The following is a 57259-nucleotide window of genomic DNA, read 5'->3' on the forward strand; positions in this document are numbered from 1 at the left end:
GGCGATCGGTGCCGAGGACCCGGCGCTGGACGCCGAGCTGATCATCCTGGCCGACCAGGCGTACCGCTCGCTGGGCCTCAGGAACTTCCGCATCCTGCTCAACAGCCTGGGCGACAAGGAGTGCCGACCGGTGTACCGGGCCGCGCTCCAGGACTTCCTGCGCGGACTGGACCTGGACGAGGACACCCTGCGAAGGGCGGAGATCAACCCGCTGCGGGTCCTCGACGACAAGCGCGAGTCGGTCCAGAAGCAGCTCGGGGACGCCCCTCTGCTGCGCGACTACCTGTGCGACGCCTGCAAGGCGTACCACGAGGAGGTCCGTGAGCTGATCACGGCGGCGGGCGTGGCCTTCGAGGACGACCCGAAGCTGGTGCGCGGCCTCGACTACTACACCCGTACGACCTTCGAGTTCGTCCACGACGGTCTGGGCTCCCAGTCCGCGGTGGGCGGTGGCGGCCGGTACGACGGTCTGTCGGAGATGATCGGCGGCCCCGCGCTGCCGTCCGTCGGCTGGGCCCTCGGCGTCGACCGCACGGTCCTCGCCCTGGAGGCGGAAGGCGTCGAGCTCGAACTCCCCTCCACCACCGCCGTGTTCGCGGTCCCGCTGGGGGAGGAGGCCCGGCGTGTCCTGTTCGCGAAGGTCACCGAACTGCGCAAGGTGGGCATCGCGGCGGACTTCGCCTACGGCGGCAAGGGCCTCAAGGGCGCCATGAAGAACGCCAACCGCAGCGGCGCCCGCTACACCGTCGTCGCCGGCGAACGTGACCTCGCCGAGGGCGTCGTACAGCTCAAGGACATGGAGTCCGGGGAGCAGTCGGCGATCGGGGTCAACGAGATCGTGGCGGAGCTGGAGTCACGCCTGGGCTGAGCGCGACGGGGTGAGGGGGGCGAGCCCCCTCACTCCAACAGCCCGAACCGCATGGCGCTCGTCACCGCCGCCGTCCGGTCGTCCACGCCCAACTTTCCGAAGACGCGCAGGAGATGGGTCTTCACCGTCGACTCGCCGATGTACAGCCTGCGGCCGATCTCCGCGTTCGTGCAGCCGTCCGCCACCAGGCGCAGCACCGCCGTCTCGCGCGCCGAGAGCCGGGGCCGTTCCGGCCTGGTGCGCAGCTGGTCGACCAGGCGGGCGGCGACCGTGGGCGCCAGGACCGTCTCGCCGCGCGCGGCGGCCCGTACCGACCGGGCCAGTTCGGCGCGGGGCAGGTCCTTGAGGAGATAGCCGGCCGCTCCCGCCTCCACGGCCCGCAGGATGTCCCGGTCCGTCTCGTACGTCGTCAGGACGATCACCCGGCAGGGCAGACCCGCCTCCGTCATCCGCGCGATCGACTCCACGCCCGAGCCGCCCGGCATCCGCAGGTCCATCAGCACGATGTCGGGGCGGAGTTCGGCGGCCAGTGCCTCCGCGTGCGGCCCGCTGGACGCGTCGGCGACCACCTCCAGGTCCGGCTCCGCCGTCAGCATGGCCCGCAGGCCCTCCCGTACGACGGGGTGGTCGTCGGCCAGGATGATCCGGATCATGAACAGCTCCTCGGGGGCGGTATGGGCAGACGGACGGTGACCGTGGTGCCGTCGCCGGGCACGCTGTGCACCCGGACCGTCCCGCCGGCCTCGGCGGCGCGGGCGCGGAGCCCCGCCAGACCGTAGCCGTCATGGACGGCCCCCGGGTCGAAGCCGTGACCGTCGTCCCGTACGAAGAGGGTGAGGCTGTCGTCGGCGTAGGCGAGGCCGATCCCCACCGCTGCCGCACTTCCCGCGTGCTTACGGCAGTTCGTCAGTGCCTCCTGGCACGAGCGCAGGGCGACGACCTCGGGTCCCGCGGGCAGCGGACGGACCTGTCCGGTCACGTCGAGTTTCGCCGCGTGCCGGGCCGCCAGCCGGCACAGGGCGTCCGGCAGCGAGGAACCCTCCAGGTCGGCGGGGGTGCCGTCGGCGACCAGGGCCCGTGCCTCGGCGAGGTTCAACCGGGCCGTCTCGTCCATCAGGGCCAGATGGCGGCGGGCCTGCGACACGTCGTGGTCGAGCTCTGCCTCCACGGCCTGGACCAGCATCAGCAGGCTGGTGAAGCCCTGCGCGAGGGTGTCGTGGATCTCCCGCGCCATCCGCTCCCGCTCGGTCAGCGCCCCGTGCGCCGCCGACAGCCGCGAGACCTCGTGCCGGCTGGCGTCCAACTCGGCGATCAGGGCCGCCCGTTCCTGGCTCTGCTCGATGATCCGGATGACATAGCTGCCGACGGCCACCGAGAAGACCAGGGTGACGACGGCGAACAGGCCGTTGAAAAAGACCTCCTGGTCGCTCGGCCACCACACCAGGGCCCAGCCCACCACGGGCGCGAGATTGATCACGGCCACGGCGGTCAGCGCCCACCGCATCCGCAGCGTCATGAAGCACTGGGGCACGAGAGCGAAGGTCATGAGCCGGGTCTCGCCGACCAGGATCGCCGACGGCAGGAACAGCGCCAGCATCGCGCCGAGGTAGAGGAGAGCCTCGCGCCCGAGGGGCGGATCCTGCCGGAGCAGGGGCCGCCCGACCCGTACGAAGAGCGGGACCAGCGGCACCAGCAGCGCCGCCGCGGTGACGCGGATGGACCACTCGGGATACCCGGTGCCCAGCACGAACACCAGGGTGGCCAGCCAGATCAGAGCGAAGTAGGTGTCCCAGAGCCGGAAGGAGCGGTCCCACGAGTACGCGCCCATGGCGTCCGCCGGAACGTTCACCCGTCGCGCCGGTTCTTCCACCGGAAAGTCAGCAGGCACAGCAGCAATCCTCCGACGCACCACGCCCCCAGCACCAGGGCGGTGCGCCCGAACTCCCAGCCGCCGGCCTGCTCCAGAACCTGCGCCGAGTCCGGCAGGAACACCCCGCGCAGCCCCTGGCACATCCACTTCAGCGGGAACAGCGCGCCGATGTTCAGCATCCAGTCGGGGATCGTGTCGATCGAGATGTACACCCCGGAGATGAACTGGAGGACCAGAAAGGGCAGGACGACCACGGAACTCGCGCTCTTGCTGGACTTGGGCACCGAACTGACCGCGATGCCCAGCAGCGCGCAGCCGGTGAGACCGAGCACGAAGATCCAGGCGAACGCGAACCACCGGCCGGCGTCCGAGGGCAGATGAACGTCGTACAGCGTGGTGCCGACGAGCAGCAGGATCGCCGTCTCCAGGATGCCGGTGACGAGAACCAGCCAGATCTTGCCGAGGAAGTACGCCGCCGGCGGCATCGGGGTCCCGCGCAGCCTGCGCAGCACCTTCTCGTCCCGTTCGACGGCGATCGAGATGCCGAGCGACTGGAAGCTCGTCGACATGATGCCGGCGGCCATCATCGCCGGGACGTACAGCTGCGAGGCCTTGATGCCCGCTCCCTCCACGTCGTCGCTGAAGATCGACGCGAACAGGAACAGGAAGACCACCGGGAAGGCGAAGGTGAACACCACCTGGTCGCGCTGGCGGAAGAACTGCCTGATCTCCAGGGCGCCCCGGCGCAGCCCGAGCCCCCAGACGCCGGGCAGCCTCTCCGTGCCGGGAGCGGTCCGGGACCGTACGGCGGTCGTGGTCATCACGCGTCCTCCTGTCCGGTGAGCCGGAGGTAGACGTCCTCCAGCGTGGGGCGGCTGACCCGGAGCCCCGGGATCTCGCCGTCGAAGCGGGGCATCAGCTCGGCGACCGTCCTGGTCGGGGTGTCCGTGGGCACCGCGCGCAGGGTGCCGTCCGGCTCGGTCCACTCGACGGTGGCACCGGAGCCGTAGCGTTCCCGCAGGGCGGCCGGCTCGCCCTCGGCGACGACGTGGCCCCGGGAGACCACGGCCAGCCGGTCGGCGAGCGCCTCGGCCTCTTCCAGGTAGTGCGTGGTGAGCAGGATCGTGGTGCCCTCGACGGACAGCTTGCGGATCAGGTCCCAGAACTGGCGCCGGGCCGCCGGGTCGAAGCCGGTCGTCGGCTCGTCCAGGAGCAGCAGCTCGGGGCCCCCGATCACGCCCAAGGCCACGTCGAGGCGCCGGCGCTGACCGCCGGACAGGGCCTTGATCCGGCTGCCCGCCTTCGCCTCCAGACCCACCAGCCCGATGACCTCCTCGGGGTCCCGTGGCCGCGGGTAGTAGTGGGCGAAATGCCGGACGGTCTCCGCCACCGTCAACTCGGCGGGCGCGGATTCGTCCTGCCAGACAATTCCGACTTTTGAACGCCACGCGCGTGTGCCGTGCGCCGGGTCCGCGCCGAGCACGGACACCTCACCCGCGTCCCGGTCCCGGTTGCCCTGGAGGATCTCCACCGTGGTGCTTTTGCCCGCGCCATTGGGCCCGAGCAGGCCGAAGACCTCGCCCTTGCGGATGCCGAGATCGATCCCGTCGAGCGCGGTCACGTCGCCGTACTGCTTGCGCAGCCCCCGAACGTCCACCGCGAGTTCGTTCGCGTGTGTGGTCATGCCCATGAGCATCGGCCGGAACCGAACGTTCAGGGACGACCGTGCGTACTTCCTTATGTCCACCGAACGGTGGACAGGCCGCCGTGTGCGGCACAATGGCCCTGCCCGAAGAAGGTCCAACTCTCAAGCAGACGGATCGGCGTGATGAGCAAGACCACAGTGAAAGACGTCTCCACGCGGCCCGAGCCCTCGTCGGCGAACGCCGACGCCGCGCCCCGGACGGTGGGCGGCAGCCGTGCCTTCGCCCTGCTGCTGGTGATCACCGGCGCCGCCGGACTGCTCGCCGCGTGGGTCATCACGATCGACAAGTTCAAGATCCTCGAGGGCAAGGTCAGCGGCAAGACGTTCACGCCGAGCTGCTCCCTCAACCCGATCGTCTCCTGCGGCAGCGTGATGGAGAGCAAGCAGGCCGCCGCCTTCGGGTTCCCCAACCCGATGCTGGGCCTGGTCGCCTACGGCATCGTGATCTGTGTCGGCATGAGCCTGCTGGCCCGCGCCACCTTCCCGCGCTGGTACTGGCTCACCTTCAACTTCGGCACGCTCTTCGGCGTGGCCTTCTGCACCTGGCTGCAGTTCCAGTCGCTGTACCGCATCAACGCCCTGTGCCTGTGGTGCTCGCTGGCCTGGGTCGCGACGATCACCATGTTCTGGTACGTGACCTCCTTCAACATCCGCAACGACCTGCTGTCGTCCCCGGGCTGGCTCAAGCGGTTCCTCGCCGAGTTCACCTGGGTCCTGCCGGTCACGCACTGCGGCATCATCGCGATGATGATCCTGACCCGCTGGGGCGACAAGCTCTGGGCCTGAGACTTCGGGCGTTGTCAGTGGCGTGACATAGGGTTTTGAACGTGGAGCCCGATCTGTTCACCGCCGCGGCGGAAGAGCGCCAGGAGAAGGACCCGGCCGGCAGTCCCCTGGCGGTCCGGATGCGCCCGCGCACCCTCGACGAGGTGGTGGGCCAGCAGCACCTGCTCAAGCCGGGCTCGCCGCTGCGCCGGCTGGTCGGCGAGGGCAGCGGCGGCCCCGCAGGACCCTCCTCGGTGATCCTCTGGGGCCCGCCCGGCACCGGCAAGACGACCCTGGCGTACGTCGTCTCCAAGGCGACGAACAAGCGCTTCGTGGAGCTCTCCGCGATCACCGCCGGCGTCAAGGAGGTCCGCGCGGTCATCGAGGGCGCCCGCCGCGCCACCGGCGGCTTCGGCAAGGAGACCGTCCTCTTCCTGGACGAGATCCACCGCTTCAGCAAGGCCCAGCAGGACTCCCTGCTCCCCGCGGTCGAGAACCGCTGGGTGACCCTGATCGCGGCCACCACCGAGAACCCGTACTTCTCGATCATCTCGCCACTGCTGTCCCGGTCTCTGCTGCTGACCCTCGAACCGCTCACCGACGACGACGTCAGAGGACTGCTGAAGCGGGCGCTGAGCGACGAGCGCGGTCTGAAGGACGCCGTCGCCCTCCCCGAGGACACCGAGGATCACCTCCTGAGGATCGCCGGCGGCGACGCCCGCCGCGCCCTGACCGCCCTGGAGGCGGCCGCCGGGGCCGCGCTCGACAAGGGCGAGCCGGAGATCACCCTCACCACGCTGGAGGAGACGGTCGACCGCGCGGCCGTGAAGTACGACCGTGACGGCGACCAGCACTACGACGTGGCCAGCGCCCTCATCAAGTCCATCAGGGGCTCCGACGTCGACGCGGCCCTGCACTACCTGGCCCGGATGATCGAGGCCGGCGAGGACCCCCGCTTCATCGCCCGCCGCCTGATGATCTCCGCCAGCGAGGACATCGGCCTCGCCGACCCGAACGCCCTGCCCATAGCCGTGGCCGCGGCCCAGGCCGTCGCCATGATCGGCTTCCCCGAGGCCGCGCTGACCCTGAGCCACGCCACCATCGCGCTCGCCCTGGCCCCGAAGTCCAACGCCGCGACCATGGCGATCGGCGTCGCCATGGAGGACGTACGCAAGGGGCTGGCCGGGCCGGTGCCGCCGCATCTGCGGGACGGGCACTACAAGGGCGCCGCCAAGCTCGGGCACGCGCAGGGGTACGTGTATCCGCACGACCTGCCCGAGGGGATCGCCGAGCAGCAGTACGCCCCGGACGCCATCAAGGACCGCGCGTACTACGAACCGACCCGGCACGGCGCCGAGGCCCGGTACGCGGACGCGGTGGAGTGGACCCGCAAGCACCTCGGTCGCAAGCGGTCCTGAGCACCCTGTAGAATCCCTCGAAGTGCTGTGTCCCGTGCAGTCAGAACGGGACGGTCAGCCGGAACCCCCAGCGGGGGTTCCAGGAGCGTCGCGCACCGTTCGAATGGTGTCGCGGGCAGCCCACCACCGCCAGCGGTAGGTGGGCCACTCGCGTGCTGCACGTATGTGCCCAGACCAGGGGAGCGGCTGCCCACCGGGTCCTTCGAGGACCTGGCGGGTTTCCCCGGCTGCGGAGGCGACCTCCCATAACTCTGACAAGCCGAACACCAAGAGATGAGAGATTGTGGCGAACCAGCCCCGCCCCAAGGTCAAGAAGTCGCGTGCCCTCGGCATCGCGCTGACCCCGAAGGCCGTCAAGTACTTCGAGGCCCGTCCCTACCCGCCGGGTGAGCACGGTCGTGGCCGCAAGCAGAACTCGGACTACAAGGTCCGTCTGCTCGAGAAGCAGCGTCTGCGCGCGCAGTACGACGTGTCCGAGCGTCAGCTCGTCCGCGCCTACGAGCGTGCCGCCAAGACCCAGGGCAAGACCGGTGAGGCCCTGGTCATCGAGCTCGAGCGTCGTCTCGACGCGCTGGTCCTGCGTTCGGGCATCGCCCGCACGATCTACCAGGCCCGCCAGATGGTCGTCCACGGCCACATCGAGGTCAACGGTCAGAAGGTCGACAAGCCGTCCTTCCGCGTCCGTCCCGACGATGTCGTGATGGTCCGCGAGCGCAGCCGCGAGAAGACCCTCTTCTCGATCGCCCGTGAGGGCGGCTTCGCCCCCGAGGGCGAGACCCCGCGCTACCTCCAGGTGAACCTCAAGGCCCTGGCGTTCCGCCTGGACCGTGAGCCGAACCGCAAGGAGATCCCGGTGATCTGCGACGAGCAGCTCGTCGTCGAGTACTACGCCCGCTGATCATCCGCAGGCCGTAGGACACGCACCACGTCAGCCCGCCGTCTCCCCGCCCTTCCGGGCGGGCGAGGCGGCGGGCTGCTGCGTGCCACGGGCCGCCTCGGTGTGCCGCTCGCAGCCCCGCGGCGCCGGCAGCCCGGCGGCAGGGTGGGCACGGCCCAGCGCCCGGGAAACGGCGGCCTCCCGCCCGAGCGCCCTGCCCTGCCGTACGCACTCCTCGTACCGCTCGTCGCCCAGCCGCTGCCGAACCAGCGTCTCGCAGAGCTCGTGCGGGGCGTTGTAGTAGGCCGAACCGAACAGCGGGAGGCCCACCGACGGCCACAGCGAGGCCGCCGCACCCTGGAGCACCGCGGCCTCGGTCGCGTCGCCCCCGGTCACCGTGACCAGGGCCAGGAGCTCGATCGACAGCACCGAGCCGAGCAGGTCGTGAAAGGCGTGCGCGCAGGCCAGACAGTCGGTGAGCAGCTCCCGCGCGCGTGCCGGGTCCCCCTCGCTCCAGGCCGCGTACGCGAGGACGTACAGCGCGTACGACCGCGCCCAGCGCTCGCCGTGGTCCTCGCACACCCGGCGCACGTCCTCGCACAGCCGCACCGCGTCCGGCAGATCGCCCAGGAAGGCGCGGGCCATCGCCAGCTCGACCTGGGCCATCAGCACGTTGCTGTTGAGCTCGCCGATCTCCTGGTAGCGCTCCAGCGACGAGCGCAGCAGCCTCTCCGCGCGGGGCATGTCGTCCGAGACGAGCGCCAGACAGCCCGTGCGGTGCTCGGCGTACGCCACAGCCGTCGGATTCGCGGACCGCTCCGCCTCCGTCCGGCACTCCTCCAGCGCCGCCAGCGCCGGCGCGGTGTCGCCCTGGAGGATCGCCACATAGCCGAGGACCCACAGGGCCTTCAGACGGGAGTGCTCATGGCCCGGCTCCAGCTCGATGCTGCGCTCCAGCCAGTGCCGGCCCTCCGAGAGCCGGCCGCAGCCCACCCAGCAGAACCACAGGGAGCCCGCGAGATGCCGGCCCAGCTCAGCCCCGTCCGGCGCGGTCAGGCAGTACTCCAGAGCACAGCGCAGGTTCGGCAGCTCGGCCTCGATCCGCGCGGCCACCTCGTTCTGCCGCGGGGAGAACCAGTCCAGCTCGCAGCAGGTGGCCAGGCCCACGTACCAGTCGCGGTGCCGCCTGCGCAGCCGGACCGCGTCGCCCGTCGCCTCCAGCCACTCGGCGCCGTACGCCCGGACCGTGTCGAGCATCCGGTAGCGCACGCCAGTCGCGGTCTCCTCGCGGGCCACCACCGACTGGGCGAGCAGCGCGGACAGGACGTCGAGGACGTCGTCGGAGTGCAGGCCACCGCCGCTGCACACGTACTCGGCGGCCTCCAGGTCGAACTGACCGGCGAACACCGAGAGCCGTGACCACAGCAACCGCTCCTCGGGCGTGCACAGTTCGTGGCTCCAGCCGATCGCCGTGCGCAGCGTCCGGTGCCGGGGCAGCGTGTCCCGGCCGCCCCCCGTCAGCAGCCGGAACCGGTCGTCGAGCCGCTCCAGCAACTGCCCTGGGCACAGGGCCCCGAGCCGGCCCGCGGCCAGCTCGATCGCCAGCGGAATGCCGTCCAGGCGCCGGCACAGCTCCCGTACGTGAGGATCGTCGCCGACCGTCACGCCCTGCCGCCCGGCCCGCTCCGCGAACAGTTCCACGGCCTCGTCCTCGCCCAGCGGGCCCAGGGCGAAGACCTGCTCGCCGGCGACGCGCAGCGGCCGGCGCCCCACGGCGAGGACGGCCAACCCCGGCACCTGCCCCAGCAGGTCGGCGACCAGGGTCGCGCACGCGTCCACCAGATGCTCGAAACCATCGAGGACCAGCAGGAGCCGACGCCCGGCCAGGTGGGCCAGCAGCGTCGCGCGCGGGGGCCGTGCGGTGTGGTCCGTCAGCCCCAGGGTCTCCACGACGGCGTAGTCGACGAACTCCGGGTCGCGTACGGAGGCCAGCTCTACGCGCCACACGCCGTCGGGCGGGGTGCGCCGACCGCTCGCCACCCGCGCCGCGAGCCGTGACTTGCCGATACCGCCGGGGCCCGTCACCGTCACCAGGCGCGAGGCGTCCAGGGCCCGTGCCAGCTCCGGGAGTTCCGCGCGCCGGCCCACGAAGCCGGCGAGCTCCAGGGGCAGATTGCCGTTCACCTCGGTGTCGTCGGGTCGATGACTGCGCATGGAACACGGAGCGTACTGAAGCGTATGCACTCCGTACAATCGTCATGGACAACTCGGGTGCGGGCGAGGGGTAATCCGGTGCGGACCGCCGTCCCCGGCGCGATAGGCTCGGCGGAGACTTTTTCCATAGACAGCACGAATTCAGGGAGCGGGTGCACACAGTGTCCGGTGGAGAGGTTGCCGGAATCCTGGTGGCCGTCTTCTGGGCGATCCTGGTCTCCTTCCTCGCCGTCGCGCTGGCGAGGCTGGCCCAGACGCTCAAGGCGACCACCAAGCTCGTGGCGGACGTGACCGACCAGGCCGTCCCGCTGCTGGCCGAGGCCTCCACCGCGGTGCGCTCCGCGCAGACCCAGATCGAGCGGGTCGACGCGATCGCCTCGGACGTCCAGGAGGTCACGTCGAACGCCTCCGCGCTGTCCACCACCGTCGCCTCCACCTTCGGCGGCCCCCTGGTCAAGGTCGCGGCCTTCGGCTACGGCGTGCGCCGTGCGATCAGCGGCCGCAAGGACGACATGCCCGCCAAACCCTCCCGGCGTACCGTGATCGTGGGCCGGACGGTCTCCCGGGGCCGAGGCAAGAAGGACTGAGGCTCAAGAGATGTTCCGCCGCACTTTCTGGTTCTCCTCAGGCGTGGCCGCCGGTGTCTGGGCCACCACCAAGGTGAACCGCAAGCTGAAGCAGCTGACCCCCGAGAACCTCGCCGTGACAGCGGCCAACAAGGCGATCGAGACGGGCGCCCGGATCAAGGACCGCGCGGTCGGTTTCGCGCTCGACGTCCGCGACAACATGGCCCAGCGGGAGGCCGAGCTGACGGACGCCCTGGGTATCCGGGAGGATCCCGAACTTCCCGCCCCCAGGCGCGTCGCCGCCATCGAGAACACGACGTACACGACGAAGTCGCACAAGACGCATTCGTACAACCGGAATGAGGACCACTGATGGAGTCGGCCGAGATTCGCCGCCGCTGGCTGAGCTTCTTCGAGGAGCGCGGGCACACCGTCGTCCCTTCGGCGTCGCTCATCGCGGACGACCCGACTCTGCTCCTCGTCCCCGCTGGCATGGTGCCCTTCAAGCCCTACTTCCTGGGTGAGGTCAAGCCCCCCTTCGACCGCGCCACCAGCGTGCAGAAGTGCGTGCGCACGCCGGACATCGAAGAGGTCGGCAAGACCACCCGGCACGGCACGTTCTTCCAGATGTGCGGCAACTTCTCCTTCGGCGACTACTTCAAGGAAGGCGCCATCAAGTACGCCTGGGAGCTGCTCACCAGCCCCCAGGACAAGGGTGGTTACGGCCTTGAGGCCGATCGTCTGTGGATCACCGTCTACAAGGACGACGACGAGGCCGAGCGCATCTGGCACGAGGTCGTCGGTGTGCCCAAGGAGCGCATCCAGCGCCTCGGCATGAAGGACAACTACTGGTCCATGGGCGTTCCCGGACCCTGTGGCCCCTGTTCCGAGATCAACTACGACCGCGGCCCCGAGTTCGGCGTCGAGGGCGGCCCCGCCGTCAACGACGAGCGGTACGTGGAGATCTGGAACCTCGTCTTCATGCAGTACGAGCGCGGCGAGGGCATCGGCAAGGACAACTTCGAGATCCTCGGCGAGCTCCCCAGCAAGAACATCGACACCGGCCTCGGACTCGAGCGCCTGGCGATGATCCTGCAGGGCGTGCAGAACATGTACGAGATCGACACCTCCATGGCCGTCATCAAGAAGGCCACCGAGCTGACCGGCGTGGCCTACGGCGACGCCCACGACTCGGACGTCTCGCTGCGCGTGGTCACCGACCACATGCGCACGTCCGTCATGCTCATCGGCGACGGTGTCACCCCCGGCAACGAGGGCCGCGGCTACGTCCTGCGCCGCATCATGCGCCGGGCCATCCGCAACATGCGCCTGCTCGGTGCCACCGGCCCGGTCGTGCTGGACCTGGTCGACACCGTGATCGCCATGATGGGCCAGCAGTACCCGGAGCTGGTCACCGACCGCGAGCGCATCGAGAAGGTCGCCGTCGCCGAGGAGAACGCCTTCCTCAAGACGCTGAAGGCCGGCACCAACATCCTCGACACCGCCGTCACCGAGACCAAGGCCGCCGGCGGCAAGGTCCTCGCCGGTGACAAGGCGTTCCTGCTCCACGACACCTGGGGCTTCCCGATCGACCTCACCCTGGAGATGGCCGCCGAACAGGGCCTGTCCGTGGACGAGGACGGCTTCCGCCGCCTGATGAAGGAGCAGCGGGAGCGCGCCAAGGCCGACGCCCAGGGCAAGAAGACCGGCCACGCCGGCGCGGGCGCCTACCGTGCGATCGCCGACCAGGCGGGCGAGACCGAGTTCCTCGGTTACTCGGACACCGAGAGCGAGTCCACGATCGTCGGCATCCTCGTCGACGGCGCTTCCTCCCCGGCCGCCACCGAGGGCGACGAAGTCGAGATCGTCCTGGACCGCACCCCGTTCTACGCCGAGGGCGGCGGTCAGATCGGCGACACCGGCCGCATCAAGGTCGACTCCGGTGCCGTCATCGAGATCCGCGACTGTCAGAAGCCGGTCCCGGGCGTCTACGTCCACAAGGGCGTCGTCCAGTTCGGCGAGGTGACCGTCGGTGCCAAGGCCCACGCCGCCATCGACAACCGCAGGCGTACGGCCATCGCGCGCGCCCACTCGGCCACCCACCTCACCCACCAGGCGCTGCGGGACGCGCTCGGCCCCACGGCCGCCCAGGCCGGTTCCGAGAACCAGCCCGGCCGCTTCCGCTTCGACTTCGGTTCGCCGTCCGCCGTTCCGACGGCCGTGATGACTGACGTGGAGCAGAAGATCAACGAGGTGCTCGCCCGCGACCTCGACGTCCGCGCCGACGTCATGGGCATCGACGAGGCCAAGAAGCAGGGCGCCATCGCCGAGTTCGGCGAGAAGTACGGCGAGCGGGTGCGCGTGGTGACCATCGGCGACTTCTCCAAGGAGCTGTGCGGCGGCACCCACGTGCACAACACCTCGCAGCTCGGCCTGGTCAAGCTGCTCGGTGAGTCGTCCATCGGCTCCGGGGTCCGCCGTATCGAGGCGCTCGTCGGTGTCGACGCGTACAACTTCCTCGCCCGTGAGCACACCGTCGTCGCCCAGCTCCAGGAGCTGATCAAGGGCCGTCCGGAGGAGCTCCCGGAGAAGGTCTCCGCCATGCTCGGCAAGCTGAAGGACGCCGAGAAGGAGATCGAGAAGTTCCGCGCGGAGAAGGTCCTCCAGGCCGCCGCCGGTCTCGCCGAGTCCGCCAAGGACGTCCGCGGGATCGCCGTCGTCACCGGTCAGGTCCCGGACGGCACCACCCCCGACGACCTGCGCAAGCTGGTCCTCGACGTGCGCGGCCGCATCCAGGGCGGCCGGGCCGCCGTGGTGGCCCTGTTCACCGTCAACAACGGCAAGCCGCTGACGGTCATCGCCACCAACGAGCCCGCCCGCGAGCGCGGCCTCAAGGCCGGTGACCTGGTCCGCACGGCCGCCAAGACCCTCGGTGGCGGCGGTGGCGGAAAGCCGGACGTCGCCCAGGGCGGCGGCCAGAACCCGGCCGCGATCGGCGAGGCCGTGGACGCCGTGGAGCGCACGGTCGGGGAGACGGCCAAGTAATGCGCCGAGGCCGCAGGCTCGCGATCGACGTCGGGGACGCCCGTATCGGGGTCGCCTCGTGCGACCCCGACGGGATCCTCGCCACCCCGGTGGAGACGGTCCCGGGCCGTGACGTCCCGGCGGCCCACCGCCGGCTGAAGCAGCTGGTCGAGGAGTACGAACCGATCGAGGTCGTCGTCGGTCTCCCTCGCTCCCTCAAGGGGGGCGAGGGCCCGGCCGCCGTGAAGGTCCGCGGCTTCGTCCAAGAGCTCGCCCGGGGGATCGCGCCCGTTCCGGTCAGGCTCGTCGACGAGCGCATGACCACCGTGACGGCCAGCCAGGGACTGCGCGCATCCGGAGTGAAATCCAAAAAGGGCAGATCGGTCATCGACCAGGCAGCAGCCGTGATCATTCTTCAGCAGGCCCTGGAATCCGAACGGGTGTCAGGTAAAGCACCCGGCGAGGGCGTCGAAGTGGTCATCTGATCGCGATACGGTAACGTGCCGCGCGATGCGGCGACATTCGAACAGTCACCGCACAGAAAGAGGCGGATCGGTAGCTGGATCGTGGAAGCAGGAGACCGCCGCCTCGCGGCTCTAGGGGATCGATGACTGAGTATGGCCGGGGCGAAGGCTCCGAACCGTGGAATCCCGAGGACCCGTTGTACGGGGACGGTGGATGGGAAGGACAGCAGGCCCACGCGGGTCAGCAGTCCCCCTACGGCGGCCAGCCGCAGCACTACCCGCAGCAGCCGCAGCAGTACGACAACGGTGGCTGGGACGAGGGCCGGCAAGCTGCCTATGGTCAGGCGCAGCAGCAGTACCCGCAGCACGACGGTCAGTACGACCAGCAGCAGTACAACCACCAGTACGACCAGCAGCAGTACGGTCAACAGCAGTACGACCAGCAGGCCTATCAGGACCAGCAGCAGCAGTCGTACGACAACAACGGCTGGGCGTCCGGCACTCAGGGGCAGATCCCGTACCCCGCCGACCCGTCGGATCCCTACGGTCAGCAGGCCGCCGCGTACGGCGCCGAGCAGCAGGACTACTACGGCAGCCCGGACGCCTACCCGCCGCCGGAGCCGCCGAGCCGCCGGCGTGCCGAACCGGAGCCGCAGACCGACTGGGACCCGGGCCCCGACCAGGGTGAACACGCGTTTTTCGCGGGCGGTGACGACGACCAGGGCGAACCCGACGATTCCGACGACCCGCAGGGCGGCCGGGGCGACCGGCGAGGGCGTGGCGGCAAAGGGTCCAAGAAGCGCAAGAGCGGCTGCGCCTGTCTGGTGGTGCTGCTGGTGTTCGGCGGCGGCACCGCGGGCGTCGGGTACTTCGGGTACCAGTTCTACAAAAATCGTTTCGGCACGGCTCCGGACTATGCCGGGGGCGGGACGAGCCAGATGGTCACCGTCCAGGTCCCCAAGGGCGCGGGCGGGTACGCGATCGGTCGGCTGCTCAAGGACGCGGGTGTCGTCAAGAGCGTCGACGCCTTCGTGTCCGCCCAGGAGCAGAACGCCAAGGGGAACTCGATCCAGGCCGGCGCCTATCTCCTGAAGAAGGAGATGTCCGCCGAGAGCGCCGTGGCGATGATGCTCGACCCGAAGAGCCAGAACAACGTGCTGGTCGCTCCAGGTGTCCGGAACGCCGCCGTCTACAAGAGGATCGACGAGAAACTCGATCTTGCTTCCGGTACCACCAGGAAAATCGCCGAACAGAAATACAAGAGCCTCGGCCTGCCGAGTTGGGCGAACGACAACCGGGAGATCAAGGACCCGCTGGAGGGCTTCCTGTATCCGGGCACCTATCCCGCGGCGAAGGGCATGAAGCCCGAATCGGTGCTCAAGGAGATGGTCACCCAGGCCGCCGAGAAGTACGCCGCGTACGACCTGGAGGCCAAGGCCAAGGCGCTCAAGCTGGACAGCCCGCTCCAGGTCATCACGGTCGCCAGCCTCGTCCAGGCCGAGGGCAAGACGGAGGACGACTACCGCAAGATGGCGGAGGTCGTCTACAACCGGCTCAACCTCGCGAACCCCGAGACCTACGGGTTCCTGCAGTTCGACTCGACCTTCAACTACGTGAAGAACGAGAGCAACATCGAGATCTCCGAGAAGGAGATCAACAGCAACAAGGACCCGTACAACACGTACACGAACAAGGGTCTGCCGCCCGGCCCCATCGACAACCCGGGCGACACCGCGATGAAGGCGACACTGGATCCGACCGACGACGGCTGGTACTACTTCGTCGCGACCGACGGTGTGAAGAAGACCGAATTCGCCAAGACCCATGCCGAATTCCTACGGCTCAAGGAAAAGTTCAATGCAAGCACGGGCAGCTGACGCCCGCCGGGCTGCCGTTCTCGGCAAGCCCATCGCCCACTCCCTCTCACCGGTCCTGCACGTGGCCGCCTACGAGGAGCTGGGCCTCACGGGCTGGTCGTACGACCGGTTCGAGCTCGACGAGGCCGCACTGCCCGCGTTCGTGGAACAGCTCGGGCCGGAGTGGGCCGGGCTGTCGCTGACCATGCCGCTCAAGCGGGCGGTCATCCCGCTGCTGGACGGCATCAGTGACACCGCCGCCTCGGTGGAGGCCGTCAACACGGTGGTGTTCACCGAGGACGGCCGTCGCCTCGGCGACAACACCGACATCCCGGGGATGGTCGCCGCCCTCAGGGAGCGGGGCATCGAGCAGGTCGACTCGGCGGCGATCCTCGGCGCCGGCGCCACCGCCTCCTCCGCGCTCGCCGCGCTGGCCCGGATCTGCACCGGGGCGGTCGTGGCCTACGTGCGCAGTGAGGCCCGGGCGGCCGAGATGCGGCAGTGGGGGGAGCGCCTCGACGTCGAGATCCGCACCGCGGACTGGGCGGACGCGGCCGAGGCCCTGCGCGCCCCGCTGGTGATCGCCACGACCCCCGCCGGGGCGACGGACGCCCTCGCCCACGCCGTACCGGAGCGCCCCGCGGCCCTGTTCGACGTGCTCTACGACCCCTGGCCGACCGAGCTGGCGGCCCGCTGGTCGATGATCGGCGGAGCCGTGGTCAGCGGCCTCGATCTGCTCGTGCACCAGGCGGTGCTCCAGGTCGAGCAGATGACGGGCCGCGTGCCCGCGCCCGTGGACGCCATGCGCAAGGCGGGCGAGCACGCCCTGGCGGCGCGCTGACGTGGTGTGACGCAGCGGGACAGGGCGATCCTGTGAAAGCGCTGCACTGAGAAGCAACCCCAGGTCGTGCTCTGCGGACGCCCGGACATGGCCCGGTGCGGCTACTGCCGGCCTGGCGGATCATGGCGGCCGTGGCTTTCACGTCCGTCTGCTGGACCTGTGACCGGTGGTGGCGGCCGGACGTGGGAGGATCGGAGGTGGCGGGCCGGGGCCGCGCACCTGGTCGCGCCGTTGCCGTACGCGAGGACGCGCGTAAGCAGGGCAGTACCAGGGCGCGAGCACTGAGGAGCACCGTTGAGCAGGTTGCGCTGGCTGACCGCGGGGGAGTCCCACGGTCCCGCACTCGTGGCGACGCTGGAGGGCCTTCCCGCCGGTGTGCCGATCACCACGGAGATGGTGGCGGACCATCTGGCGAGGCGGCGGCTGGGCTATGGCCGCGGTGCCCGGATGAAGTTCGAGCAGGACCAGGTCACCTTCCTCGGCGGTGTCCGGCACGGTCTGTCCCTCGGTTCCCCCGTCGCGATCATGGTGGGCAACACCGAGTGGCCGAAGTGGGAGCAGGTCATGTCGGCCGACCCCATCGACCCGGAGATCCTGGCGGGCCTCGCGCGCAACGCCCCGCTGACCCGTCCGCGCCCCGGCCATGCCGACCTGGCGGGCATGCAGAAGTACGGCTTCGACGAGGCCCGGCCGATCCTGGAGCGCGCCTCCGCGCGGGAGACGGCGGCCCGGGTGGCGCTGGGCGCGGTGGCCCGGTCGTACCTGAAGGAGACGGCCGGCATCGAGATCGTCAGCCACGTCGTCGAGCTGTGCTCCGTGAAGGCTCCGCAGGGCGTCTACCCGACCCCGGCCGACGTCGAGAAGCTGGACGCCGACCCGCTGCGCTGCCTGGACGCGGACACCTCGAAGGCGATGGTGGCCGAGGTCGACCAGGCCCACAAGGACGGCGACACCCTCGGCGGAGTGGTGGAGATCCTGGCGTACGGCGTGCCCGTGGGCCTGGGCTCGCACGTGCACTGGGACCGCAAGCTGGACGCCCGCCTCGCGGGTGCGCTGATGGGCATCCAGGCGATCAAGGGTGTCGAGCTCGGTGACGGCTTCGAGCTGGCGCGGGTGCCCGGCTCGAAGGCGCACGACGAGATCGTGAACACCCCCGAGGGCATCCGGCGAGTCTCCGGCCGCTCCGGCGGCACCGAGGGCGGGCTCAGCACGGGTGAGCTGCTGCGGGTGCGGGCCGCGATGAAGCCCATCGCCACCGTCCCGCGGGCCCTGCAGACCGTGGACGTCACCACCGGCGAGGCCGCGCAGGCCCACCACCAGCGCTCCGACGTGTCCGCGGTCCCGGCCGCCGGCATCGTCGCCGAGGCGATGGTGGCACTCGTCCTGGCCGACGCGGTGGCCGAGAAGTTCGGCGGCGACAGCGTGCCCGAGACCCGCCGCAACGTGCGGTCCTACCTCGAGAACCTGGCCATCCGATGAGCCCTGTGGTCGTCCTCGTCGGTCCGATGGGCGTGGGCAAGTCCACCGTCGGGCGGCTGCTGGCCGAGCGCCTCACGGTGGGGTACCGGGACACCGACGACGACATCGTCGCCGAGCAGGGCCGTGCGATCGCGGAGATCTTCGTCGACGAGGGCGAGGCCGCCTTCCGGGCGATCGAGAAGGCCGCCGTGCGGCGGGCGCTCGCCGAGCACGACGGCGTCCTCGCGCTCGGCGGCGGCTCGATCCTCGACGAGGGCACCCGCGCCCTGCTGGCCGGGCAGCGCGTGCTGTACCTGTCGATGGACGTCGAGGAGGCGGTCAAGCGCACCGGCCTGAACGCCGCCCGTCCGCTGCTCGCGGTCAACCCGCGCAAGCAGTGGCGCGAGCTGATGGAGGCGCGCCGCCACCTGTACGAGTCGATCGCCACGGCGGTCGTGGCCACCGACGGCCGTACCCCCGAAGAAGTCACCCAAATCGCGCTGGACGCACTGGAGTTGAAGGAAGCATGAGCGAGGCAGTGACGCGCATCCAGGTCGGCGGCACCGCGGGCAGCGAGCCGTACGAGGTCCTGGTGGGACGTCAACTCCTGGGTGAGCTCGGCACGTTGGTGGGGGAGAAGGCCCAACGGGTCGCCGTCATCCACCCCGAGGCGCTCGCCGACACCGGTGACGCCCTGCGCGCCGACCTCGCCGAGCAGGGCTACGAGGCCGTGGCCATCCAGGTGCCGAACGCGGAGGAGGCCAAGACCGCCGAGGTCGCCGCCTACTGCTGGAAGGCGCTCGGCCAGTCCGGCTTCACCCGCTCCGACGTCGTGGTCGGCGTCGGCGGCGGCGCGACCACCGACCTCGCCGGTTTCGTGGCCGCGACCTGGCTGCGCGGGGTGCGCTGGATCGCTGTCCCGACAACCGTGCTGGCCATGGTCGACGCGGCGGTCGGCGGCAAGACCGGCATCAACACCGCCGAGGGCAAGAACCTCGTCGGCGCCTTCCACCCGCCCGCCGGTGTCCTGTGCGACCTGGCCGCGCTGGACTCCCTGCCGGTCAACGACTACGTCTCCGGGCTCGCCGAGATCATCAAGGCGGGCTTCATCGCCGACCCGGTGATCCTGGAGCTCATCGAGTCCGACCCCGAGGCCGCGCGCACCCCGGCGGGCCCGCACACCTCCGAGCTCATCGAGCGCTCGATCCGGGTCAAGGCCGAGGTGGTCTCCTCCGACCTCAAGGAGTCGGGCCTCAGGGAGATCCTCAACTACGGCCACACGCTCGCCCATGCCATCGAGAAGAACGAGCGGTACAAGTGGCGGCACGGCGCAGCGGTCGCCGTGGGCATGCACTTCGCCGCCGAACTGGGCCGGCTGGCGGGCCGGTTGGACGACGCGACCGCCGACCGTCACCGCACGGTCCTGGAGTCGGTCGGCCTGCCGCTGCACTACCGCTACGACCAGTGGCCCAAGTTGCTGGAGACCATGAAGGTCGACAAGAAGTCCCGCGGCAACCTGCTGCGGTTCATCGTCCTCGACGGACTGGGCAAGCCCACCGTTCTGGAGGGCCCGGACCCGGCTGTTCTGCTCGCCGCGTACGGCGAGGTCGGCCAGTAAGTCCCGCGACGGGCGTTCCGCCTGATTCGCCTTGCACCAGGGGCACTTCGGGGCGTCCCCGGCCGTTTCACCAAACGTGGGCCGGGGACGGTACCGTTCGATGGCGAGCGGGGTAGGCACATCCCCGTAACCAGCGCCGATCAGCCTGACGCGAGCGAGCCGGAGGGGCGCGTCGGAGACGTGAGGACGAGCGAGCGGAGGCCTTCGGGCCGCGCCCGGTCGGGCTCGCGGCACCGACGCGAGCGCCCCCGAGGCGAGCAAGCCGAAAAAGACGAGACGGAGTGGCACCGGATGCAGCACGCAGTGGGTTCTCCGCTGCCGCCGCCCCATCAGCCGGGGCACGGACCGGCCGCCGGCTGGTCGCCGGCCGCACACCACCCGGGACCGCATCACCCGGGTGCGCACCAGGGCTCCGCCCCGGTGCCCCCACCACCGTCGGCACCGGGCTTCGCCCCGGCCCCGGTACCGCCGACGCCCCCGCACTCCCAGGTACCGCCCGCGCCGCAGCACTCCCCGGTCCCGCCCGCGCCGCAGCACTCACCGGGGCCGGTACCGGACACCACCGGCCATGTGCCCCTGCCGACCGGCGCACCCGTGGGCGCGCCCAGCACGCCGCCCGTCGCCGCGCCCGACCCCGCGGGCACCACCCTCGCGGTGCTGCTCATCGGTCCTGCGGGCGCCGGAAAGACGAGCGTCGCCAAGTACTGGGCCGACCATCGCCGGGTCCCCACCGCCCACATCAGCCTCGACGACGTACGCGAGTGGGTCCGCTCGGGCTTCGCCGACCCGCAGTCCGGCTGGAACGACCACTCCGAGGCCCAGTACCGCCTCGCCCGCCGCACCTGTGGCTTCGCCGCCCGCAACTTCCTCGCCAACGGCATCTCCTGCATCCTCGACGACGCGGTCTTCCCGGACCGGCCGGTGGTCGGCCTCGGCGGCTGGAAGCGGCACGTGGGCCCGGGGTTGCTGCCGGTGGTCCTGCTGCCCGGCCTGGAGATCGTCCTGGAGCGCAACGCGGAGCGTTCCGGCAATCGCCGCCTGACGGACGAGGAGGTGGCACGGATCCACGGTCGGATGGCCGGCTGGTACGGCTCGGGCCTGCCGATCATCGACAACTCCCAGATGGACGTACCGCAGACGGCGAGGGTCCTGGACGACGTACTGGCACGCTCCATCGCGAGCCCACCGACCTGGTAGCGCCCCTGAAGGGGCGCGGGAACTGCGCGACCAGCCCCCACCGGTCCGCGGGCTACGGCCGACCCCCACTCGGCCTTCCTCGAACGGCGCCGCACTCGCAAGGCTCCTACGCTCGACTTATGTCAGAGGTGTACGTCACCCGGAGAGCCCGCCTGAGAGACCGCTGCCAAGCCGGCGGTAGCCAATCCGCGCTGATCTCCCGCCCCGCCAACGTCCGCTACCTCGCGGGCACCGCCCCCCGCGGCGCCGTCCTCCTGCTCGGCGCCGGTGAGGACGTGCTGCTCTGCCCCGGCCCACTGGACGACCGCACGGACGGCCGTCCGGACGAGGCCCTGCGGCTGCACACCCTCTCCCGCGCCGGCGGCGACCCCGCCGTGGCGGCGGCCGACCTCGCGGAGGCACGGGGCTGGGGATCCCTCGCCGTCGAGGAACACCACCTCACCATGGCCCGCCACAGGGCCATCCGATCGGTCGTCCCGCGGCTGCGCCTCGCCGACCTCGGCGGCGCGGTCGAACAGCTCCGCGTCATCAAGGACGAGGAGGAGATCTCCTGCCTGCGCATCGGCGCGGAGATCGCCGACCAGGCACTGGGCGAACTCCTGGAGTCCATCCTCGTCGGCCGCACCGAGCGCCACCTCGCCCTCGAACTGGAGCGCCGCCTCGTCGACCACGGCGCCGACGGCCCGGCCTTCGCCACCTCCGTCGGCGCCGGCCCGAACTCCGGGCGCCCCGGCCACCGCCCCACCGACCGCCGCGTCGAGGAGGGCGACTTGCTCTCCGTCTGCCTGGGCGCGAACTACCGCGGCTACCGCTGCGAGATCGGCCGTACCTTCGTCATCGGTACGTCCCCCGCCGACTGGCAGATCGAGCTCTACGACCTCGTCTTCGCCGCTCAGCGGGCCGGACGGGAGTCGCTGGCACCCGGCGCCGCCTACCGTGATGTGGACCGGGCGGCACGCCAGGTGCTGGAGTCCGCGGGCCACCATGAGGGGCTCCCGACCCTCACCGGACACGGTGTGGGACTCGAAATCGACGAGGACCCGCAATTGGCCCCCGCGGCCATGGGTAAACTGGACGCTTGCGTGCCGGTCACCGTCGAACCGGGGGTCCACCTCCCGGGACGGGGCGGCGTCCGGATCGATGACACGCTCGTCGTACGCCCCGAGGCGGACGGCGGACCCGAGCTACTCACCATCACGACCAAGGAGCTGCTCGCACTTTAGGCAACGTGCGTGCGCCGGGGTCGTCCACGTCAGTCCAGGAGATTCCGCAACCGTGGCTTCCACGAACGACCTCAAGAACGGCCTGGTGCTCAAGCTCGAAGGCGGCCAGCTCTGGTCCGTCGTCGAGTTCCAGCACGTCAAGCCCGGCAAGGGCCCCGCATTCGTGCGCACCAAGCTCAAGAACGTGCTGTCCGGCAAGGTCGTCGACAAGACGTTCAACGCCGGCGTCAAGGTCGAGACGGCCACTGTCGACAAGCGCGACATGCAGTTCTCGTACATGGACGGCGAGTACTTCGTCTTCATGGACCTGGACACCTACGACCAGCTGATGATCGACCGCAAGACGGTCGGCGACGCTGCCAACTTCCTGATCGAGGGCTTCACGGCCACCGTCGCGCAGCACGAGGGCGAGGTGCTCTTCGTCGAGCTGCCGGCCGCCGTCGAGCTCGTCGTGCAGGAGACCGAGCCGGGCCTCCAGGGCGACCGCTCCACCGGCGGCACCAAGCCCGCCACCCTGGAGACCGGTCACCAGATCCAGGTCCCGCTCTTCATCACCACCGGTGAGAAGATCAAGGTCGACACCCGCACGAGCGACTACCTCGGCCGGGTGAACAGCTAACCGTGGCTGCCCGCAACACGGCCCGCAAGCGCGCCTTCCAGATCCTCTTCGAGGGTGACCAGCGCGACGCCGACGTCCTGACGGTCCTCGCGGACTGGATCCGGCACTCCCGGGAAGACACCCGGCAGCCGCCGGTGAGCGAGTACACCATGCAGCTGGTCGAGGGCTACGCGGAGCACGCGCAGCGCATCGACGAGCTGATCGCGCAGTACTCGGTCGGCTGGACGCTGGACCGGATGCCGGTCGTCGACCGCAACATCCTGCGTCTGGGCGCCTACGAGCTGATCTGGGCCGACGAGACCCCGGACGCGGTGGTGCTCGACGAGATGGTGCAGCTGGCCAAGGAGTTCTCCACGGACGAGTCGCCCTCGTTCGTGAACGGCCTGCTGGGCCGGCTCAAGGACCTGAAGCCGTCGCTGCGCCGAGACGAGGCGTAAGCCGAGACGCCGAGGCGGCTCGAGACGCGAATTGCCTGAGGGCCCGCAGCGTGAGCGTTGCGGGCCCTCAGGCGTGTGTGTACGTGAAAGCTCCCCGAGGCCCGCAGAAAGCCGCCGGGGTGGCCGGAACCGTGAAGTTCCGGCCACCCCGGCGGCACGTTTCTGCTCTGGCTGGGAGCGGCTCAGCTGTCCTCGTGGGACACCGCGCGACGCGCGTCCGCGTCCAGCACGCCCCAGCTGATCAGCTGCTCGGTGAGGACCGAGGGCGACTGGTCGTAGATGACGGCGAGTGTGCGCAGGTCGTCCTGGCGGATCGACAGCACCTTGCCGTTGTAGTCACCGCGCTGGGACTGGATCGTCGCGGCGTAACGCTGGAGGGGGCCCGCCTTCTCGGCCGGGACGTGGGCCAGCCGCTCCAGGTCAAGCACCAGCTTCGGCGGCGGCTCGGCGGCCCCGCCCGGAGTGGTGCCGGGCAGCAGCTCCTGCACCGGAACGCCGTAGAAATCCGCCAACTCGGCAAGACGCTGCACGGTCACCGCGCGGTCGCCACGCTCGTACGAACCGACCACGACCGCCTTCCAGCGTCCCTGGGACTTCTCCTCGACACCGTGGAGGGAAAGGCCCTGCTGGGTGCGGATGGCCCGGAGCTTGGCCCCGAGCTGTTTGGCGTATTCGCTGGACATATAGCTCCCCGGACACTGGATCGACGCGGCCGCAGTGGTTTCGAGCCGCGCGTCTGGTAACTCACTGTGAGGTTACGCAGCGTGACTCTTCTGCGTCAAGCCGAATGGTCCACACCGACGCTTCCGTGAGAGTGGGGACCGATTGGGCCAAGGGGGTGATCAGGGGCCCCGTCCCGGCCTGCTACCGTGGATGGCGCAAATCCGACGTCCTTTAAGGTCCGTCCCGTGAGGCGGAGAAGGAGGTCCGTTTCGTATGGACAAGCAGGACACTTCCGACATCCAGGCGTCCGATGCCCGGCCCGTTCTCGAAGGCCCCGACATCGCGCGCGTGCTGACCCGTATCGCCCACGAGATCGTCGAACGCGCCAAGGGCGCCGACGACGTGGTGCTCCTCGGCATCCCCACCCGGGGCGTCTTCCTCGCCCGGCGGCTCGCCGCGAAGCTCGAGGAGATCACCGACCGCGTGATTCCGGTCGGTTCGCTCGACATCACCATGTACCGCGACGACCTGCGCATGCACCCGCCGCGAGCGCTGGCCCGCACCGAGATCCCGGGTGACGGCATCGACGGCCGCCTGGTGGTCCTCGTCGACGACGTGCTCTTCTCCGGCCGCACCATCCGCGCCGCCCTGGACGCCCTGAACGACATCGGGCGGCCCCGCGCGGTCCAGCTCGCGGTCCTCGTCGACAGAGGCCACCGCGAACTGCCCATCCGCGCCGACTACGTCGGCAAGAACCTCCCCACGTCGTTGCGGGAGACGGTCAAGGTCCAGCTCGTCGAGGAGGACGGTCGCGACACCGTGCTGCTCGGTGTGAAGCAGACCTAGCAGCAGGTGCATGGGGGCACTTCTCGGTGCGCCCTCGCCTGCCCGGATCCTCCCGATACCTGAACTGCCTTACGGAGCCTGACAGATGCAGCGTCATCTCATCTCGGCCGCCGACCTCACCCGCGACGACGCCGTCCTGATCCTCGACACCGCCGAGGAGATGGCCCGGGTCGCCGACCGGCCGATCAAGAAACTGCCGACCCTGCGCGGCCGCACGATCGTCAACCTCTTCTTCGAGGACTCCACGCGTACGCGTATCTCCTTCGAGGCCGCCGAGAAGCGGCTCTCGGCGGACGTCATCAACTTCACCGCCAAGGGCTCCAGCGTGTCCAAGGGCGAGTCCCTGAAGGACACCGCCCAGACCCTGGAGGCCATGGGCGTCGACGCCGTCGTCATCCGCCACGGTGCCTCCGGAGCGCCGTACCGCCTCGCCAACTCCGGCTGGATCGACGCGGCCGTCATCAACGCCGGTGACGGCACCCACCAGCACCCCACCCAGGCCCTGCTGGACGCGTTCACCATGCGCCGCCGGCTCGTCGGGCGGGACGCGGGCATCGGCCAGGACCTCGCCGGCAAGCGCATCACGATCGTCGGGGACGTCCTGCACAGCCGGGTCGCCCGCTCCAACGTCGACCTGCTGCACACCCTCGGCGCCCAGGTCACCCTCGTCGCCCCGCCCACCCTGGTGCCGGTGGGCGTCGAGACCTGGCCCTGCGAGGTGTCGTACGACCTCGACAGCACGCTCGCCAAGTCCGACGCGGTGATGATGCTGCGCGTCCAGCGCGAGCGCATGAACGCCGCGTTCTTCCCGACCGAGCGCGAGTACTCGCGGCGCTACGGCCTGGACGGCGACCGCATGGCGCGGATGCCGGAGCACGCCATCGTGATGCACCCCGGCCCGATGGTCCGCGGCATGGAGATCACCGCCGAGGTCGCCGACTCCGACCGCTGCACCGTGGTGGAGCAGGTCGCAAACGGAGTCTCCATCCGGATGGCCGTTCTCTACCTGCTTCTGGGCGGCAACGAGCCCGCCGTCAGCCCCACCCGTACCGAGGAGAAGTAAGTCACATGAGCAAGATCCTGATCCGTGGTGCGAAGGTGCTCGGCGGCGAGCCGCAGGACGTGCTGATCGACGGCGCGACCATCGCCCAGGTGGGCGCCGGTCTGTCGGCCGAGGGCGCCGAGGTCGTCGAGGCCGACGGCAAAGTGCTGCTGCCGGGACTCGTCGACCTGCACACCCACCTGCGCGAGCCCGGCCGCGAGGACTCCGAGACCGTCCTCACCGGTACGCGCGCGGCCGCCTCCGGTGGCTACACCGCCGTGTTCGCCATGGCCAACACCTTCCCGGTCGCGGACACCGCCGGTGTGGTCGAGCAGGTCTGGCGGCTGGGCAAGGAGCACGGCTACTGCGACGTCCAGCCCATCGGCGCCGTCACCGTCGGCCTGGAGGGCCGCAAGCTCGCCGAACTGGGCGCCATGCACGAGTCGGCCGCCGGCGTGACCGTCTTCTCCGACGACGGCAAGTGCGTCGACGACGCCGTGATCATGCGCCGCGCGCTGGAGTACGTGAAGGCCTTCGGCGGGGTCGTCGCCCAGCACGCGCAGGAGCCGCGGCTGACCGAGGGCGCCCAGATGAACGAGGGCATCGTCTCCGCCGAGCTGGGCCTGGGCGGCTGGCCCGCGGTGGCCGAGGAATCGATCATCGCCCGGGACGTCCTGCTCGCCGAGCACGTCGGCTCCCGCGTCCACATCTGCCACCTGTCGACCGCCGGGTCCGTCGAGATCGTGCGCTGGGCCAAGTCCCGCGGCATCGACGTCACGGCCGAGGTCACACCGCACCACCTGCTCCTCACGGACGAGCTGGTGCGGACGTACAACCCGGTCTACAAGGTGAACCCGCCGCTGCGCACCGAGCGGGACGTGCTCGCCCTGCGCGAGGCCCTGGCCGACGGCACCATCGACATCGTCGCCACCGACCACGCCCCGCACCCGCACGAGGACAAGGACTGCGAGTGGGCCGCCGCCGCCATGGGGATGGTCGGCCTGGAGACCGCGTTGTCAGTGGTGCAGGAGACCATGGTGGACACCGGGCTCCTCGACTGGGCCGGGGTCGCCGAGCGCATGTCCGCCACGCCCGCTCGCATCGGGCAGGCCACCGGACACGGCCGTCCCGTCTCGGCTGGTGAGCCCGCCAACCTCACGCTGGTCGACACGGAATACCGTGGGTCGGTGGACCCCGCGGGCTTCGCCTCGCGCAGCCGCAACACTCCGTACGAGGGGCGTGAGCTGCCGGGCCGTGTCACCCACACGTGGCTCCGGGGCAAGGCCACGCTCGTCGACGGGAAGCTCACGTGACACCAGTAACCCTGATCGCCGCCGGACTCGCCGCCGAGAAGAAGTCGGCCGAGGTCACCGACTGGGCCGCCCGCATCGGCTGGCTCGTCGGCCTCGCCCTCTTCGTCGCGCTCGTCTACTGGCTGATGCGCGAGGGCTGGAAGTGGCGCGGCACGCTCCAGGGCGACCTGCCCGAGCTCCCCGCCGTGCCCGACGACCCCGGCCCGGCGAGACTGAGCATGAGCGGTCGCTACCACGGCTCCACCACCGCGGGCCAGTGGCTCGACCGGATCGTGGCGCACGGCCTGGGCACCCGCAGTCGGGTCGAGCTCACCCTGACGGACGCGGGACTGGACGTCGTGCGCCCCGGCGCGACCGACTTCTTCGTCCCGCGCGAGGCCCTGCGGGAAGCCGTGCTCGGCAAGGGCATCGCGGGCAAGGTCCTGACCGAGGGCGGACTCCTCGTCGTGACCTGGGCGCACGGCGAGCGACTGATCGACTCGGGGTTCCGCTCGGACCACGCGGCCGAGCACACGGACTGGGTCGACGCCATTAACTCCATGATCAACAAGACGGAAACGGAAGGCGCACGATGACCACCTCCACAAGGGGGGCCACCAAGGCCCCCGCGGTACTCGTCCTGGAGGACGGCCGGATCTTCCGCGGCCGTGCCTACGGGGCCGTGGGGGAGACCTTCGGCGAGGCCGTGTTCTCCACCGGCATGACCGGCTACCAGGAGACCCTGACCGACCCCTCGTACGACCGCCAGATCGTCGTCGCGACCGCCCCACAGATCGGCAACACCGGCTGGAACGACGAGGACGACGAGTCCCGCCGCATCTGGGTCTCGGGCTACGTCGTGCGCGACCCCGCGCGCGTGCCGTCCAACTGGCGGGCCAAGCGCTCCCTGGAGGACGAGCTGGTCGCGCAGGACATCGTCGGGATCTCCGGCATCGACACCCGCGCCCTCACCCGCCACCTGCGTGAGCGCGGCTCCATGCGCGCCGGGATCTTCTCCGGCGAGGCGATCGCCGCCGAGCCCGAGCTCGTCGCGCGCGTGCAGGCCCAGCCGCACATGAAGGGCGCCTCGCTGTACGAGGAGGTCGCCACCAAGGAGACGTACGTCGTCCCCGCGGTCGGCCCCGACGGCGAAGCCGTTCCGATCGGCACCGCGAAGTTCACCGTCGCCGCCATCGACCTCGGCATCAAGGGCATGACCCCGCACCGCATGGCCCAGCGCGGCATCGAGGTGCATGTGCTGCCGGCCACGGCGAGCGTCGACGAGGTCTACGCCGTCGAACCGGACGGGGTGTTCTTCTCCAACGGCCCAGGCGACCCGGCGACCGCCGACGGCCCGGTCGCGCTCATGACCGCCGTGCTGGAGCGGAAGACGCCGCTGTTCGGCATCTGCTTCGGCAACCAGATCCTTGGGCGGGCCCTCGGCTTCGGCACCTACAAGCTGAAGTACGGGCACCGGGGCATCAACCAGCCGGTCCAGGACCGTACGACCGGCAAGGTCGAGGTCACCGCGCACAACCACGGATTCGCCGTGGACGCGCCGCTCGACAAGGTCAGCGAGACGAAGTTCGGCCGCGCCGAGGTCTCCCACGTGTGCCTGAACGACGACGTCGTGGAAGGGCTCCAGCTGCTCGACCAGCCGGCCTTCTCCGTCCAGTACCACCCCGAAGCGGCAGCCGGCCCGCACGACGCCGCCTACCTGTTCGACCGCTTCGTATCTCTGATGGAGGGCCAGCGTGCCTAAGCGCACCGATATCCAGTCCGTCCTGGTCATCGGCTCCGGCCCGATCGTCATCGGCCAGGCCGCCGAGTTCGACTACTCCGGCACCCAGGCATGCCGCGTGCTCAAGGCCGAAGGCCTGCGCGTCATCCTCGTCAACTCCAACCCGGCGACGATCATGACCGACCCGGAGATCGCCGACGCCACCTACGTCGAGCCGATCACCCCGGAGTTCGTCGAGAAGATCATCGCCAAGGAGCGCCCCGATGCCCTGCTGCCCACCCTGGGCGGCCAGACGGCCCTCAACACCGCGATCTCGCTGCACGAGGCCGGCACCCTCGACAAGTACGGCGTCGAGCTGATCGGCGCCAATGTCGAGGCCATCAACAAGGGCGAGGACCGCGACCTGTTCAAGGACGTCGTGGAGGAGGTCCGCAAGAAGATCGGGCACGGCGAGTCCGCCCGCTCGGTCATCTGCCACTCCATGGACGACGTCCTCAAGGGCGTCGAGACGCTCGGCGGCTACCCGGTCGTCGTCCGCCCGTCCTTCACGATGGGCGGCGCCGGCTCCGGCTTCGCGCACGACGAGGAGGAGCTGCGCCGGATCGCCGGCCAGGGCCTGACCCTCTCGCCGACCACCGAGGTGCTCCTGGAGGAGTCCATCCTCGGCTGGAAGGAGTACGAACTGGAGTTGATGCGCGACAAGAACGACAACGTCGTGGTCGTCTGCTCCATCGAGAACTTCGACCCGATGGGCGTGCACACCGGCGACTCGATCACCGTCGCGCCCGCCATGACACTCACCGACCGTGAGTACCAGGTTCTGCGCGACGTCGGCATCGCGATCATCCGCGAGGTCGGCGTCGACACCGGCGGCTGCAACATCCAGTTCGCGGTGGACCCCGAGGACGGCCGCGTGATCGTCATCGAGATGAACCCGCGCGTGTCCCGCTCCTCGGCGCTCGCCTCCAAGGCGACCGGCTTCCCGATCGCCAAGATCGCCGCGAAGCTCGCCGTCGGCTACACGCTGGACGAGATCCCGAACGACATCACCGAGCAGACCCCGGCCTCCTTCGAGCCGACGCTCGACTATGTGGTGGTCAAGGCCCCGCGGTTCGCCTTCGAGAAGTTCCCCTCCGCCGACTCCACCCTCACGACCACCATGAAGTCGGTCGGCGAGGCCATGGCGATCGGCCGCAACTTCACCGAGGCCTTCCAGAAGGCGCTGCGCTCGCTGGAGAAGAAGGGCAGTCAGTTCACCTTCGTGGGCGAGCCGGGCGACAAGACGGCCCTCCTGGAGGAGTCCGTACGGCCCACCGACGGCCGGATCAACACCGTCATGCAGGCCATCCGCGCGGGCGCCACGCCCGAGGAGGTCTTCGCGTACACGAAGATCGACCCCTGGTTCGTCGACCAGCTCTTCCTGATCAAGGAGATCGCGGACGAGCTGGCCGCCGCCGAGCGCCTGGACGCCGATCTGCTCGCCGAGGCGAAGCGGCACGGCTTCTCCGACCAGCAGATCGGTGAGATCCGCGGCCTGCGCGAGGACGTGGTGCGCGAGGTGCGGCACGCGCTCGGCGTACGCCCGGTCTACAAGACCGTCGACACCTGCGCGGCCGAGTTCGCCGCGAAGACGCCGTACTTCTACTCCTCCTATGACGAGGAGAGCGAGGTCGCGTCCCGGACCAAGCCCGCGGTGATCATCCTGGGCTCGGGTCCGAACCGCATCGGCCAGGGCATCGAGTTCGACTACTCCTGCGTGCACGCGTCCTTCGCGCTGTCGGACGCCGGGTACGAGACGGTGATGGTCAACTGCAACCCGGAGACCGTCTCCACCGACTACGACACCTCCGACCGGCTGTACTTCGAGCCGCTCACCCTGGAGGACGTCCTGGAGGTCGTCCACGCGGAGAAGCAGGCCGGCCCGGTCGCGGGCGTCATCGTGCAGCTCGGCGGCCAGACCCCGCTGGGCCTGGCGCAGGCGCTCAAGGACAACGGCGTGCCGATCGTGGGCACCCCGCCCGAGGCGATCCACGCCGCCGAGGACCGCGGCGCCTTCGGCCGGGTCCTCGCCGAGGCGGGTCTGCCGGCCCCCAAGCACGGCACCGCCACCACCTTCGCCGGCGCGAAGGCCATCGCGGACGAGATCGGCTACCCGGTCCTGGTACGGCCCTCCTACGTCCTCGGCGGACGCGGCATGGAGATCGTCTACGACGAGACCCGCCTGGAGTCCTACATCGCCGAGTCGACCGAGATCAGCCCCTCGCGGCCGGTCCTCGTCGACCGCTTCCTGGACGACGCCATCGAGATCGACGTCGACGCCCTCTACGACGGCCAGGAGCTCTACCTGGGCGGCGTGATGGAGCACATCGAGGAGGCCGGCATCCACTCCGGCGACTCGGCGTGCGCGCTGCCGCCGATCACCCTGGGCGGCTTCGACATCAAGCGCCTGCGGGCCTCCACCGAGGCCATCGCGAAGGGCGTCGGCGTCCGGGGCCTGATCAACATCCAGTTCGCGATGGCCGGCGACATCCTCTACGTCCTGGAGGCCAACCCGCGCGCGTCCCGCACCGTCCCCTTCACCTCGAAGGCGACCGCGGTGCCGCTCGCCAAGGCCGCCGCCCGCATCTCGCTGGGCGCGACCGTCGCCGAACTGCGCGCCGAGGGCCTGCTCCCGGCCAACGGCGACGGCGGTGAACTCCCGCTGGACGCGCCGATCTCCGTCAAGGAGGCCGTCATGCCGTGGTCGCGCTTCCGCGACATCCACGGCCGCGGCGTCGACACCGTCCTCGGCCCGGAGATGCGCTCCACCGGCGAGGTCATGGGCATCGACTCCGTCTTCGGCACGGCGTACGCCAAGTCGCAGGCCGGCGCTTACGGTCCGCTGCCCACCAAGGGCCGCGCGTTCATCTCGGTCGCCAACCGCGACAAGCGCTCGATGATCTTCCCGGCACGTGAGCTGGTCGCGCACGGCTTCGAGCTGCTCGCCACCTCCGGCACGGCCGAGGTCCTCAAGCGCAACGGCATCAACGCCACCGTGGTGCGCAAGCAGTCCGAGGGCCCCGGTCCCAACGGCGAGAAGACCATCGTCCAGTACATCCACGACGGCGAGGTCGACCTCATCGTCAACACGCCCTACGGCACCGGCGGCCGCCTCGACGGCTACGAGATCCGTACGGCGGCCGTGGCGCGGTCGGTCCCGTGTCTGACGACGGTCCAGGCGCTCGCCGCCGCCGTCCAGGGCATCGACGCCCTCAACCACGGTGACGTGGGAGTCCGTTCGCTCCAGGAACACGCGCAGCACCTGACCGCGGCCCGCGACTAGCAGCCCTGAGGGGGACACCGGAAACGGTGTCCCCCTCTTCATGAGGACACCATGTACAAGATCTTCTTCAAGCTCGTCTTCCAGCGCATGGACCCCGAGAAGGCCCACCACCTCGCCTTCCGCTGGATCCGGCTCGCCGTCCGCGTCCCCGTGCTGCGCACCTTCGTCGCGGCCGCCCTCGCGCCCCGCTACAAGGAGCTGCGCACCGAGGCCTTCGGGCTGCGCATGCACGGCCCCTTCGGCCTCGCCGCGGGCTTCGACAAGAACGCGGTCGCGATCGACGGCATGGCGATGCTGGGCTTCGACCACATCGAGATCGGCACGGTGACCGGGGAGGCCCAGCCGGGCAACCCCAGGAAGCGGCTGTTCCGCCTGGTGCCGGACCGTGCGCTCATCAACCGCATGGGCTTCAACAACGAGGGCTCGCTGGCCGTCGCGGCCCGTCTGGCGTCCCGTGAGCTGGTCTTCAAGACCGTCGTGGGCGTCAACATCGGCAAGACCAAGCTCGTCCCCGAGGCCGAGGCGATCGGCGACTACGTGAAGTCCGCGGAGCGGCTCGCGCCCTTCGCCGACTACCTCGTCGTCAACGTGTCCTCGCCCAACACACCCGGCCTGCGCAACCTCCAGGCCACCGAGGCGCTGCGGCCGCTCCTGACCGCCGTCCGCGAGGCCGCCGACCGGATCGTCGCGAACCGCCGGGTCCCGCTCCTGGTGAAGATCGCGCCCGACCTCGCCGACGAGGACGTCGACGCGGTCGCCGACCTGGCCGTCGAGCTCGGCCTGGACGGCATCATCGCCACCAACACGACCATCGCGCGCGAGGGACTGGGGCTGAAGTCCGCAGCCGCCCTGATGAAGGAGACGGGCGGCCTGTCCGGGGCACCCCTCAAGGAGCGGTCCCTGGAGGTCCTCAGGCGCCTGTACGCGCGCGTGGGCGACCGGATCACCCTGGTGGGCGTCGGGGGCGTCGAGAACGCCGAGGACGCCTGGCAGCGCATCCTGGCGGGTGCCACGCTGGTCCAGGGCTACAGCGCCTTCGTCTACGAGGGGCCCTTCTGGGCCCGCGCCGTCCACAAGGGCCTCGCTGCGCGTCTGCGCACGAGCCCGTACGCCACCCTCGCCGACGCGGTCGGCGCCGACGTGAGGAAAATCACCGTATGACCGAGCCCTTCGGTGCCCGACTGCGCCACGCCATGGACGAGCGTGGCCCGCTGTGCGTGGGGATCGACCCGCACGCCTCGCTGCTCACCGAGTGGGGCCTGACCGACGACGTCGCCGGTCTGGAGCGGTTCAGCCGCACGGTCGTCGAGGCGCTGTCCGACCGGGTCGCCGTGTTCAAGCCCCAGAGCGCGTTCTTCGAGCGCTTCGGCTCGCGCGGCGTCGCCGTCCTGGAAAAGACCGTCCAGGAGGCCCGCGCGGCCGGTGCGCTGGTCCTCATGGACGCCAAGCGCGGTGACATCGGCTCGACCATGGCCGCGTACGCCGAGGCCTTCCTGCGCAAGGACTCCCCGCTGTTCTCGGACGCGCTGACCGTGTCGCCGTACCTCGGCTACGGCTCGCTCTCGCCGGCCGTCGCGCTGGCACGCGAGAGCGGTGCGGGCCTGTTCGTACTGGCCCTGACCTCCAACCCGGAGGGCGGCGAGGTCCAGCACGCGGTCCGCGCGGACGGCCGGAACGTCGGCGCGACCATGCTGGCCCATCTGGCCGCCGAGAACACCGGCGAGGAGCCCCTGGGGTCCTTCGGCGCCGTCGTCGGGGCCACGCTGGGCGATCTGTCGACCTACGACCTCGACATCAACGGTCCGCTCCTGGCGCCCGGCGTCGGTGCGCAGGGGGCCACCCCGGCCGATCTTCCCCGGGTCTTCGGGGCGGCGATCCGCAATGTGGTCCCGAACGTCAGCCGGGGAGTGCTGCGGCACGGCCCCGACACCGGTGCGCTGCGCGACTCCGCCGAGCGGTTCGCGGACGAGATCCGGTCGGCGCTGCCGAGCGCATGACGATGTTCGAACCCCTCGTTCGAGTCCTCCGGCGAGGGGTTCGAGGACCGCTTGAGTCTGAATACATCCTCAAATCCGGGGCAGTATGTCAGGAATGTCCGGCCTGACGGAGGCTGACCAGGACTTTTCCGCTGTTCTCGCTGACTCTGGCGGACTTGGCCGCTAGTCTCCGACGCAGAGTCAACGGGCAAGCGTGTTGCTCGTGGCTCCCCAGGTGTGGGGCGACTAGGTTCCTCACCGGTCCGTATCCGACAGTTCGACATCCGAGGTGACGTAGGCGTGGCTCTTCCGCCCCTTACCCCTGAACAGCGCGCAGCCGCGCTCGAAAAGGCCGCCGCGGCTCGCCGGGAGCGGGCCGAGGTCAAGAATCGACTCAAGCACTCCGGCGCCTCTCTCCACGAGGTCATCAAGCAGGGCCAGGAGAACGACGTCATCGGCAAGATGAAGGTCTCCGCCCTGCTCGAATCCCTGCCGGGCGTGGGCAAGGTCCGCGCCAAGCAGATCATGGAACGACTGGGCATCTCCGAGAGCCGTCGTGTACGCGGCCTCGGCTCCAACCAGATCGCTTCGCTGGAGCGTGAGTTCGGCAGCACCGGTTCCTGATCCGGGTCACTCCGGGCAGGCAGTCCCGGGCACTCCGGGATTGCTGGAATAATCGCTGCATGGCTGCAACATTCCGGGGGACGACCCCCGAGCCCCCGGACGTACGTCCGCGGCTGACCGTGCTCTCCGGCCCCTCGGGGGTCGGCAAGAGCACGGTCGTCGCCCATATGCGCAAGGAACACCCCGAGGTCTGGCTCTCGGTGTCGGCGACGACCCGCAAGCCCCGCCCCGGCGAGAAGCACGGCGTCCAGTACTTCTTCGTCACCGACGAGGAGATGGACAAGCTGATCGCCAACGGCGAGCTGCTGGAGTGGGCGGAGTTCGCCGGCAACCGCTACGGCACGCCGCGTGCGGCCGTGCTGGAGCGGCTGGAGGCGGGCGAGCCCGTCCTCCTGGAGATCGACCTCCAGGGTGCCCGGCAGGTCCGTGAGTCCATGGCGGACGCCCAGCTGGTGTTCCTGGCTCCTCCCTCCTGGGAGGAGCTCGTGCGCAGACTCACCGGACGTGGCACCGAGCCGCCCGAGGTGATCGAGCGCCGCCTGGACGCGGCGAAGATCGAACTGGCGGCTGAACCCGAGTTCGATGTGACCTTGGTCAACACCTCCGTCGAGGACGTGGCGCGCGAGCTGCTAGCCTTGGTGGATGTTGTGTGATCGTGCCTGCTCATCGAGGCTTGATCCTCTGCACTGATTCTTTCCCATCCATCGGAAGGTAGAGCGTGTCCTCTTCCATCTCCGCGCCCGAGGGCATCATCAACCCGCCGATCGACGAGCTCCTCGAGGCCACTGACTCGAAGTACAGCCTCGTGATCTACGCGGCCAAGCGGGCCCGCCAGATCAACGCGTACTACTCGCAGCTCGGCGAGGGCCTGCTGGAGTACGTCGGTCCGCTGGTGGACACCCACGTCCACGAGAAGCCGCTCTCGATCGCCCTGCGCGAGATCAACGCGGGTCTGCTGACGTCCGAGGCCGTCGAGGGCCCGGCGCAGTAGTAGTACTTTCAGCTTTTCGCTGACTTATCCACAGGCCCGGCAGCGCGACTGCCGGGCCTGTGGTGTGTGATGGACCCGTACGCCGCCCGCGTACGTTGCCGAGCCGGGGAGAGACGGTGGACAAGCCGAAGGTCGTGCTGGGGGTCAGCGGCGGCATCGCCGCGTACAAGGCCTGCGAGCTGCTGAGAAGGCTCACGGAGTCAGGCCACGACGTCCGCGTCGTCCCCACCGCCTCCGCGCTGCACTTCGTGGGCGCCGCCACATGGTCCGCGCTGTCCGGCAAGCCGGTCTCGACCGAGGTCTGGGACGACGTCCACGAGGTCCCGCACGTCCGCATCGGGCAGCACGCCGACCTCGTCGTGGTGGCCCCGGCCACGGCCGACATGCTCGCCAAGGCGGCACACGGCCTGGCGGACGACCTCCTGACCAACACGCTCCTCACGGCCCGCTGCCCCATCGTCTTCGCGCCCGCCATGCACACCGAGATGTGGGAGCACCCGGCCACCCAGGAGAACGTGGCGACGCTTCGGCGCCGCGGCGCCCTCGTGATCGAACCGGCTGTCGGCCGGCTGACCGGCGTCGACACCGGCAAGGGCCGGCTGCCGGACCCCGCCGAGATCTTCGAGGTCTGCCGCCGGGTGCTGGCCCGCGGTGCCACCGAGCCCGACCTCGAGGGCCGGCACGTCGTCGTCAGCGCCGGCGGCACCCGCGAGCCCCTCGACCCGGTCCGCTTTCTCGGCAACCGCTCCTCCGGCAAGCAGGGGTACGCCCTGGCCCGCACCGCGGCCGCGCGCGGCGCCCGGGTCACGCTGATCGCGGCTAACACCGGCATGCCGGACCCCGCCGGCGTGGACGTGGTCCCCGTGGGGACGGCCGTACAGCTGCGCGAAGCGGTCCTGAAGGCGGCGGCCGACGCCGACGCCGTCGTCATGGCGGCGGCGGTCGCGGACTTCCGGCCCCAGACCTACGCGGCCGGAAAGATCAAGAAGAAGGACGGCCAGGACCCCGAGCCCATCGTCCTGGTGCGGAATCCGGACATCCTCGCCGAGATCTCGGCCGAGCGCGCCCGCCCCGGCCAGGTGATCGTCGGATTCGCCGCCGAGACCGACGACGTGCTGGCCAACGGCCGTACGAAGCTGGAGCGCAAGGGCTGCGACCTGCTCGTCGTCAACGAGGTGGGCGAGCGCAAGACCTTCGGGTCGGAGGAGAACGAGGCGGTGGTGCTGGGCGCCGACGGCAGCGAGACCCCGGTGCCGCACGGCCCGAAGGAGTTCCTGGCCGAAACGGTCTGGGACCTGGTGGTGAGCCGCCTGCACTGAACGCTTCATCCGTTTCTCGGCCCCACGTACCTCCGCGGTAGAGGTGTGGCGCCCCTGGCCAAGTCCACTCGGAATTGGGCACAATGCCCGTGCCGCAGGTCACGGCCCTTCCGAGAGGCGAGACAGGGGGGCCGGTGGCCGAGCACGACCGATAAACTGTTCTCGGACTGTGCCGGGCGCAGCCCCCGAGCCCGTCCGCCAATGATCAGCCAGCAGCCGCTGCAACCCCAGGGAGCGTTGTGTCCCGTCGTCTGTTCACCTCGGAGTCTGTGACCGAGGGCCACCCCGACAAGATCGCTGACCAGATCAGTGACACCATCCTCGACGCGCTCCTCAAGGAGGACCCGACCTCCCGGGTCGCTGTCGAGACCCTGATCACCACCGGTCTGGTGCATGTGGCCGGTGAGGTCACGACCAAGACCTACGCGCCGATCGCCCAGCTGGTGCGCGACAAGATCCTGGAGATCGGTTACGACTCCTCGAAGAAGGGCTTCGACGGCGCCTCCTGCGGTGTCTCGGTGTCGATCGGGGCGCAGTCCCCGGACATCGCGCAGGGTGTCGACACGGCGTACGAGAACCGGGTCGAGGGCGACGACGACGAACTGGACCGCCAGGGCGCGGGCGACCAGGGTCTGATGTTCGGCTACGCGACGGACGAGACCCCGACGCTGATGCCGCTGCCGATCTTCCTGGCGCACCGTCTGGCCAAGCGCCTGTCCGAGGTCCGCAAGAACGGCACCATCCCCTACCTGCGCCCCGACGGCAAGACGCAGGTCACCATCGAGTACGACGGTGACAAGGCGGTCCGTCTGGACACGGTCGTGGTCTCCTCGCAGCACGCGTCGGACATCGACCTGGACTCCCTGCTGGCCCCCGACATCCGCGAGTTCGTGGTGGAGCCGGAGCTCAAGGCGCTCCTGGACGAGGGCATCAAGCTGGACACGGACAGCTACCGTCTCCTGGTCAACCCGACCGGCCGGTTCGAGATCGGCGGCCCGATGGGTGACGCGGGTCTGACCGGCCGCAAGATCATCATCGACACGTACGGCGGCATGGCCCGTCACGGCGGCGGTGCCTTCTCGGGCAAGGACCCGTCCAAGGTGGACCGCTCGGCGGCGTACGCGATGCGCTGGGTCGCCAAGAACGTCGTGGCGGCCGGTCTTGCCTCGCGCTGCGAGGTCCAGGTGGCCTACGCCATCGGCAAGGCCGAGCCCGTGGGCCTGTTCGTCGAGACCTTCGGCACCGCGAAGATCGACGCGGACAAGATCGAGAAGGCGATCGACGAGGTCTTCGACCTCCGTCCGGCCGCCATCATCCGCGACCTCGACCTGCTGCGCCCGATCTACTCCCTGACGGCGGCGTACGGCCACTTCGGCCGGGAGCTGCCGGAGTTCACGTGGGAGAAGACGGACCGCGTGGAGGCGCTGCGCAAGGCCGCGGGCCTGTAGGTCCGTAAGCCCCCTGCGGCTCGCCGCGAGGCCCGGTGTCCCTCTGGGATGCCGGGCCTCGCGCCGTCCCGGGATGCCGGGCCTCACGTGTCACTGGCCGGTCCCTTCGGGTTCGGGCGGCGTCGGTTGTCAGTGGGGTTTGGTAAGAATGCAAGCGTGAGCAGCGAGAACGGGTCGGTGGACGGTGGCGCCGAGGGAGCGCAGCCCGAGCAGCTTGCGCTCATTCGGGAGAGTGTGCGGAACGCCAAGGTGCCGCGGGCCAAGCCGCGGACCTGGCGGGGGGCCGCGCTGGCCAAGGAGTTGCCGGTCGCGCGGGTGCTGGTCGACAAGGGCGTGCTGCATCTCGACCGGTACTTCGACTACGCCGTGCCCGAGGAGCTGGACGCGGACGCGCAGCCGGGGGTGCGGGTGCGGGTGCGCTTCGGGGCCGGGCGGGGGCGGGTCCGGGAAGGGCGGCGTGAGGGCGGGGGGCTGATCGACGGGTTTCTCGTCGAGCGGCTCGCGGAGTCGGACTACTCCGGGCCGCTGGCGGCGCTCGCCCAGGTCGTCTCGTCCGAGCCAGTGCTCAGCGAGGAGCTTCTGGGGCTCGCGCGGGCCGTCGCCGACCGGTACGCGGGCAGCCTCGCCGATGTGCTGCAGCTCGCCGTGCCGCCTCGTAGCGCCCGTGCCGAGCAGCGGCCCTCGCCCGAGCCGTTGCCGCCGCCCGCCGCGCCGGAGGCGGGGTCCTGGGGGCGGTACGAGCGGGGGGGCGCGTTTCTGGAGTCACTGGCCTCGGGGGGCGCGCCGCGCGCGGTGTGGAACGCCCTGCCCGGGCCGGAGTGGAGCGAGGAGCTGGCGAGGGCCGTTGCCGCGACCCTGGCCTCAGGGCGGGGCGCGCTCGTCGTCGTGCCGGACGGGCGGGCTGTCGCACGGGTCGACGCCGCCCTGACCTCGGTGCTGGGCGAGGGGCGGCATGCGGTTCTGACCGCCGACGCCGGGCCCGAGAAGCGGTATCGGGAGTGGCTGGCCGTGCGGCGGGGCGCCGTGCGGGCCGTGGTCGGGACGCGGGCCGCCATGTTCGCCCCGGTGCGGGACCTGGGGCTCGTCGCTCTGTGGGACGACGGCGACGACAGTCACAGCGAGCCGCACGCCCCGCAGCCGCATGCGCGCGAGGTGTTGTTGTTGCGGGCCGCGCAGGACAAGTGCGGCTTCCTGCTGGGGAGTTGGAGCTGCACCGTGGAGGCCGCGCAGCTCGTGGAGAGCGGGTGGGCCCGGCCGCTCGTGGCCTCGCGGGAGCAGGTGCGGGCCGTCGCCCCGCTGGTGCGGACCGTCGGCGACCAGGATCTCGCGCGGGACGAGGCGGCGCGGGCGGCCCGGCTGCCCACGCTCGCCTGGCAGGCCGTCAGGGAGGGCCTGCGGCACGGACCGGTGCTCGTGCAGGTGCCGCGGCGGGGGTATGTGCCGCGGATGGCCTGTGCCAACTGCCGGGAGCCCGCGCGGTGTCGGCACTGTGCCGGACCGCTGGAGGGGCAGGAGTCCGCAGCGGCGCTGAGGTGCGGGTGGTGCGGGCGCGAGGAGGGCTCCTGGCACTGTCCGGAGTGCGGGGGGTTCCGGTTGCGGGCGCAGGTGGTGGGAGCCCGGCGCACCGCGGAGGAGCTGGGGCGGGCGTTTCCGGCTGTTCCGGTGCGGACGTCCGGGCGTGAGCATGTGCTGGACACCGTGCCGGGGGCACCGGCACTGGTCGTGAGTACGCCGGGTGCGGAGCCGGTCGCCGAGGGCGGATATGCGGCGGCGCTGTTGCTGGACGGCTGGGCCATGCTCGGGCGACCCGATCTGCGGGCCGGGGAGGATGCGCTGCGGCGCTGGATCGCGGCGGCGGCGCTGGTGCGGGCGCAGGAGGCCGGGGGCACCGTGGTGGTGGTCGCCGAGCCCACGCTGCGGCCGGTGCAGGCGTTGGTGCGCTGGGACCCCGTGGGGCATGCGGTGCGGGAGCTGGGGGAGCGGGCCGAGTTGGGCTTTCCGCCGGTGTCGCGGATGGCCGCGGTGTCGGGGGCGGGGGAGGCGCTCGCCGAGTTCCTGGCGGCCGCGGAACTGCCGGAAGAGGCCGAACTGCTGGGGCCCGTGCCGTTGCCCGTGACGGGGGCGGCGGGACCTCGGAGGGTGGGGGCGCCGCCCGTTGGGGAGCGGTGGGAGCGGGTGCTGGTGCGGGTTCCGCCGGGGAGGGGGGCCGCGCTGGCGGCTGCGCTCAAGGCCGCGCAGGCTTCGCGGATGGCTCGGGGCGGAGGGAGCGCCGGCGAGGGGGCGGTATGGGTGCGGATCGATCCCCCTGACATCGGGTGACGAGTGCGGGTGCGAGTGGGGGTTGAGTGTGAGTGTGAGTGTGAGTGGGGGGGCGGCGGAGGGTGGCCCGGCGATCTGCGACGGTCGCGGGATGGAGGCCTGACCGGTTGGGATAGAGGCCTGACCGATCGCGGGACGGGCGCATGACCGGTCTCGGGGCCGGCGTCCGACCGATCGCGGGACGGTCGTACGGCGGTGGCCCCCGGACATGCGTCTGCCCTCCCGGTCGTGAGGTGGGAGGGCAGAGAAGGGAGACGGGTCAGCCGTTGCGGGGGCCGGGGAAGGCCGTGGGCCTTGCCTCCTCGCGGAGGGTGGGGCTGCCCGCGGTGGGCTGGGTCGGCATGGAGCGGGCCGCGGGGACCGTGGGGACCGTGGGGACCGAAGGCACCGTGGGGATACCGGTGTTGACGCTGACCGTGCGGGTTCCCGACGGATCCGTGGCGCGCTCGGCCTCGGCTGTCGCCTGGGCCGCGGCGCGGCGGGCACCGTAACGACGGTGGACCGCCTGCTTGGTGACACCGAGGGCGGAGCCCACCGCGTCCCACGAGAAGCCGAGCGAGCGGTCGAAGTCGACCGCGGCCGTCACCAGGGTCTCGACGCTGTCCCGCAGTTCCTGCGCGAGACGGACCGTGGGGGCGGGGGCGCGTCCGTAGACGACGAAGCCCGTGGAGGGGCCGGAGCGGCGCGGGCGGTAGACGTTGCCCAACTGGGCGGTCAGGGTGCGCAGTGCGTCCACCTGCCGGCGGACCCGCTCGATGTCCCGCACCAGCAAGTGCAGGCTGGCCCGAGCCTGGGCGTCGTGGGTTGCGTGGTCGGCCATGAACAAGCCTCTCGAACCGGCGTTGAAAAGGATGGGGCCGCGATCGCGGCCCGCTGTGGTCAACTCTTTCTTGACCAACGCGTTTACGCTCCGCTGGTCACGCAGTGGGGGCGCACCGGCATATGCGTGCGCCGGGTGTGGGGGGTTCGCGCCTTGATCGGGAACGCGGGCCTCGCCATAGACTTGTGTGTCGCCCGTCGAGACCCGTGCGAGTCACCCGTGCGAGTCACCCGTCCGAGAGGCCCTGCCCACCCATGAAGCTCGTCTTCGCCGGTACCCCCGAGGTCGCCGTTCCCGCCCTGGACGCTCTCATCGCCTCCGGACGGCATGAGGTCGCCGCCGTCGTCACGCGGCCGGACGCACCGGCCGGGCGGGGACGCAGGCTGGTCGCGAGCCCGGTCGCGGAGCGGGCCGAGGAGGCGGGGATCGAGGTGCTGAAGCCCGTCAAGCCGCGGGACCCGGAGTTCCTCGAACGGCTCCGCGAGATCGCCCCGGACTGCTGCCCCGTCGTCGCCTACGGTGCCCTGCTGCCCCGAGTCGCCCTCGACATCCCCGCCCACGGCTGGGTCAACCTGCACTTCTCGCTGCTGCCGGCCTGGCGTGGGGCCGCGCCCGTGCAGCACTCCATCATGGCGGGGGACGAGATCACGGGCGCCTCGACCTTCCTCATCGAGGAGGGCCTGGACTCCGGGCCCGTCTACGGCACCGTCACCGAGGAGATCCGGCACACCGACACCAGCGGTGACCTGCTGACCCGGCTGGCCTTCGCCGGGGCGGGGCTGCTCGCCGCGACCATGGACGGCATCGCGGACGGCACGCTGAAGGCCGTACCGCAGCCGACCGAGGGCATCACCGTCGCCCCGAAGATCACCGTCGAGGACGCGCGGGTCGACTGGGCCGCGCCCGCGCTGCGGGTGGACCGGGTCGTGCGGGGGTGCCACCCCTCGCCCGGCGCCTGGACGACCTTCCGCGGCGAGCGGCTCAAGCTCATCCAGGTCCAGCCGGTGCCCGACCGCACGGATCTCGCCCCCGGCGCGCTCGCCGTCGGCAAGAACAGCGTCCACGTGGGTACCGGGTCGTACGGCGTGGAACTGCTGTGGGTGCAGGCACAGGGCAAGAAGCCGATGAAGGCCGCGGACTGGGCGCGGGGCGTCAGGATCGCGGACGGGGAGAGCGTCGGCGCGTGACGCGCCCCCGGAGCACCGGGCCGCTCGGAGGGTGACGCAACCCCAGGCGGACGTACCCTTGGGGCGTCAGCAGACCTTGAACCCGGAGCACCTTTTTCGTGAGCGAGCAGCCCCGTCGGCCCCGCAAACCCGGCAAGCCCTACCGTCGGCCCCAGAAGGACCCCGTCCGCTTCCTCGCCTTCGAGGCGTTGCGGGCCGTGGACGAGCGGGACGCGTACGCCAACCTCGTCCTGCCGCCGCTGCTCAGGAAGGCACGGGAGAAGGACGGTTTCGAGGCGCGGGACGCGGCGCTCGCCACCGAGCTCGTGTACGGCACACTGCGGCGGCAGGGGACGTACGACGCGATCATCGCCGAGTGCGTCGACCGGCCGCTCCGTGAGGTCGATCCGCCGGTGCTGGACGTGCTGAGCCTCGGGGCGCATCAGCTGCTCGGGACGCGCATCCCGACGCACGCCGCCGTGTCCGCCTCCGTCGAGCTCGCCCGGGTCGTGCTCGGGGACGGGCGGGCCAAGTTCGTCAACGCCGTACTGCGGAAGATCGCGCAGGACGACCTCGACGGGTGGATCGCGAAGGTCGCTCCGCCCTACGACGACGACCCCGAGGACCATCTCGCCCTCGTGCACTCCCACCCCCGCTGGGTCGTCTCCGCGCTGTGGGACTCCCTCGGGGGCGGACGCGCCGGTATTGAGCGGCTGCTGGAGGCCGACAACGAGCGGCCCGAGGTGACCCTGGTCGCCAGGCCGGGGCGGGCCACCGCCGAGGAGCTGCTGCGCGAGGAGTCCGCCGTACCGGGGCGCTGGTCGCCGTATGCCGTACGGCTGGCCGAGGGCGGTGAGCCCGGGGCCGTCGACGCCGTACGCGAAGGCCGGGCCGGGGTGCAGGATGAGGGCAGTCAGCTGGTCGCGCTGGCCCTCGCGAACGTGCCTGTCGAGGGACGGGACGAGAAGTGGCTCGACGGGTGTGCGGGGCCGGGCGGCAAGGCCGCGCTGCTCGCCGCGCTCGCCGCCGAGCGCGGGGCGATGCTGCTCGCCTCCGAGAAGCAGCCCCATCGGGCCGGGCTCGTCGCCAAGGCGCTCGCCGGGAATCCGGGGCCGTATCAGGTGATCGCCGCGGACGGGACCAGGCCGCCGTGGCAGCCGGGGAGCTTCGACCGGGTGCTGATGGACGTGCCATGCACGGGGCTCGGCGCGTTGCGGCGGCGGCCGGAGGCGCGGTGGCGGCGGCGGCCGGAGGACCTGGAGGGGTTCGGGCCGTTGCAGCGGGAGTTGCTGAGTACCGCGGTGGAGTCCGTCAGGGTGGGCGGGGTGGTCGGGTACGCGACCTGTTCCCCTCATCTCGCGGAGACCCGGGCGGTGGTGGAGGACGTGCTCAAGCAGTGGCCGGGTGCCGAGCTGGTGGACGCGCGGCCGTTGTTCCCCGGTGTGCCGGAGCTCGGGGAGGGGCCGGACGTTCAGTTGTGGCCGCATGTGCACGGGACCGATGCGATGTACCTGGCGGTCATCCGCAGGACAGGGTGATCTAGTCGTGCGTCTGCTGCGCCGTCTCGGCCGGTCGCGCAGCTCCCCGCGCCCCTGAGTCGGTCACCTGCTCCTTGGCCAGGCTGTGCGGCCACCACACCTTTGCGCCCACGTCCAGGAACAGGGACGTGACCAGGACCGACCGGACGATGAACGTGTCCAGCAGAACCCCCAGCGCCACCGCGAAGCCGATCTCCGCGAAGGCGACCATGGGGAGGGTGCCGAGGGCGGCGAAGGTGCCGGCCAGGACCAGGCCGGCGGAGGTGATGACCGCGCCGGTCGCGGCCAGGCCCGTGACCACGCCGGGGCGGGTGCCCTGGTGGGCCGCCTCCTCGCGGATGCGGGTGGTCAGGAAGATGTTGTAGTCGATGCCGAGGGCCACCAGGAAGACGAACACGAACAGCGGGAAGTCGGTGGACTCGCCCGCGTAGTCGAAGAGGTGGCGGAAGGCCAGGGCGCTGATGCCGAGGGCCGCCGCGAAGGACAGGATCACCGTCCCGATCAGCAGCAGCGGGGCGATCAGGGCGCGCAGCAGGCCGCACAGGATCAGCATCACGACGACCAGCACCAGCGGGATGATCAGGATGTTGTCGTGCGTGGTCGCCCTGTCCATGTCCAGCAGGGCGGCCGTACCGCCGCCGACCCGGGCGTCGGCGTCCGGGACCGCGTGGACGGCGTCCCGGACCCGCTCCACCGTCTGTTTCGCGGCCTCGCTGTCGGCGGGGGCGGTCATCGTCGCCTCGAAGAGGACCTTGCCCTCGAACGACGGTTTCGTGCCCGGTGGCAGGCCCAGGGACTCGGGCACGACTCCGCGCGTGCCCGCGACCGCCTCGCCGACCTGCCGTGCCTGGGCCTGGTTGCTGACCACGACCAGGGGGTCGCCGCTGCCCGCCGGGAAGTACTTCGCGGACACCTCCTGGCCGACGATCGAGTCGGGCTTCCCAGTGAACGCGTCGGCGTTGCTGATGCCCTCCGCGCGCAGCTGGATCAGACCGAGCGAGCAGACCGCGAGGACCAGTGCCGTGACGGCCCAGACAAAGCGCGGGCGGCGGGCGATACGGCGGCCCGTGCGGGCCCAGACGCCGGACTCCAGGTGGCTGGGAGAGCCGAAGCGCGGGGTCGTGGGCCAGAAGATCCAGCGGCCGCAGATCACCAGCAGGGCCGGGAACAGCGTCATCATCGCCAGCAGGGCGACCCCCACGCCGATCGCCGCGACGGGGCCGAGGCCACGGGTCGAGTTCATCTCTGCGGCCAGCAGGACCAGCATGCTGAGGATCACGGTCGCCCCGGAGGCGATCACCGCCGGGCCCGCGCGGTGCAGGGCTCGGGCCATCGCCTCGTGGCGGTCCTCGTGGCGGTGCAGCTCCTCCCGGTAGCGGGCGACCAGCAGCAGGGCGTAGTCCGTCCCCGCGCCGAAGACGAGGACCGTGAGGATGCCCGCGCTCTGGCCGTTGACCGTCAGGCCCGCGTGGCGCGCCAGCAGGTAGATGAAGGCCTGCGCGGTGAAGAGGGCGGCGACCACCGAGAGCAGCGGGACGAAGAGCAGAGTGGGGCTGCGGAAGGTGATGAGCAGCATGACGACGACGACGCCCATCGCCGCCAGCAGCAGCGTCGAGTCGATGCCCTCGAAGGCCTTGGAGAAGTCCGCGGAGGTGCCGCCCGGGCCGGTGATGTGCACGGCGAGACCGTCGCCGCCCTTGCCGACGACGTCACGGATCGAGTCGACCGCGGGCGTGATCTCCTGCCAGCCCTTCTCGTCCATGGTGATCGGGACGAGGATCTGGGCCGCGCGCGGGTCGCCCTGCCGGTCGTAGATCGGCCCCCGGGTCTCCGCGCCGCGGATGCCGTGCGCCGTGAGCCGCTTGATCTCGGCGGCGTCCTTGGCGATCGCGGCCCGCTCCTGCGGGGTGAGGCCGCTGTCGCGCGCGTAGACGACGACCGCGGGGATCTGTTCCGGCCTGAAGTCCTCGGAGACCTGTAGGACCTGGGTCGACTCCGCGGAGCCGGGCAGCCAGGAGGCCGCGTCGTTGTCCTGGGCGTCGGTGAGCTTGGAGGCGAGGGGCGCCGTCAGGAACAGCACCACCAGCCACAGCGCCAGTACCACCCACTTGGCACGCCGTCCGCAGACGTAGTGCGCGATGCCCCGATTCCCGGTCATGGCCACCCCCGGCGCCACCAGTCGAGCCGATCAGCCGCCCAGCATGGCACGCCCAGGTCGTCCACAACATCCGATGAACGGCTTAGGTCTGGACCGGCGCGCCCGTTCGCGCTCCGGCATGGGAGGCTTGGGGCATGGCCGCGCAGATCAATCCCAGCATCCTGTCCGCCGACTTCGCCCGTCTCGCGGACGAGGCGAAGGCGGTCGAAGGAGCCGACTGGCTCCACGTCGACGTCATGGACAACCATTTCGTCCCGAACCTCACGCTCGGTGTGCCGGTCGTAGAGTCTCTGGCCCGTGCGACGGACACCCCGCTGGACTGCCATCTGATGATCGAGGCCCCCGATCGCTGGGCGCCCCAGTACGTAGAGGCGGGGGCCTCCTCCGTCACCTTCCACGTGGAGGCGGCCGCCGCTCCGGTCCGGCTCGCCCGGGAGATCCGGGCCAAGGGTGCCCGCGCCTCCATGGCGCTGAAGCCCGCGACGCCGATCGAGCCGTACGAGGACCTGCTCCCCGAGCTCGACATGCTGCTGATCATGACGGTCGAGCCCGGTTTCGGGGGACAGGCGTTCCTCGACATCATGCTCCCCAAGATTCGCCGGACTCGCGAGTTGATCAGCAAGCACGGTCTTGAGCTGTGGCTCCAGGTAGACGGCGGCGTCTCGGCGTCCACCATCGAGCGCTGCGCGGACGCGGGCGCCGACGTCTTCGTCGCCGGGTCGGCGGTGTACGGGGCTTCCGACCCGGCAGAGGCGGTACGTGCATTGCGCAACCAAGCCGAGGGGGCGACCGCTAAGGCTTCGTGGGCGTGCGACCACTGAGCCAAGGGAACGTGAACGGCTCCGGTCAGGGCTGATCAAGTGCGCCGGATCTGCAAGGATGAACGGCGAATCCAGAGTGTGAACAGCAGTGAGGAGAACGCCGTGTCGGGTATGTCGGCGGGCCGGTCAGCCATGCGGATGGGACCCGCTGAGCTGGTGCAGGCGGCGGCCATGGCCCGCCGCTTCTACCTGGAGGGCAAGTCCAAGATCCAGATCGCGGAGGAGTTCGGCGTCAGCCGCTTCAAGGTGGCCCGGGTTTTGGAGACCGCCCTCGAACGGGATCTCGTCCGCATCGAGATCCGCGTGCCGGCCGAGCTGGACGCGGAGCGCTCCGACGCGCTCCGGGCCCGCTACGGCCTCAGGCACGCCGTCGTGGTGGAGTCCCCGGCCGAGGCCGAGGAGACCCCCGACCCGGAGAACCTGGGAGAAGTGGCCGCCGACCTGCTCGGCGAACTGGTCGACGAGGGCGACATCCTGGGCCTGGCCTGGGGGCGTTCCACCATCCACATGGCGGCCGCCCTCGACCGGCTCCCGCCGTGCACGGTGGTGCAGTTGACGGGCGTGTACGACGCCGGGACCGCCGAGCGCGGTTCGGTGGAGGCGGTACGGCGGGCCGCCCAGGTGTCCGGCGGGGACGCCCACCCCATCTACGCGCCGATGCTGCTGCCGGACGCGGCCACCGCGATCGCGCTGCGCAACCAGCCCGGGATCGCCCGGGCCTACGAGTACTTCGACAAGGTCACGGTCGCCTGTGTCTCCATCGGCTCCTGGGAGCCGGGCATCTCGACGGTGCACGACATGCTCAGCGACGAGGAGCGCGGCCACTACGCCTCGCTCGGAGTCGCCGCCGAGATGTCCGCGCACCTCTTCGACACCGAGGGCCGCAGGGTCGGGCGGGACCTGGGCGAGCGATGCATCACCGTCAAGGCCGACCAGCTCCGCCGTATCCCCGAGGTCGTCGCGATCGCGGGCGGGCAGCGCAAGGCGGCCGCGATCGACGCGGTGCTGCGGTCCGGACTCGTCACCAGCCTGGTGACGGACACCTCCGCCGCGGACTACCTGATGACGGCGGGGACACCGCCGAAGCCGGCGCTCAACAGGGCGGACCCGGACGGGCCCTGACGGAGGATCGTAAGGGGGCGGCCGTGGCAGCATCGAACGCATGCTGCTGCGGTTCGTCTCCCGAATGCTTCTGTGCGTGCTGTTCCTGACGGGGTGTTCGGCCACCGACACCGATCCGTCGCCGGGCGGGGGCCTGGCCACCGTCCAGGCGTCGGAGCTCCCGGCCGAGGCCCGGCAGACCCTCCAGCTCATCGACAGGGGCGGTCCGTTCCCGTACGCCAAGGACGGCGCCGTCTTCGGGAACTTCGAGCGGCTGCTGCCCGCCCACCAACGCGGTTACTACCACGAGTACACCGTCCCCACGCCGGGCTCGCGCGACCGCGGAGCCCGGCGGATCGTCACCGGGCAGGGCGGCGAGGTCTACTACACCGATGATCACTACGACTCGTTCAGGGCGGTACTGAGATGACGGCACGCGCGGTCACGCTGGACCTCGACGGGGTCACGGACAAGGCGGGCCTGATGGACCGCTGCGCCCGGGACCTGCGGCTGCCGGACTGGTTCGGCCGCAACTGGGACGCGCTGGCCGACGTCCTCTCCGACCCGGGCCTGTGGTCCGAGAACTCCGGCGACGGCGACGGCGACGGCGACGGCGTCGGCGTCGGGGAGGAGACCGTCGTGGTCGTACGGCACTGGGACCGGTACGCCAAGGCGAGGCCCGACGAGTGGGCGACCGCGCGCGAGGTGTTCGCGCAGGCGTCCGCGCTCACCGTGGCGCTCGCGCTTGGAGATTCGTCCTAGGGACCCCGCGGCCGGTCTGGACGATTTGCCCGTGGGTGGCTCCGCGCCCGGCATGGGAGAATGAAGTACGTGCTCTTTCCCCCTGGCTGACCTGTCCGGGGGCCACCTCTGATCGACTGGGATGTGCAGCACGTGCGTTTCCTCAACGACATCCAGCCCCCGTACGACCTGACGTACGACGACGTCTTCATGGTCCCGAGCCGCAGTGCCGTGGGCTCGCGGCAGGGCGTGGACCTCAGCGCCCCGGACGGCACGGGCACCACGATTCCGCTGGTCGTCGCCAACATGACCGCCATCGCCGGACGCCGTATGGCCGAGACCGTGGCCCGGCGCGGTGGCCTCGTGGTCATCCCGCAGGACATCCCGATCGAGGTCGTCACCGAGGTCGTCTCCTGGGTGAAGAGCCGCCACCTCGTCCTGGACACCCCGATCGTGCTGGCCCCGCACCAGACCGTCGCCGACGCGCTGGCCCTGCTGCCCAAGCGCGCGCACAACGCCGGTGTGGTCGTCGACGAGGAGGGCCGCCCCGTCGGAGTCGTCACCGACCGGGACCTGTCCGGGGTCGACCGCTTCACCCAGCTCGCCGAGGTCATGTCCCGCGATCTGCTGCTGCTCGACGCGGACATCGACCCGCGTGAGGCCTTCAACCGCCTCGACGCGGCCAACCGGCGCTACGCCCCCGCCGTGGACCGGGACGGCCGTCTCGCCGGCATCCTCACCCGCAAGGGCGCCCTGCGCGCCACGCTGTACACGCCTGCCGTCGACGCGCAGGGCAGGCTGCGCATCGCGGCCGCCGTGGGCATCAACGGGGACTTCGCGGAGAAGGCCAAGCAGCTGCTCGACGCGGGCGTCGACACGCTCGTCATCGACACCGCGCACGGCCACCAGGAGTCGATGATCACCGCGATCCGGACGGTGCGGGCGCTCGACCCGCAGGTCCCGATCGTGGCCGGCAACATCGTGGCCGCCGAGGGCGTGCGGGACCTGATCGAGGCCGGCGCGGACATCATCAAGGTCGGTGTGGGTCCCGGCGCCATGTGCACCACCCGCATGATGACCGGGGTCGGCCGGCCGCAGTTCTCGGCGGTCCTGGAGTGCGCCGCCGAGGCGAAGAAGTACGGCAAGCACGTGTGGGCCGACGGCGGGGTCCGGCACCCGCGTGACGTCGCCATGGCGCTGGCCGCCGGCGCGTCCAACGTGATGATCGGGTCGTGGTTCGCGGGCACCTACGAGTCGCCGGGCGACCTCCAGCAGGACGCGAGCGGACGGCTCTACAAGGAGTCCTTCGGCATGGCGTCCGCGCGGGCGGTGCGCAACCGCACGTCGGAGGAGTCGGCGTACGACCGGGCCCGCAAGGCGCTGTTCGAGGAGGGCATCTCGACCTCCCGGATGTTCCTGGACCCGGCCCGTCCGGGCGTCGAGGACCTGATCGACTCGATCATCGCGGGCGTCCGCTCCTCGTGCACCTACGCCGGCGCGGGCTCCCTGGAGGAGTTCGCCGAGAACGCGGTCGTGGGCATCCAGAGCGCGGCCGGTTATGCGGAGGGCAAGCCGCTGCACGCCAGCTGGAGCTGAGTCCCGTTGTGCGCGGCCCCCGCCGAAATTCGGGGGCCGTTCGCGTTCGCGGACCGTACGGTCGGCGTATGGAGATCACCGTCTGCCGGAGCGGTGATGTCGCGCTGCTCGACCGGTACCTGGGTTCGCCGGGAGCCACGTCGTTCCGTGCCCGGCGGTTCGCGCGGCAGGAGGCGGGGGAGTGCACCTACCTCGTCGCGTGGCTGGACGGGCGGCCCGTGGGGCACACGGAGCTGCGCTGGATCGGCTGCGCGGCGCCCGAGGTCACCCTGCACTGCCCCGAGATCGGCGGCCTCGCCGTGTGGCCCGAGGAACTGCGCTCGCGGGGCATCGGCACCGAGCTGATCCGGGCCGCCGAGGAACTGGCCCGGGAGCGGGGTCTGACGACCGTGGGCATCGGGGTCGGCAAGGACAATCCGCGCGCGGCCGCCCTGTACGCACGGCTCGGCTACCGGCCGGTCACCGACTACCTGGACCGCTACACGTACGAGGACCACGACGGCACGATCCGTGAGTGCGTCGACGCCTGCGTGTTCCTCGTCCGGGAACTCCCGTCAGGCCGTCTTGACGTCAAGCGTGCTTGACGCGACTCTGGGGCCATGACGACACCGGAGAGCATCGAGCCGCAGTACACCCTGCTGACCGCCGTCTCCCGGCTCGACGCGCTGCGCATGCGGGAGTCGATGGGCGCGGGCGGGGCCACGGACGCCCCCGACCGGGCCGAACTGCTCGAACTCCTCGCGCTGAGCGAGGTCGTGGCGCGCAAGGCGTCCTACGGCCGTCAGCTGACCGTGCGCGCGGCCCGCGAGGCCGGTGCCTCCTGGTCGCAGATCGGGGCCGCACTGGGCACCAGCAAGCAGGCCGCGTGGGAGGCGCACACCCGCTGGATCGACGCTCAGGCCGCGGCCCACGGCAGGCCCGGGCAGCTGGGGTTCGACGAGACGGACGTGGCCGCGGCGCGGGCGGTGGCGGGGGAGTCGGAGGACTGCTGAGGAGGGTCGAAGGGGGGTGGCGGGGGTGTCTATCGGTGCCCGGGCGGCGGGGCGGGTGGGGTTCGGTGGGAGGGGTGTGATCGAGGTGCGGGCGGGGGCGGGGCGCGGGAGAACTGCGGGGGAGGGCGTAACGGGGGTTGGAGGGGGCGCGTGCTCAGGCCCGGGTGGCGGGTCGCGGCAGGGCCCGGGCGGACGCGGTCATGGCGCGGCGGTCCGGGGGGCGCCGGAGGGTCGCCGGCGAGGGTCGAAGGGGGCGGGCAGGGGGTGCGCGCAACGAACGCCCACCCTTCGGCGCGGAACGCAACGATCTTGCGAGTGCGTGCAAGGTTGCTGCATTACGGCTGTGACCTCCGGGCTCGTAGGGTGCTTCGCTGTACTCACCTGCAACGACGAAGGAGTCAGCGCGTGCTCGACCAAGGCGCACCCCCGCGACAGCGCACCCCACAGGCGACGGGGCTCGGCGCACGCCTCATGCGGCGCAAGCCGGTGGAACGCCTCGTCGCCGAGGGCGGCCAGGGCGAGGGAGGGGCCCTCAGGCGCTCGCTCGGACTGTGGCAGCTGACGATGATCAGCATCGGCGCCACCCTCGGCACCGGCATCTTCGTCGTCCTCGGTGAGGCGGTCCCCAAGGCCGGCCCGGCCGTCACCCTCTCCTTCGTGATCGCCGGCCTCACCGCCCTGTTCTCGGCCCTCTCCTACGCCGAGCTCGCGGGCACCATCCCGGTCGCCGGGTCCTCGTACTCGTACGCGTACGCAACCATGGGCGAACTGATCGCCTGGATCTGCGGCTGGTGCCTGGTCCTGGAGTACGGCGTCTCGGTCGCCGCCGTGGCCGTCGGCTGGGGCGAGTACCTCAACGAGCTGCTCGACGGGACCATCGGCGTCACCATCCCGGACGCACTGTCCGCCCCGCCCGGCGACGGCGGTGTCTTCAACCTGCCGGCGCTGATCGTCGTCCTCCTCGCGATGGCCTTCCTGCTCGGCGGCGCCCGCGAGTCGGCCCGCGCCAACACCGTCATGGTGGTCGTGAAGATGGCCGCGCTGGTGCTGTTCTGCGCGATCGGCGTCCAGGGCTTCCGCTCGGGCAACTACGAGCACTTCATGCCCCTCGGGATGGCGGGCGTCAGCGCGGCCGGTGCCACGCTCTTCTTCTCGTACATCGGCTTCGACGCCGCCTCCACCGCCGGCGAGGAGGCGAAGAACGCCCAGCGCGACCTGCCGCGGGCGATCATGCTGTCGCTGGTCATCGTGACCGCGCTGTACGTCCTGGTCGCGGCCGTCGCGGTGGGCGCGAAGCCCTGGCAGCACTTCAACGACTCGGAGGCCGCGCTCGCCCAGATCATGCGCGAGGTCACCGGACAGAGCTTCTGGGGCACCCTGCTGGCGTTCTGCGCGGTCATCGCCATCGCGAGCGTCGTCCTGACCGTCCTCTACGGCCAGACGCGCATCCTCTTCGCGATGTCCCGGGACGGACTGGTGCCCAAGGTCTTCGCCCGGGTCCACCCGAAGACCGGCGCGCCCCGCGCCAACACGGTGATCGTGTCCCTGTTCTGCGGGGTGCTGGCCGCGGCGATCCCGCTCGGCCAGCTCGCCGACGCCACCAGCATCGGCACGCTCTTCGCCTTCGCCCTGGTCAACATCGCCGTGGTCGTGCTGCGCCGGACCCGTCCCGACATGCCCCGCACCTTCCGCGTCCCGCTCTCGCCGGTCTTCCCGGCGCTCGGCTTCGGCTTCTGCGTGTGGATGATGGGCAGCCTGTCCACCGTCACCTGGGTGGTCTTCGGGGTCTGGATGGCCGTGGGACTCGTGTTCTACTTCGTATACGGCCATCGCCGTTCCCGACTCGCAACACCCGAAAGCTGATCCACCCACCGTGCTGAACGATCTCGACGAACGCATCGTGCACGCCCTCGCCGAGGACGCCCGCCGCTCCTACGCGGACATCGGGCAGATCGTCGGCCTGTCCGCGCCCGCCGTGAAACGGCGCGTGGACCGGCTGCGTGCCACCGGGGCCATCACCGGATTCACCGTACGGGTGGACCCGGCGGCCCTCGGCTGGGAAACCGAGGGGTTCGTCGAGATCTACTGCCGGCGCAACACCTCGCCGGAGACCATCCAGCGGGGCCTGGAGCGCTACCAGGAGGTCGTGGCCGCCTCCACCGTCACCGGCGAGGCGGACGCGGTCGTGCAGGTCTTCGCCTCCGACATGCGGCACTTCGAACGCGTCCTGGAGCGGATCGCGGGCGAGCCGTTCGTGGAGCGGACCAAGTCGGTTCTGGTCCTCTCGCCCCTGCTGCGCCGCTTCTCCTCGGGCTCGCCCACCTGACGTCCGCCTGGCGTCTGCTTGGAGACCACCCGGCGTCTATCCGACATCCTCGGCGCTGCGCCGGACCGTCGCGAGGAGCCGTCGTACGGAGAGCGCGTGCCCGCCCGTGCCGATCACGAGCAGCCGGTAGAGGGTGCCGAACGGACCCGGGAACCGTGCCCGGGTCTCGGCCCGCAGTCGGGTCCGACCGGGGCCGGCCCTGTCGAGGCGGAAGACCAGGGCGTACGTCGAGAAGTAGTGGCGGCCCACCAGGACGAGCTCCCGGCCCGGGGCGGCGGACTGCACATGGAAGCCGGGGTAGGCCGAGCCCTTCGCCAGGGGGCGCGGTCCGGCGGCCGTGCGGTCCGGGCAGCCCACCAGACGGGCGTATCCGGCGAGGCGTCCCTCGGAGAAGGAGCGGTCCAGAACCTCGCCGACGCTCTGCCACACGGCGTGGGCGTCCGCCGCCACGAACTGCGTGTGCTCGTCCACGTGCGGGAGGCTGCTGATCTCCATGAGGGACTCCTTCAGTCGGCGGTCTTCCTGGCCAGCGCATTGTTCCCGATCGAGTTGTGCACGCTGAAACTCACCGCGTCCGAACGGTAGCGGTCGTCCGACCACTCCACCGGTCGGCCCTCACGGGTCGTGGTCACCCGCCGGACCCTCAGGAGCGGGCTGGTCCGGCGGACGCCCAGCAGCTCCGCGTCCCGCGCCCCCGCGGCCACCGCGTCGATGACGTGCTCCCCGTAGGCGAACACCAACCCCGTGTCGTCGTACAGGCGTTGGGTGACCGAGGGGCACTCGGGCTCGATGGCCTCGACGGTCGGGGAGATCCAGTCGGCGTACACCGTCCGCTCCAGCAACACCGGTTCGCCGTCCAGGCCGCGCACCCGCAGGACGTGCAACACCGGTGTCCCGACGGCAAGTTGGAGGCGTACCGAGTCCTCCTTGGTGGCCGGACGGTACTCCTGTGCGACCACCTGGCCCGTCGCCGCACGCCCCATCGCCCGGGCCCACTCGGCGAAGCTCCGCAGTTCGGCGAAGCTCTGACTGCGGCGGCTGGCGAGGACCACGCGGCGGGCGCCCTGGCGGGAGCCGATGAGCCCCTCGGCCGTCAGCGCCGCGACCGCCTGGCGGATCGTGCCGCGTGAGACGCCGTAGTGGGCCGCGAGGTCCGTCTCCGCGGGCAGCAGACTGCCGACGGTGTACTCCTCGCGGTCGATCGCCCGGCGCAGTTCGTCGGCGATCTCCTCGTGTCGCGCCCCCATGCTTCCCCTCTGAGTCGGTGGCTGTGCACAGCGTGACCAGCGTAGTCGACCTCGCGGTCGGCCCGGAGAAGTCCTGATTGTGTGGGAATTCAAGGGCAAGCGTTTCGCCAGTGTTTACGAACAGGACACCAGCGGCAGCCTTACTGAGGCCAACTTGTTCAGACAAGTTCTCTCGCTTCTGAGTCCCGTTCGACTCCTGCACCCTCGCGCGTCCCCTGGAGAAGCCGTGACCGTGTCCCTGCCGAGAACCGCCGCCGCCGGTGTTCTCGCCACCCTCGCCGCCCTCGCCCTGAGCGCCTGTGGCGCCGCCCCCGACACCGCGTCGACCACCGCTGACGGCAAGAACGCCGCCACCGCCACCTCCGCCGCCGACTTCGGCGGCATGGACAAGCTGGTCGCCGCGGCCAAGAAGGAGGGCACGCTCAACGCCATCGCGCTGCCCCGCGACTGGGCCAACTACGGCGCCCTCATCGACGGCTTCCAGAAGAAGTACGGCATCAAGATCTCCGTCGAGAACCCCGACGGCTCCAGCCAGGACGAGATCAACGCCGTGACCTCGCGCAAGGGACAGAACCGGGCGCCCGACGTCCTCGACCTCGGCAGCTCCTTCGCGATCAGCGCCGCCCAGCAGGGCCTGCTCGCGCCCTACAAGGTGGCCTCGTACGACGACATCCCGACAGGGCAGAAGGACGCGCAGGCCCGCTGGTACAACGACTACGGCGGCTACATCTCCATCGGCTGCGACGCCAAGCGCGTCAAGACCTGCCCCACCACCTTCGCCGACCTCCTCAAGCCGCAGTACAAGGGCCAGGTCGCCCTCAACGGCAACCCCACCAAGTCCGGTTCGGCCTTCGGCGGGGTCTACGCGGCCGCGCTCGCGAACGGCGGCTCCTTCGACGACATCCAGCCCGGCCTCGACTTCTTCGCCAAGCTGAAAAAGAACGGCAACTACACGCCCGTCGAGTCGACCCCGGCCACCGTCGAGAAGGGCGAGACGCCGATCAGCATCGACTGGGACTACCTGAACGCCGGGTACGCCGACGAGTTCAAGTCCAAGGGCGTCGACTGGAAGGTCACGGTCCCGAGCGACGGCCAGTTCTCGCAGTACTACTCCCAGGCCGTCAACAAGGGCGCCCCGCACCCCGCGGCCGCTCGCCTGTGGCAGGAGTACCTCTACAGCGCCGAGGGCCAGAACCTCTGGCTGGGGGGCTACGCCCGCCCGGCCCTGATGACCGCCATGGACAAGGCCGGCACCCTCGACAAGGCCGCCGCGGCCAAGCTGCCCGAGGTCACCGGAACGCCCAAGTTCCCGACCGAGGCCCAGCAGGACAAGGCCAAGACGGTCCTCGGACAGGGCTGGGCGAAGGCCGTCTCCGGATGACGGCCACTGCCGTACGGGTGGACACGGCGCCCGCCGCTCGCACCAAGCGGCGGCGCCGGTCCCTCGGCTGGGTCGCGGTCGTCCCGCTGCTCGCGTTCGTCGCGGTCGCCTTCGGGCTGCCCGCGCTCGCCATGCTCGACGGCGCCTTCACCGCCAAGGACCCGGCCACCGGGGCGACTTCGTACACCCTCGACAACCTGACCACCTCCCTCAAGGGTGCGTATCTCACCGCGCTGCTCGGCAGCGTGAAGCTGTCCGCGGTGTCCGCCGCGCTCGGCACTCTGGTCGGACTGCCGCTCGCCCAGGCCGTGGTGTCCTCCCGCTTCCGCGCCCTGCGCGAGGCCGTGCTCACCGCGTCCGGGGTGCTCGCCAACTTCGGCGGCGTCCCGCTGGCCTTCGCCTTCGTCGCCACCCTCGGCAACGCCGGTGTGCTGACCCGCCACTTCGGCCTCACCGACAAGGGCTGGGACCTCTACAGCTTCTGGGGCCTGGTCATCGTCTACCTGTACTTCCTGATCCCGCTCATGGTCCTCACCGTCACCCCCGCCCTGGACGGGCTGCGCGTCCAGTGGCGCGAGGCCGCGCAGAACAACGGGGCGACGGGCGTGCAGTACTGGCGGTTCGTCGCCCTGCCCGTCCTGCTGCCCACGCTGCTCGGCGGATTCGTGCTGCTCTTCGGCAGTGCCTTCGCCGCGTACGCCACCGCCGCCGCGATGGTGGGCAGCTCGATCCCGCTGGTCACCCTCCAGATAGCCGACGCGATCTCCGG

Annotated in this window: 54 protein-coding genes (2 of these 54 cut by a window edge); 44 read left to right on the forward strand and 10 right to left on the reverse strand. The window is 70.8% G+C overall.

Annotated features, from left to right (window positions below):
* Positions 1 to 868 carry the 3' portion of a histidine--tRNA ligase gene (gene hisS / locus D1369_RS33840; protein WP_007380706.1) on the forward strand. It extends 395 nt beyond the left edge of the window, so only the last 868 of its 1263 coding nucleotides appear in the window; its start codon lies beyond the left edge, outside the window; the stop codon is at positions 866 to 868.
* Positions 869 to 897: 29 nt separating this feature from the next.
* Here hisS and D1369_RS33845 read toward each other — a convergent pair whose 3' ends face one another.
* From D1369_RS33845 to D1369_RS33860, 4 genes are read right to left on the reverse strand one after another with little or no spacing between them, the layout of a single operon-like run.
* Positions 898 to 1521, reverse strand: coding sequence for a response regulator transcription factor (locus D1369_RS33845; protein ID WP_037899310.1), 624 nt, complete (start codon positions 1519 to 1521; stop codon positions 898 to 900).
* Positions 1518 to 2696, reverse strand: coding sequence for a sensor histidine kinase (locus D1369_RS33850; protein WP_050789864.1), 1179 nt, complete (start codon positions 2694 to 2696; stop codon positions 1518 to 1520). The genes D1369_RS33845 and D1369_RS33850 overlap by 4 nt, the downstream gene beginning before the upstream one ends.
* A gap of 17 nt (positions 2697 to 2713) precedes the next feature.
* On the reverse strand, positions 2714 to 3559 hold the full coding sequence (locus tag D1369_RS33855) for an ABC transporter permease (protein WP_007380703.1): 846 nt from the start codon (positions 3557 to 3559) through the stop codon (positions 2714 to 2716).
* Complete coding sequence (locus tag D1369_RS33860) at positions 3559 to 4422, reverse strand: ABC transporter ATP-binding protein (RefSeq protein ID WP_007380702.1); 864 nt, start codon at positions 4420 to 4422, stop codon at positions 3559 to 3561. Before D1369_RS33860 ends, D1369_RS33855 begins: the two co-directional genes overlap by 1 nt.
* A gap of 144 nt (positions 4423 to 4566) precedes the next feature.
* On the opposite strand from D1369_RS33860, the gene D1369_RS33865 reads away from it, so the two are divergent.
* The 3 genes from D1369_RS33865 (at position 4567) to rpsD (ending at position 7524) form a co-directional block, all read left to right on the forward strand.
* Positions 4567 to 5229 carry a vitamin K epoxide reductase family protein gene (locus D1369_RS33865; protein ID WP_037899308.1) on the forward strand — a complete coding sequence of 221 codons (663 nt, stop codon included), beginning with the start codon at positions 4567 to 4569 and terminating at the stop codon, positions 5227 to 5229.
* Positions 5230 to 5270: 41 nt separating this feature from the next.
* Positions 5271 to 6626 carry a replication-associated recombination protein A gene (locus D1369_RS33870; protein WP_007380700.1) on the forward strand — a complete coding sequence of 452 codons (1356 nt, stop codon included), beginning with the start codon at positions 5271 to 5273 and terminating at the stop codon, positions 6624 to 6626.
* A gap of 283 nt (positions 6627 to 6909) precedes the next feature.
* Positions 6910 to 7524, forward strand: a complete 615-nt coding sequence (gene rpsD / locus D1369_RS33875; protein ID WP_007380699.1) for a 30S ribosomal protein S4 — start codon at positions 6910 to 6912, stop codon at positions 7522 to 7524.
* A gap of 30 nt (positions 7525 to 7554) precedes the next feature.
* On the opposite strand, the gene D1369_RS33880 is transcribed toward rpsD, so the two are convergent.
* A complete protein-coding gene (locus tag D1369_RS33880; RefSeq protein ID WP_162951041.1) occupies positions 7555 to 9717 on the reverse strand; it encodes an AAA family ATPase in 2163 nt (720 codons plus the stop codon).
* Between the two features lie 161 nt (positions 9718 to 9878).
* Here D1369_RS33880 and D1369_RS33885 point away from each other — a divergent pair, with 161 nt between their 5' ends.
* From D1369_RS33885 to nusB, 13 genes are all read left to right on the forward strand, one after another.
* On the forward strand, positions 9879 to 10304 hold the full coding sequence (locus D1369_RS33885; RefSeq protein WP_082319369.1) for a DUF948 domain-containing protein: 426 nt from the start codon (positions 9879 to 9881) through the stop codon (positions 10302 to 10304).
* A gap of 10 nt (positions 10305 to 10314) precedes the next feature.
* On the forward strand, positions 10315 to 10656 hold the full coding sequence (locus tag D1369_RS33890) for a hypothetical protein (protein ID WP_007380697.1): 342 nt from the start codon (positions 10315 to 10317) through the stop codon (positions 10654 to 10656).
* Positions 10656 to 13328, forward strand: a complete 2673-nt coding sequence (gene alaS / locus D1369_RS33895) for an alanine--tRNA ligase (protein WP_007380696.1) — start codon at positions 10656 to 10658, stop codon at positions 13326 to 13328. Before D1369_RS33890 ends, alaS begins: the two co-directional genes overlap by 1 nt.
* Positions 13328 to 13792, forward strand: coding sequence for a Holliday junction resolvase RuvX (gene ruvX, locus D1369_RS33900; RefSeq protein WP_007380695.1), 465 nt, complete (start codon positions 13328 to 13330; stop codon positions 13790 to 13792). Before alaS ends, ruvX begins: the two co-directional genes overlap by 1 nt.
* A 122-nt stretch (positions 13793 to 13914) precedes the next feature.
* Positions 13915 to 15648: an endolytic transglycosylase MltG gene (gene mltG, locus D1369_RS33910; protein ID WP_007380694.1), complete on the forward strand. Its 1734-nt coding sequence runs from the start codon at positions 13915 to 13917 to the stop codon at positions 15646 to 15648.
* Positions 15629 to 16468, forward strand: a complete 840-nt coding sequence (locus tag D1369_RS33915) for a shikimate dehydrogenase (RefSeq protein WP_007380693.1) — start codon at positions 15629 to 15631, stop codon at positions 16466 to 16468. Before mltG ends, D1369_RS33915 begins: the two co-directional genes overlap by 20 nt.
* Positions 16469 to 16762: 294 nt before the next feature.
* Entirely contained in the window at positions 16763 to 17947 is a 1185-nt protein-coding gene (aroC, locus tag D1369_RS33920) for a chorismate synthase (protein ID WP_007380692.1), read from the forward strand.
* Positions 17944 to 18456: a shikimate kinase gene (locus D1369_RS33925; protein ID WP_007380691.1), complete on the forward strand. Its 513-nt coding sequence runs from the start codon at positions 17944 to 17946 to the stop codon at positions 18454 to 18456. Before aroC ends, D1369_RS33925 begins: the two co-directional genes overlap by 4 nt.
* The gene (aroB, locus tag D1369_RS33930) at positions 18453 to 19544 is read left to right on the forward strand and encodes a 3-dehydroquinate synthase (RefSeq protein ID WP_037899306.1); all 1092 of its coding nucleotides are present in this window, start codon (positions 18453 to 18455) and stop codon (positions 19542 to 19544) included. The genes D1369_RS33925 and aroB overlap by 4 nt, the downstream gene beginning before the upstream one ends.
* A gap of 291 nt (positions 19545 to 19835) precedes the next feature.
* Positions 19836 to 20741 carry a Pro-rich N-terminal domain-containing protein gene (locus D1369_RS33935; protein ID WP_037899304.1) on the forward strand — a complete coding sequence of 302 codons (906 nt, stop codon included), beginning with the start codon at positions 19836 to 19838 and terminating at the stop codon, positions 20739 to 20741.
* A 119-nt stretch (positions 20742 to 20860) separates the two neighbouring features.
* Positions 20861 to 21964, forward strand: coding sequence for an aminopeptidase P family protein (locus tag D1369_RS33940; RefSeq protein ID WP_007380688.1), 1104 nt, complete (start codon positions 20861 to 20863; stop codon positions 21962 to 21964).
* Between the two features lie 52 nt (positions 21965 to 22016).
* Positions 22017 to 22583, forward strand: a complete 567-nt coding sequence (efp, locus tag D1369_RS33945) for an elongation factor P (protein ID WP_007380687.1) — start codon at positions 22017 to 22019, stop codon at positions 22581 to 22583.
* Positions 22584 to 22585: 2 nt separating this feature from the next.
* Positions 22586 to 23020 (forward strand): transcription antitermination factor NusB, encoded by a 435-nt coding sequence (nusB, locus tag D1369_RS33950; RefSeq protein ID WP_007380686.1) that lies wholly within the window; start codon positions 22586 to 22588, stop codon positions 23018 to 23020.
* Between the two features lie 182 nt (positions 23021 to 23202).
* Here the strand turns inward: nusB and bldD are convergent, their stop codons facing one another.
* Positions 23203 to 23703 (reverse strand): transcriptional regulator BldD, encoded by a 501-nt coding sequence (gene bldD, locus D1369_RS33955; protein WP_007380685.1) that lies wholly within the window; start codon positions 23701 to 23703, stop codon positions 23203 to 23205.
* A 253-nt stretch (positions 23704 to 23956) separates the two neighbouring features.
* On the opposite strand from bldD, the gene pyrR reads away from it, so the two are divergent.
* From pyrR to D1369_RS34025, 14 genes are all read left to right on the forward strand, one after another.
* Complete coding sequence (pyrR, locus tag D1369_RS33960; RefSeq protein WP_007380684.1) at positions 23957 to 24529, forward strand: bifunctional pyr operon transcriptional regulator/uracil phosphoribosyltransferase PyrR; 573 nt, start codon at positions 23957 to 23959, stop codon at positions 24527 to 24529.
* Positions 24530 to 24614: 85 nt separating this feature from the next.
* The gene (locus D1369_RS33965; protein ID WP_007380683.1) at positions 24615 to 25592 is read left to right on the forward strand and encodes an aspartate carbamoyltransferase catalytic subunit; all 978 of its coding nucleotides are present in this window, start codon (positions 24615 to 24617) and stop codon (positions 25590 to 25592) included.
* Positions 25593 to 25597: 5 nt separating this feature from the next.
* Positions 25598 to 26884, forward strand: a complete 1287-nt coding sequence (locus tag D1369_RS33970; RefSeq protein ID WP_007380682.1) for a dihydroorotase — start codon at positions 25598 to 25600, stop codon at positions 26882 to 26884.
* Positions 26881 to 27459, forward strand: a complete 579-nt coding sequence (locus D1369_RS33975; protein ID WP_007380681.1) for a hypothetical protein — start codon at positions 26881 to 26883, stop codon at positions 27457 to 27459. The genes D1369_RS33970 and D1369_RS33975 overlap by 4 nt, the downstream gene beginning before the upstream one ends.
* Entirely contained in the window at positions 27456 to 28625 is a 1170-nt protein-coding gene (gene carA, locus D1369_RS33980; RefSeq protein ID WP_007380680.1) for a glutamine-hydrolyzing carbamoyl-phosphate synthase small subunit, read from the forward strand. The genes D1369_RS33975 and carA overlap by 4 nt, the downstream gene beginning before the upstream one ends.
* Positions 28618 to 31926 (forward strand): carbamoyl-phosphate synthase large subunit, encoded by a 3309-nt coding sequence (carB, locus tag D1369_RS33985; RefSeq protein WP_007380679.1) that lies wholly within the window; start codon positions 28618 to 28620, stop codon positions 31924 to 31926. The genes carA and carB overlap by 8 nt, the downstream gene beginning before the upstream one ends.
* 51 nt (positions 31927 to 31977) lie before the next feature.
* Positions 31978 to 33087, forward strand: coding sequence for a quinone-dependent dihydroorotate dehydrogenase (locus D1369_RS33990; RefSeq protein WP_007380678.1), 1110 nt, complete (start codon positions 31978 to 31980; stop codon positions 33085 to 33087).
* Entirely contained in the window at positions 33084 to 33923 is an 840-nt protein-coding gene (pyrF, locus tag D1369_RS33995; protein ID WP_007380677.1) for an orotidine-5'-phosphate decarboxylase, read from the forward strand. Before D1369_RS33990 ends, pyrF begins: the two co-directional genes overlap by 4 nt.
* 279 nt (positions 33924 to 34202) lie before the next feature.
* The gene (locus tag D1369_RS34000; protein ID WP_003977346.1) at positions 34203 to 34526 is read left to right on the forward strand and encodes an integration host factor; all 324 of its coding nucleotides are present in this window, start codon (positions 34203 to 34205) and stop codon (positions 34524 to 34526) included.
* 59 nt (positions 34527 to 34585) lie between these two features.
* Positions 34586 to 35179 (forward strand): guanylate kinase, encoded by a 594-nt coding sequence (gene gmk / locus D1369_RS34005; protein ID WP_007380676.1) that lies wholly within the window; start codon positions 34586 to 34588, stop codon positions 35177 to 35179.
* A 65-nt stretch (positions 35180 to 35244) separates the two neighbouring features.
* On the forward strand, positions 35245 to 35517 hold the full coding sequence (gene rpoZ / locus D1369_RS34010; protein ID WP_003988945.1) for a DNA-directed RNA polymerase subunit omega: 273 nt from the start codon (positions 35245 to 35247) through the stop codon (positions 35515 to 35517).
* A gap of 116 nt (positions 35518 to 35633) precedes the next feature.
* Complete coding sequence (gene coaBC / locus D1369_RS34015) at positions 35634 to 36836, forward strand: bifunctional phosphopantothenoylcysteine decarboxylase/phosphopantothenate--cysteine ligase CoaBC (protein WP_037899301.1); 1203 nt, start codon at positions 35634 to 35636, stop codon at positions 36834 to 36836.
* A gap of 239 nt (positions 36837 to 37075) precedes the next feature.
* Positions 37076 to 38284 (forward strand): methionine adenosyltransferase, encoded by a 1209-nt coding sequence (metK, locus tag D1369_RS34020; RefSeq protein ID WP_007380674.1) that lies wholly within the window; start codon positions 37076 to 37078, stop codon positions 38282 to 38284.
* A 156-nt stretch (positions 38285 to 38440) separates the two neighbouring features.
* The gene (locus D1369_RS34025) at positions 38441 to 40603 is read left to right on the forward strand and encodes a primosomal protein N' (RefSeq protein ID WP_007380673.1); all 2163 of its coding nucleotides are present in this window, start codon (positions 38441 to 38443) and stop codon (positions 40601 to 40603) included.
* A gap of 259 nt (positions 40604 to 40862) precedes the next feature.
* Here D1369_RS34025 and D1369_RS34030 read toward each other — a convergent pair whose 3' ends face one another.
* The gene (locus D1369_RS34030) at positions 40863 to 41423 is read right to left on the reverse strand and encodes a hypothetical protein (protein ID WP_007380672.1); all 561 of its coding nucleotides are present in this window, start codon (positions 41421 to 41423) and stop codon (positions 40863 to 40865) included.
* A 254-nt stretch (positions 41424 to 41677) separates the two neighbouring features.
* On the opposite strand from D1369_RS34030, the gene fmt reads away from it, so the two are divergent.
* On the forward strand, positions 41678 to 42610 hold the full coding sequence (fmt, locus tag D1369_RS34035) for a methionyl-tRNA formyltransferase (protein ID WP_118082795.1): 933 nt from the start codon (positions 41678 to 41680) through the stop codon (positions 42608 to 42610).
* Positions 42611 to 42708: 98 nt separating this feature from the next.
* Positions 42709 to 44127: a transcription antitermination factor NusB gene (locus tag D1369_RS34040; RefSeq protein ID WP_118082796.1), complete on the forward strand. Its 1419-nt coding sequence runs from the start codon at positions 42709 to 42711 to the stop codon at positions 44125 to 44127.
* A gap of 1 nt (position 44128) precedes the next feature.
* Here D1369_RS34040 and D1369_RS34045 read toward each other — a convergent pair whose 3' ends face one another.
* Complete coding sequence (locus D1369_RS34045) at positions 44129 to 46285, reverse strand: MMPL family transporter (protein ID WP_007380669.1); 2157 nt, start codon at positions 46283 to 46285, stop codon at positions 44129 to 44131.
* Between the two features lie 134 nt (positions 46286 to 46419).
* Here D1369_RS34045 and rpe point away from each other — a divergent pair, with 134 nt between their 5' ends.
* The 9 genes from rpe (at position 46420) to D1369_RS34090 (ending at position 53862) form a co-directional block, all read left to right on the forward strand.
* Complete coding sequence (gene rpe, locus D1369_RS34050) at positions 46420 to 47106, forward strand: ribulose-phosphate 3-epimerase (RefSeq protein WP_007380668.1); 687 nt, start codon at positions 46420 to 46422, stop codon at positions 47104 to 47106.
* 78 nt (positions 47107 to 47184) lie between these two features.
* The gene (locus D1369_RS34055; protein WP_007380667.1) at positions 47185 to 48228 is read left to right on the forward strand and encodes a sugar-binding domain-containing protein; all 1044 of its coding nucleotides are present in this window, start codon (positions 47185 to 47187) and stop codon (positions 48226 to 48228) included.
* Between the two features lie 40 nt (positions 48229 to 48268).
* Positions 48269 to 48637: a ribonuclease domain-containing protein gene (locus D1369_RS34060; RefSeq protein WP_007380666.1), complete on the forward strand. Its 369-nt coding sequence runs from the start codon at positions 48269 to 48271 to the stop codon at positions 48635 to 48637.
* A complete protein-coding gene (locus D1369_RS34065) occupies positions 48634 to 48969 on the forward strand; it encodes a barstar family protein (RefSeq protein WP_007380665.1) in 336 nt (111 codons plus the stop codon). Before D1369_RS34060 ends, D1369_RS34065 begins: the two co-directional genes overlap by 4 nt.
* A gap of 132 nt (positions 48970 to 49101) precedes the next feature.
* Complete coding sequence (locus D1369_RS34070; protein ID WP_037903124.1) at positions 49102 to 50544, forward strand: GuaB1 family IMP dehydrogenase-related protein; 1443 nt, start codon at positions 49102 to 49104, stop codon at positions 50542 to 50544.
* Between the two features lie 68 nt (positions 50545 to 50612).
* Entirely contained in the window at positions 50613 to 51128 is a 516-nt protein-coding gene (locus tag D1369_RS34075) for a GNAT family N-acetyltransferase (protein ID WP_007380663.1), read from the forward strand.
* Between the two features lie 15 nt (positions 51129 to 51143).
* A complete protein-coding gene (locus D1369_RS34080; protein ID WP_118082797.1) occupies positions 51144 to 51536 on the forward strand; it encodes a hypothetical protein in 393 nt (130 codons plus the stop codon).
* A gap of 405 nt (positions 51537 to 51941) precedes the next feature.
* Positions 51942 to 53399 (forward strand): amino acid permease, encoded by a 1458-nt coding sequence (locus tag D1369_RS34085; protein WP_037899297.1) that lies wholly within the window; start codon positions 51942 to 51944, stop codon positions 53397 to 53399.
* A gap of 10 nt (positions 53400 to 53409) precedes the next feature.
* Positions 53410 to 53862, forward strand: coding sequence for an Lrp/AsnC family transcriptional regulator (locus D1369_RS34090; RefSeq protein ID WP_007380661.1), 453 nt, complete (start codon positions 53410 to 53412; stop codon positions 53860 to 53862).
* Positions 53863 to 53898: 36 nt separating this feature from the next.
* On the opposite strand, the gene D1369_RS34095 is transcribed toward D1369_RS34090, so the two are convergent.
* Both D1369_RS34095 and D1369_RS34100 read right to left on the reverse strand, forming a co-directional pair.
* Positions 53899 to 54357 (reverse strand): hypothetical protein, encoded by a 459-nt coding sequence (locus D1369_RS34095; RefSeq protein WP_037899296.1) that lies wholly within the window; start codon positions 54355 to 54357, stop codon positions 53899 to 53901.
* An 11-nt stretch (positions 54358 to 54368) separates the two neighbouring features.
* Positions 54369 to 55109 (reverse strand): GntR family transcriptional regulator, encoded by a 741-nt coding sequence (locus tag D1369_RS34100; RefSeq protein WP_007380659.1) that lies wholly within the window; start codon positions 55107 to 55109, stop codon positions 54369 to 54371.
* Between the two features lie 226 nt (positions 55110 to 55335).
* Between D1369_RS34100 and D1369_RS34105 the strand changes: the two genes are divergently transcribed.
* Both D1369_RS34105 and D1369_RS34110 read left to right on the forward strand, forming a co-directional pair.
* A complete protein-coding gene (locus D1369_RS34105) occupies positions 55336 to 56490 on the forward strand; it encodes an extracellular solute-binding protein (protein WP_037899295.1) in 1155 nt (384 codons plus the stop codon).
* Positions 56487 to 57259 carry the 5' portion of an ABC transporter permease subunit gene (locus D1369_RS34110; protein WP_037899294.1) on the forward strand. It continues 124 nt past the right edge of the window, so 773 of the gene's 897 nt are visible here — the first part of the coding sequence; its start codon is at positions 56487 to 56489; its stop codon lies off the right edge, out of view. The genes D1369_RS34105 and D1369_RS34110 overlap by 4 nt, the downstream gene beginning before the upstream one ends.

It is taken from the genome of Streptomyces sp. CC0208, assembly GCF_003443735.1.
GTDB classification, from domain to species: Bacteria; Actinomycetota; Actinomycetes; order Streptomycetales; family Streptomycetaceae; genus Streptomyces; species Streptomyces sviceus.

Bases quoted from the DNA above. Each gene is read 5' to 3' on its own strand.
- gmk (WP_007380676.1), top strand. From the start codon at position 34,586: ATGGCTGCAACATTCCGGGGGACGACCCCCGAGCCCCCGGACGTACGT.
- D1369_RS34080 (WP_118082797.1), top strand. From the start codon at position 51,144: ATGACGACACCGGAGAGCATCGAGCCGCAGTACACCCTGCTGACCGCC.
- rpe (WP_007380668.1), top strand. From the start codon at position 46,420: ATGGCCGCGCAGATCAATCCCAGCATCCTGTCCGCCGACTTCGCCCGT.
- mltG (WP_007380694.1), top strand. From the start codon at position 13,915: ATGACTGAGTATGGCCGGGGCGAAGGCTCCGAACCGTGGAATCCCGAG.
- D1369_RS33855 (WP_007380703.1), bottom strand. From the start codon at position 3,559: ATGACCACGACCGCCGTACGGTCCCGGACCGCTCCCGGCACGGAGAGG.
- D1369_RS34100 (WP_007380659.1), bottom strand. From the start codon at position 55,109: ATGGGGGCGCGACACGAGGAGATCGCCGACGAACTGCGCCGGGCGATC.
- D1369_RS34095 (WP_037899296.1), bottom strand. From the start codon at position 54,357: ATGGAGATCAGCAGCCTCCCGCACGTGGACGAGCACACGCAGTTCGTG.
- D1369_RS33965 (WP_007380683.1), top strand. From the start codon at position 24,615: ATGCAGCGTCATCTCATCTCGGCCGCCGACCTCACCCGCGACGACGCC.
- D1369_RS34045 (WP_007380669.1), bottom strand. From the start codon at position 46,285: ATGACCGGGAATCGGGGCATCGCGCACTACGTCTGCGGACGGCGTGCC.
- pyrF (WP_007380677.1), top strand. From the start codon at position 33,084: ATGACCGAGCCCTTCGGTGCCCGACTGCGCCACGCCATGGACGAGCGT.
- aroB (WP_037899306.1), top strand. From the start codon at position 18,453: ATGAGCGAGGCAGTGACGCGCATCCAGGTCGGCGGCACCGCGGGCAGC.
- D1369_RS34060 (WP_007380666.1), top strand. From the start codon at position 48,269: ATGCTGCTGCGGTTCGTCTCCCGAATGCTTCTGTGCGTGCTGTTCCTG.
- D1369_RS33865 (WP_037899308.1), top strand. From the start codon at position 4,567: ATGAGCAAGACCACAGTGAAAGACGTCTCCACGCGGCCCGAGCCCTCG.
- D1369_RS33845 (WP_037899310.1), bottom strand. From the start codon at position 1,521: ATGATCCGGATCATCCTGGCCGACGACCACCCCGTCGTACGGGAGGGC.
- fmt (WP_118082795.1), top strand. From the start codon at position 41,678: ATGAAGCTCGTCTTCGCCGGTACCCCCGAGGTCGCCGTTCCCGCCCTG.
- D1369_RS33915 (WP_007380693.1), top strand. From the start codon at position 15,629: ATGCAAGCACGGGCAGCTGACGCCCGCCGGGCTGCCGTTCTCGGCAAG.
- bldD (WP_007380685.1), bottom strand. From the start codon at position 23,703: ATGTCCAGCGAATACGCCAAACAGCTCGGGGCCAAGCTCCGGGCCATC.
- ruvX (WP_007380695.1), top strand. From the start codon at position 13,328: ATGCGCCGAGGCCGCAGGCTCGCGATCGACGTCGGGGACGCCCGTATC.
- carA (WP_007380680.1), top strand. From the start codon at position 27,456: ATGACCACCTCCACAAGGGGGGCCACCAAGGCCCCCGCGGTACTCGTC.
- D1369_RS34075 (WP_007380663.1), top strand. From the start codon at position 50,613: ATGGAGATCACCGTCTGCCGGAGCGGTGATGTCGCGCTGCTCGACCGG.
- D1369_RS34065 (WP_007380665.1), top strand. From the start codon at position 48,634: ATGACGGCACGCGCGGTCACGCTGGACCTCGACGGGGTCACGGACAAG.
- D1369_RS33890 (WP_007380697.1), top strand. From the start codon at position 10,315: ATGTTCCGCCGCACTTTCTGGTTCTCCTCAGGCGTGGCCGCCGGTGTC.
- D1369_RS34030 (WP_007380672.1), bottom strand. From the start codon at position 41,423: ATGGCCGACCACGCAACCCACGACGCCCAGGCTCGGGCCAGCCTGCAC.
- D1369_RS33990 (WP_007380678.1), top strand. From the start codon at position 31,978: ATGTACAAGATCTTCTTCAAGCTCGTCTTCCAGCGCATGGACCCCGAG.
- D1369_RS33880 (WP_162951041.1), bottom strand. From the start codon at position 9,717: ATGCGCAGTCATCGACCCGACGACACCGAGGTGAACGGCAATCTGCCC.
- D1369_RS33925 (WP_007380691.1), top strand. From the start codon at position 17,944: ATGAGCCCTGTGGTCGTCCTCGTCGGTCCGATGGGCGTGGGCAAGTCC.
- D1369_RS33940 (WP_007380688.1), top strand. From the start codon at position 20,861: ATGTCAGAGGTGTACGTCACCCGGAGAGCCCGCCTGAGAGACCGCTGC.
- D1369_RS33860 (WP_007380702.1), bottom strand. From the start codon at position 4,422: ATGACCACACACGCGAACGAACTCGCGGTGGACGTTCGGGGGCTGCGC.
- alaS (WP_007380696.1), top strand. From the start codon at position 10,656: ATGGAGTCGGCCGAGATTCGCCGCCGCTGGCTGAGCTTCTTCGAGGAG.
- D1369_RS33850 (WP_050789864.1), bottom strand. From the start codon at position 2,696: ATGGGCGCGTACTCGTGGGACCGCTCCTTCCGGCTCTGGGACACCTAC.
- D1369_RS33970 (WP_007380682.1), top strand. From the start codon at position 25,598: ATGAGCAAGATCCTGATCCGTGGTGCGAAGGTGCTCGGCGGCGAGCCG.
- pyrR (WP_007380684.1), top strand. From the start codon at position 23,957: ATGGACAAGCAGGACACTTCCGACATCCAGGCGTCCGATGCCCGGCCC.
- D1369_RS33935 (WP_037899304.1), top strand. From the start codon at position 19,836: ATGCAGCACGCAGTGGGTTCTCCGCTGCCGCCGCCCCATCAGCCGGGG.